Origin of the sequence: Diaphorobacter sp. MNS-0 (assembly GCF_019602835.1) — a bacterium.
In the GTDB taxonomy this organism is placed as follows: domain Bacteria; phylum Pseudomonadota; class Gammaproteobacteria; order Burkholderiales; family Burkholderiaceae_C; genus Diaphorobacter; species Diaphorobacter nitroreducens.
The window spans coordinates 721,160-777,282 of the sequence record NZ_CP080761.1 but is presented as its reverse complement, the minus strand read 5'-3'; the positions used below and the strand labels follow the sequence as shown (position 1 = coordinate 777,282).

Here is a 56,123-nt window from a genome sequence, read left to right as displayed (position 1 = left end):
GCGGCGCTGCGACTCGGGCACCTCCGGGAAGCACAAGGCCAGGTTGCGCAGCGCCACCCTGCGCCGCGGCACGGCCAGCACGAACAGCACCCGGCCGATGAACCGCCCCAGCGCACGCAGCGCCGGCAGCGGCAGGCGACCCAGCAAATTCAGCAGCGCGATGCCCGCGCGCGCCATCATGCGCGGCCCTCCGGCGGTGCATCGGCCCCGGCAGAGGTATGCATCTCCGCGCGGGGCTGCTTGTAGCGGGCGTAGCCCCACAGGTATTGGTCGGGGCTTTGGCGGATGAGGTATTCCATGGCTTGGTTGAGCTGCAGCACGGCCGCGTCGAGTGTAGGCGCCAGCGGCTGGGGCAAATCCTCCAGGTGCAGCACATAGCCGCGTCCGCGTGGCAGGCGCTCACACCGCGCCAGGATCACCGCCGCACCGGTCTGCTGCACCAGGCGCGCAGCCAGCGTCATGGTGTAGGCCGGGCGGCCGAAGAACGGCGACCACACCCCCAGCCCCTGCGGCGGCACCTGGTCAGGCAGCAGGCCCACCGCCTCGCCGCGCCGCAGCGCCTTGATCATCTGGCGCACGCCCTGCAACGTGGTGGGCACGGCCTGGATGCCGGGGCGGTTGCGCGCGGTCTGCATCACCTCGGCCAGCCAGCGCTGGCGCGCGGGCCGGTACAGGATGGTGATGGGGCCGTGCTCCGGCGACCAGCGCCGCGCCGCCGCCTGCACCGACAACTCGAAACAGCCAATGTGCGGCGTGAGGAACACGATGCCGAGGCCTTGGCCCCAGGCCCGTTGCACGCATTCAGCCCCGCGTATCTCGCAGGCCGGCGGCTCGGGCCACAGCCACAGACGCGGCGCCTCGGCCACCATGCGCCCCGCGTGCGCTATGGCCGCACGCACGTCACGCAAGGCATAACCCGCGCGCGCGGCGTTGTCGATGAAGCGGCGGCGGTAGGTGGGCGATGCGCAAAACGCCACCCAGCCAAGCGCCGCGCCAATGACATGCAGCAACCACAAGGGCAGCGCGGAAACGAGCCGAAAGAGGGATGACATTACAATGACGGTCGTCGCCGAGTTAAATGAGCAACTTGCAGGGCGACGTTAAACACAACTGCTAAAGCGTTCGCCGAGGCTCCATGAGGCTCTGGGCAACGCCCAAATGCTGACAACACGGAGTTTATTCAAATGGCGAACGATTTCCTCTTCACGTCCGAATCGGTCTCTGAGGGCCACCCCGACAAGGTGGCGGACCAGATCTCCGACGCCATCCTGGACGCGATCTTCACGCAAGACCCCCGCAGCCGCGTGGCAGCCGAGACGCTGACCAACACCGGCCTGGTGGTGCTGGCCGGCGAGATCACCACCAACGCACACGTGGACTACATCCAGGTGGCGCGCGACACCATCCAGCGCATCGGCTACGACAACACCGAGTACGGCATCGACTACAAGGGCTGCGCAGTGCTCGTGGCCTACGACAAGCAGTCCAACGACATCGCCCAGGGCGTGGACCACGCCAGCGACGACCACCTGAACACCGGCGCCGGTGACCAGGGCTTGATGTTCGGCTACGCCTGCGACGAGACGCCCGAGCTGATGCCCGCGCCCATCTACTACGCGCACCGCCTGGTCGAGCGCCAGGCCCAGTTGCGCAAGGACGGCCGCCTGCCCTTCCTGCGCCCGGACGCCAAGAGCCAAGTCACGATGCGCTACGTGGACGGCAAGCCCCACAGCATCGACACCGTGGTGCTCTCCACCCAGCACAGCCCCGACCAGAGCGAGACGGCGACCAAAATGAAGGCCAGCTTCACCGAGGCCATCATCGAGGAGATCATCAAGCCGGTGCTGCCCAAGGAATGGCTGCAGGACACCAAGTACCTCATCAACCCCACGGGCCGCTTCGTCATCGGCGGGCCGCAGGGCGACTGCGGCCTGACGGGCCGCAAGATCATCGTGGACACCTACGGCGGCGCCTGCCCGCACGGCGGCGGCGCATTCAGCGGCAAGGATCCAACGAAGGTGGACCGCAGCGCCGCCTACGCTGCGCGCTACGTGGCCAAGAACATCGTGGCCGCCGGCCTGGCGCGCCAGTGCCAGATCCAGGTGGCTTATGCCATCGGCGTGGCGCGCCCGATGAACATCACCGTGTACACCGAGGGCACCGGCGTGATCCCCGACGACCAGATCGCCCAGCTGGTGCAGGAGCACTTCGACCTGCGCCCCAAGGGCATCATCCAGATGCTGGACCTGCTGCGCCCCATCTACGCGAAGACCGCCGCCTACGGCCACTTTGGCCGCGAGGAACCCGAGTTCACCTGGGAGAGGACGGACAAGGCTGCCGCGCTGCGTGCAGCGGCCGGGCTGTAAGGCACGGCGACCCCCACCAGCGGGTGCGGCAGCCTTGCGGCACAAAGCCCAGGCGCTGCGCGCAGCGGCGGGGCTTTGAACCCCACGTCTGCGTCCAGGCAATCACTGAGCTTGGGGGCGGAGTTCATATCGCGCCGCGTTGCGAACGCAGACCAGTACGCCGCCGCGCGGCGCCAAGCGGCCGGCTTGTAAGCCTGTGCAGGCGCGGGTATCAACGCCGCGCGCGCTGCTGGCTGCTGGAGGTGCGCCGGCCGCGGTGGCGCAGGAACTGGGCTTTGAGGACCAGCGCCACTTCCATAACGCGTTCCGCGAAGGCGTGGCTACTGCGCCGGGAGATTCTCGGCGCTAAGGGCGGCGGCCTGCTGCAGGGCCGCAGCGATGCCCTGCTGGGCAAGGCCGCGCATGTATGCCCTTGCAGACACCATTTTTTCCAATACACCCCCTGCCCGCGCGTCCAGGCTGCCTAAGAATGCGCTGTTCACGCCAGCCTGTTCCTGCTGCTGGCGGGCACGCCGCGTGTGCTGCAGCGGCTGTACAGCGCCTGGACGGTTGCCATCATGCTGAAAGGGAACTGCTAATGGCCGCTACAGAACGCACGGGCGCCGTGCTGCTGCCGATCGCCGGCGGCGTGGCGCTGCATGCGCTGCGATAACCGGCAGCACTGTCAACACCCTCCTACACGCTGCCGTTTCGGCAGATGACGGAGTGCCTGCGCCAGCGCCCCTACTCTGATGCCCAGCCGCCGCACCCGCCGGCGGCCCATCCCAAGGAGGCCTATCCCATGCTCAAGTACGCGATCATCTTCGCCATCATTTCGCTCATTGCCGGCGCGCTCGGGTTCACCGGCGTGGCCGCTGGCTCGGCCGCCATCGCCAAGGTGCTGTTCGTGGTGTTCCTGGTATTGGCCGTGCTGTTCGTGGTGCTCGCGCTGCTGGGTATCGGGGCCGCGCGCAAAGCCATCAAATAGCGGTGCCGGCCGGATGCGGCCCCGCAGTTGCCTACACTGCAGGCCCTGCACGCTCGCATCCGCGCCATGACCCGCACCGTTCACCTGCTCGCCATCGATCCCCAGAACGACTTCTGCGATCTGCCCGCCGCGTGGCACTCGCGCGATCCCCATAGCGGCGCGGTAACCACCCCGGCGCTGCCCGTTCCCGGCGCGCATGCGGACATGCAGCGCCTGGCAGCGTTCATCCGCGCGCAGGGGGCAGGTATCGACCACATCACTGTCACCCTCGACTCGCACCAGCGGTACGACGTGGCGCACCCTGCCTACTGGCAGCGCAGCGACGGGGGCGCGGTGGCGCCCTTCACCGCCATCACCGCTGCGCAGGTCCGCGCGGGTGCGTTTGCGCCGCGTGACCCTGCGGCGCTGGCGCGCACACTGGACTACCTGGACACGTTGGAAACCCAGGGCCGTTACACCCTCATGGTCTGGCCCGTGCATTGCGAAATCGGCAGCTGGGGCCATGGCGTGCATACCGACGTGCTGGCCGCGTGCAGCGACTGGCAGGCGCATCGCGTGCGCGCCGTGCAGTCCGTCTTCAAGGGCATGAGCCCCTGGACCGAGCACTACAGCGCCGTGCAGGCCGAAGTACCCGACGCGGCCGACCCGCACACCACCCTGAACACCCAGCTGCTGGACCAATTGGCCAGCGCAGACCTGCTGCTCATCGCAGGCGAGGCCAGCAGCCACTGCGTGCGCGCCACTACCGAGCACATCATCCAGCACCTGGCCCGCCTGCACCCCGGGTGGAGCCCGCGGCGTTTGGTGCTGCTCACCGATTGCATGAGCCCCGTGGCCGGCTTCGAGGCGCAGCATGAGGCCTTCCTGGAAGCGATGCACGCCCAGGGTGCACGGCTGGCGACTTCAAGCGAAATTTGCCTCTAGCGCTTATCCATCAAGCGCGAGCAGCTCACTTTTTTGAGAACACACGAATCGCCGCATGTACGACACCGCCATCCTCATCGGCCGCTTCGAGCCCGTCCACACCGGCCATCTCGCCCTGCTGCGCGAAGCGCTGGTGCAGGCGCGGCAGGTCATCGTCATCGTCGGCTCGGCCTTCCAGGCGCGCACACCCAAGAACCCGTTCACCTGGCACGAACGCGAAGCCATGCTGCGCGGTGCTCTGCCCGAGGGCGACCGCACGCGCCTCACCGTGCTGCCGGTGCGCGACTACTACAACGAGGCGGTGTGGGTGGAGGCTGTGCGCAACGCGGTGGCGCGCCACAGCCCGCCGCAGGCGCGCGTAGGACTGGTAGGCCATTTCAAGGACGCCACGAGCAGCTACCTCAGCGCCTTTCCGGGCTGGGAATTGATACGCATGGAGCGCCAGGGCCGCATCGACGCGACCGCCATCCGCGACGCCTACTTCGGCGCCACACCCGCCACCGTGGCCCATGCGCTGCAGCCGCTGGCGCCCATGCTGCCGCCCGCCACGCAAGCGCTGTTGGAGCAATTCGCCCACACGCCGCACTTCGCCACACTGCAGCAGGAATGGCAGATGCTGCGCGGTTACCGCGCCGCCTGGGCAACGGCGCCCTACCCGCCCGTGTTCGTGACCGTGGACGCGGTACTGCGCTGCCAGGACCACGTGCTACTCATCCGCCGCGCCCACGCACCAGGGCGTGGCCTGCTGGCGGTGCCCGGCGGCTTCATCGAACAACGCGAGACGCTGTGGCAGTCCTGCCTGCGTGAACTGGCAGAGGAAACGAATTGCGCCCTGCCCGAGGCCACACTGCGCGCGGCGCTGCGCAGCGTGACGGTGTTCGACCACCCCGACCGCAGCCAACGCGGCCGCACCATCACCCACGCGCACTACTTCGACCTGCAGGACGCTCCGCTGCCCCCGGTGCAGGCGGCTGACGACGCGGCGCATGCCGAGTGGGTGGCCATCGACCGGCTCGCGGGCATGGAAGAAGCGTTCTTTGAAGACCACTTTCACATGCTGGACCACTTCTTGCGCCTCACAGTCCACTGAGGCGGACGGAGAAGTGCGGCTGCCCTCCGCAGTCCAGCACCTTGATCGCAGGCCCTGCCGACACTGCGGCCTTGAAACTGTCACGAATGCCTCTATCATTAGCACTCGAAACAGATGAGTGCTAACAACACCGCTGTGTCAGTTCCCTGCGCCCGCGTTGAGGGCGCGTTGTTTGATGTCGCAATCCTTTTTGTTATCAGGAGAGATGCAATGAATCTTCGCCCCCTGCACGATCGCGTGATCGTCAAACGTATCGAAAGCGAAACCACGACCGCCTCGGGCATCGTGATCCCCGACAACGCTGCGGAAAAGCCCGATCAAGGCGAAGTGCTGGCCGTTGGCCCTGGCAAGAAGAACGACAAGGGCGAGCTGATCGCCCTGAACGTGAAGGTCGGCGACCGCGTGCTGTTCGGCAAATACAGCGGCCAGACCGTGAAGGTCAATGGCGACGAGCTGCTGGTGATGAAGGAAGACGACCTGTTCGCGGTCGTCGAGAAGTAATCCCTTCTGGTCAACTCATTTTTCATAGCTGCCTGCGCTTGATAGACCAGCGTTGGCAGCCCATTTGATTCAAATTTGTAGGAGCCAAAAATGGCAGCAAAAGACGTAGTGTTCGGCGGCGAAGCCCGCGCTCGCATGGTTGAAGGCGTGAACATCCTGGCCAACGCGGTCAAGGTGACCCTGGGCCCCAAGGGCCGCAACGTGGTGCTGGAGCGCTCGTTCGGCGCCCCCACGGTGACCAAGGACGGCGTGTCCGTGGCCAAGGAAATCGAACTGAAAGACAAGCTGCAGAACATGGGCGCGCAGCTCGTGAAGGAAGTGGCTTCCAAGACCAACGACATCGCTGGTGACGGCACCACCACCGCTACCGTGCTGGCCCAAGCCATCGTGCGCGAAGGCTCCAAGTACGTGGCCGCCGGCCTGAACCCCATGGACCTCAAGCGCGGCATCGACAAGGCCGTGGCGGCCCTGGTGGAAGAGCTGAAGAAGGCCTCCAAGGCCACGACCACCTCCAAGGAAATCGCCCAGGTGGGTTCGATCTCCGCCAACTCCGACGAGTCCGTGGGCAAGATCATTGCTGACGCCATGGACAAGGTGGGCAAGGAAGGCGTGATCACCGTGGAAGACGGCAAGTCGCTGGAAAACGAGCTGGACGTCGTGGAAGGCATGCAGTTCGACCGCGGCTACCTGTCGCCCTACTTCATCAACAACCCCGAGAAGCAGTCCGCGATCCTGGACAACCCCTTCGTGCTGCTGTTCGACAAGAAGATCAGCAACATCCGTGACCTGCTGCCTACCCTGGAGCAAGTTGCCAAGGCTGGCCGTCCTCTGCTGATCATTGCTGAAGATGTCGAAGGCGAAGCCCTGGCAACTTTGGTGGTGAACACCATCCGCGGCATCCTGAAGGTCGTGGCCGTGAAGGCGCCTGGCTTCGGCGACCGCCGCAAGGCCATGCTGGAAGACATCGCCATCCTGACGGGCGGCAAGGTGATCGCCGAGGAAGTGGGCCTGACGCTGGAGAAGGTGACGCTGGCCGACCTGGGCCAGGCCAAGCGCATCGAAGTGGGCAAGGAAAACACCACCATCATCGACGGCGCTGGCGCCGCTGCGGACATCGAAGCCCGCGTGAAGCAGATCCGCATCCAGATCGAGGAAGCCACCAGCGACTACGACCGTGAGAAGCTGCAAGAGCGCGTGGCCAAGCTGGCCGGCGGCGTTGCCGTGATCAAGGTGGGTGCCGCCACCGAGGTCGAAATGAAGGAAAAGAAGGCCCGCGTGGAAGACGCCCTGCACGCCACCCGCGCTGCCGTGGAAGAAGGCATTGTGGCCGGTGGCGGCGTGGCCCTGCTGCGCGCCAAGCAAGCCGTGGGCGACAAGGTCAAGGGTGACAACGTCGACCAGGATGCCGGTATCAAGCTGGTGCTCAAGGCTGTGGAAGCTCCGCTGCGCGAAATCGTGGCCAACGCTGGTGGCGAGCCCTCGGTGGTGGTGAACGAAGTGCTCAACGGCAAGGGCAACTACGGCTTCAACGCCGCCAACGACACGTACGGCGACATGCTGGAAATGGGTATCCTGGACCCCACGAAGGTGACCCGCACGGCCCTGCAGAACGCCGCTTCCGTGGCCTCTCTGCTGCTGACGACCGAAGCCATGGTGGCCGAGGCGCCGAAGGACGAGTCCGCAGCCCCCGCCATGCCCGGCGGCATGGGTGACATGGGCATGTAATTGCCTGGGCCCCGCCTGCGCCCTGATGGCGCAGGCAGCACCCAACCCGCAAGCAGTGCTTGCGGGTTTTTTTTCGCCTGCGTGTGTGGCGGGTGACCTTCCGCGGCGCACCGCGCGCGGATCTGGCCTGCCGTCCCCCAATACCCCTACGCAAAAGCAAGCTTTGCGCTCCTCGCATAATTGTATTTATATGTAAATATTAGTAATTCATTGCTAGCGGTTCACTCTGGCCGTACCGCCATCGCACGGCCCTGCGCAGGAGCCTCCGCCATGCACACGACCCCTCGCCGTCTCTTTCCCTGCCTCCTCTCCCGCGACCCCTACCGGCGTGTGCGCGTCGGCATGGCGCTGCTCGCGCTGCTGCTGATGAGCTCCAGCGCCCTGGTGATGCTGTTGCTGCACCACCCCAGCGCAAACCACCACCTGGACGCTGTGCGGTGGTGGGCGGCGCTTTCGGTGGGGGGGCTCGCAGTCATCACGCTGCTGATCCGCACCGGCTGGTCCGAGCGGTTGCGCGATCCGTCTCTGACCCTGGTGCAAATGGCGTGGACCATCACCAGCGGCGCCGTGGCCTACGTGCTGGCAGGAGAAGGCCGAGGCGTGGTGCCCTCCGTGCTGGCCATGATCCTGTTCTTCGGTGCGCTGGGCCTGCCGCCGCGCCAGGTCGTGGGCATCGGGCTCTACGCGATGGCGGCGTTCTCGGTGGCTGTGGTCGTCTCGCCGCGTTTCTACGGAACGACTTTTGACGTCATGGATGGCGCCTACGCAGCCATGATCCTGATCGTGCTGGCCGGGTGCATGGTGGTGAACCTGCGCGTGCAGCAGATGCGCCAGCGCCTGGACCGGCAACGTGAGGCGCTGGCCGAAGCCCTCGCGGAAAACCGGGCGCTGGCCATGCGCGACGAGCTCACGGGCCTGTACAACCGCCGCGCCATGGTCGAGCTGATCCAGCTGGAGTGCCGGCGGCGCCGTCGCGGGCAGGGCACGTTGCTGTTCGCCATGATCGATGTGGACCATTTCAAGCGCGTCAACGACCACCACGGCCACGCCATGGGTGACCATGTGCTGCGGGTGTTCGCCGACGCCCTGCGCGCCAATGTGCGCGAAACCGATGTGCTGGCGCGCTGGGGCGGCGACGAGTTCCTGCTGCTGCTCAGCGACATCGAACCACGCAGCGCCCAGACCCTGCTGGAGCGCACGCGCGAAGCCATCGCTGCCCTGCCCGTGCCCAACGCACCGCCGGGCCTGCGCCTGAGCATGTCCGCCGGCCTGGCGCTGCACCTGCCCCATTCGTCACCCCAGGAAACGCTGGAGCGTGCCGACCAGGCGCTCTACGCCGCCAAGGACCAGGGCCGCAACCGGGTCGCCCTGGCTCCAGAACTCCAGCCGGCGCCTCTAGATGATGCGCCGGCCATGCCCCAGGCAGCGCGCGCCTGAGCCCCGTCAGAGCAGGAAGCGCACCCCGTTTCAGGCCGCCAGACGGCGCAACAGCCCCGCGCTGGACGGGTCCAGCCCCTGCACATCACCCGTGGCCAGACGCGGCTCCAGGTCCTTGGCGATGCCTTTGCCCAGTTCCACACCCCACTGATCGAAGCTGTTGATGCCCCAGAGCGCCCCGCTGGTGAACACCCGGTGCTCGTACAGCGCGATCAGCGCGCCCAGCGACGCCGGGTCCAGACGCTCCAGCAGCAGAAATGTGCTCGGCCGGTTGCCGCTGAAGCGCCGGTGGCCGTCGGCCTCTTCGGGCCGTCCCATCATCAGCGCCCGTGCCTGGGCCAAAGCGTTGGCCACCAGACGCGGGTGCTGGTCCGGCAAATCACGCCCCGGCTCGCGCAGCGCGATGAACTCCACGGGCACGGTGTCGGGCCCCTGGTGGATCATCTGAAAGAACGCATGCTGACCATTGGTGCCCGGCTCGCCCCAAACCACGGGAGAAGTGGCATAGGGCAGCGGCTGGCCGTGCGCATCCACCCCCTTGCCGTTGCTCTCCATCTCCAATTGCTGCAGGTACGCCGGCAGGCGGCGCAGGCCATGGCTATAAGGTGCCATGCTGCGGCTGGAGAAGCCGTGGAAATTGCGGTACCACAGGTCCAGCAGCGCCAGCCGCACGGGCAGGTTGGATTCCAACGGCGCGGTGCGGAAATGCTCGTCCATCGCATGTGCACCCGCCAGCAGTGCGCGAAAGTGCGGCGCGCCCACGGCAATGGCAATCGGCAGCCCGATGGCGGACCACAGCGAATAGCGTCCGCCCACCCAGTCCCAGAAGCCCAGCGTGGTGGTGATGCCGAACTGCGCCGCCGCTTCCAGGTTGGTCGTCAGTGCATAGAAATGGCGCGCCAGCGGCAGCCGCGCCCGCGCGTCCTCGCTGCCGCCCTGGTCCAGGAACCATGCCCGCGCCGCCTGTGCGTTGGACATGGTCTCGGCGGTGGTGAAGGTCTTCGACGCAATGAGGAACAGCGTGCTTTCGGGCCGCAGCTGGCGCAACAGGCTGCCCAGCTCCATGCCGTCGACGTTGGAGATGAAGTGCAGGCGCTTGCCCGGGTGGCGCAGGTCGTCCAGTGCCTTGACCACCATCGCCGGCCCCAGGTCCGAGCCGCCGATGCCGATGTTCACGATGTCGGTGATGCCATCGTCAGCGCGCACGCGCTCGGCGAGGGCCAGCATGTCCTCCAGCGTGGCGTGCACGTCGTGCAAGGCAGAGGCAATTTCAGGCGCTACTGTATCGATAGCTACTCGCGCTTGACCTGCATGCCCTGGAGCCGGTTTTCGCAACAACCAATGCATCACCGCGCGCTGCTCGGTGTTGTTGATCGGTCGGCCCTCGAACATCGCATCGCGGTAGGCCACCACGCCGCATTCACGCGCCAGCTGCAGCAGCAGCGCTTCGGTGGGCGCGTCGATCAGGTTCTTGGACAGGTCCGCAAACACATGCGGAGCGTCCTGGCTGAAGCGCTCGAAACGCTGCGCATCCTGCGCAAATGCGGCGCGCAGGTCGAAGCTGCGGCCGGCGCTTTCGTAATGGGCACGCAGGCGCCGCCACGCGGTCGTGTGGTCGCAGCGGGTGCGGGGATCGTCAAAATTCATGCAGCGGCTTGCATCAGTTGTTCCAGCTTGGCCGCGTCCGCCGCAAATGCGCGGATGCCTTCAGCCAGCTTCTCGGTGGCCATGGCGTCGGCATTGAGCGCATAGCGAAAGCCCGCCTCGTCGTACTGCACGGGTTGCAGCGCAACGCGGCGTGCCGCGTCGGGGTCGAGCACGCGTGCCACCGGAGCATTGCTGGCGGCCAGCTGGGCCAGCAGTTCGGGGGCAATGGTCAGCAGGTCGCAGCCCGCCAGCGCGACGATCTGCCCGGTGTTGCGAAAACTCGCACCCATGACCTCGGTGCCGATGCCGAAGTGTTTGTAATGGTTGTAGATGGCGCGCACGGACTGCACGCCCGGGTCATTGGCGCCGGCCATGGCGGCCTCGTCCCAGTTGGCGCCGGCCTGCTTCTTGTACCAGTCGTAAATGCGCCCGACGAAGGGCGAAATGAGCTGCACCTTCGCCTGACCACAGGCCACCGCCTGTGCAAACGAAAACAGCAGCGTAAGGTTGGTGTGGATGCCGCGCTGCTCCAGTTGGCGCGCGGCCTGGATGCCCTCCCACGTGGCGGCGATCTTGATGAGCACGCGGTCGATGTGCAGCCCTTCGGCCTGGTACAGCTCCACGATGCGCTCCGCACGCGCCACGGTCGCTGCGGTATCGAACGACAGGCGTGCATCCACCTCGGTGGACACGCGCCCAGGGATGATCGACAGGATCTCGCAACCGAAACGCACGATCAGGCGGTCCATCAGCTCGTCGATGGCGCGGCCATGCCAGCGCGTCACGCAGTCCTTGAGCAGCGGCGCGTACTCGGGCTTTTGCACGGCCTTGAGGATCAGCGAAGGGTTGGTGGTGGCGTCCTGCGGCTGGAACTGGGCCAGCTGCTTGAAATCGCCGGTGTCGGCCACCACGGTGGTGTACTGCTTGAGCGCGTCGAGTTGGTTCATGGCGTGTTGTCCAGGGAGAAAGGCGCGGGGAGCCCAGCCCCGGCGCGTAACCGGCAAGTGTATGCGCGGCCACGGCCCGTCCCGTATCGGTCAATGCCGACCATGAAACTCGATAACATCGTGCACTGGATACGGACCACATGCGGGCACCGTTTTCCCATCGATCAACCCTCTACACATCACCGCAGCTGGCTCATGAGCTTTGATCTGGTCCTCTTCGGCGGCACGGGCGACCTCGCCTGGCGCAAGCTGCTGCCTGCCTTGTTCCAGGCTTTTCGCCACGGGTCGCTGCCGCCGCAGGGGCGCATCATCGGCGTGGCGCGCGACGCGCTGAGCGACGATGACTACCGCGCGCTGATTGCCCGGCGCTTTGCCGATGTGGAGGGAGAAAAGCGCCCCAGCGACGAAGAATTCGAACGCTTTGCCGCGGTGTTGCAGTACCAGCGCATGGATCTGTCCCAGCCAGAGGATTACGCCCTGCTGGCGCGGCGCCTGCGCGAGCGCCACGCCGACACGGTGGTGATGTACCTGGCCACCGCGCCCGCGCTGTTCACCACCGTCTGCGAGCAGCTCGGCGCTGCCGGCCTGGCGACGCCCGCCACCCGCGTGGTGCTGGAAAAGCCCCTGGGGCACGATTTGGCTTCCAACCGTGCCATCAACGCCGCGGTGCGCAGCGTGTTCGACGAACGGCAGATCTTCCGCATCGACCACTACCTGGGCAAGCCCTCGGTGCAGAACCTGCTGGCGCTGCGCTTTGGCAACGCGCTGTTCGAACCCCTGTGGCGGCGCGAGACCGTCGCCAGCATCGAGATCACCATGGCCGAGCAGCTGGGCGTGGAGCAGCGTGGCGCCTTCTACGACCAGACCGGCGCGCTGCGCGACATGGTGCAGAACCACGCGCTGCAGCTGCTGTGCGCGATCGCCATGGAGCCGCCCATCAACGCCCATGCCGATGCCATCCGCGATGAGAAGCTCAAGGTGCTGCGTTCGCTGAGTACGTGGACACCCGCCACGCTGCTGCAGGACGTGGTGCGCGGCCAGTATTCCACCGGCACCACGGCCTGCGAGGGCGTGCGCGCCTATGCCGACGAGGACGGCGTGGCGCCCGGCAGCACCACCGAAACCTTCGTCGCCCTGCGCACCGAGATCGCCAATTGGCGCTGGGCGGGCGTGCCGTTCTACATCCGCACCGGCAAGCGCCTGGCCGCGCGCGAGGCACACATCGCCATCAACTTCCGCCCCACGCCCCACGCCATCTACCGCACGCCGCTGGGCGCGGCCAACCGCCTGGTGATCCACCTGCAGCCGCGCGACGGCTTGGCGCTGCACCTGTTTGCCGCGGGGCAGGAAAAGCGCGGCATGCGCATTTCCGAAGCCCAGGCGCTGGCGCCCGTGCAGCTGGACCTGGACTTCGACCAGCGCTTTGGCAGCCAGCGCGTGGGCGCGTACGAGCGGCTGCTGCTGGACGTGATCGCCGGGCGCCTGAATCTGTTCGTGCGCGCCGACGAACAGGAAGCCGCCTGGCATTGGGTGGAACCCATCATGCAGGCCTGGGCCGAGCAGAACGCCCGTGGCGAAGGCCCGCGCCCGTATGCCGCTGGCAGCTGGGGCCCCAGCGCCGCCAGCGCGCTGGTGGCCCGCGAAGGACACACCTGGATGGAAGAATGCTAGACCGCATCACCGCTTCCCTGCCCTCGCTCGCCCCCGCCGAGCAGCGCGTGGCCCAACTCGTGCTGGACGACCCGCGCGCCTTTGCCCACCTGCCGGTGCGCGAGCTGGCCGCGCGCGCGCGCGTCAGCAAGCCGACAGTGGTGCGCTTTTGCCGCAGCATGGGCTATGACGGCCTGGCGGACTTCAAGCTCAAGCTGGCCGGCAGTGTGAGCGAGGGCGTGCCCTTCATCCACCGCAGCGTGGACGCCGACGACAAGACCAACGACGTGCTGGTGAAGGTGGTGGACAACGCCGTGGCCGCCTTCCTGCAGTACCGCAGCGCCGCCAGTACCAATGCGCTGGAGCGTGCGGCCGAGGCCATCGCCAGCACCTGGCAGACGGGGCGGCGCATTGAGTTCTACGGCGCGGGCAACTCCGGCATCGTGGCGCAGGACGCGCAGCACAAGTTCTTTCGCCTAGGCATCACCAGCATCTCCACCAGCGACGGCCACATGCAGGTGATGAGCGCCACGTTGCTGGGCCCGGGCGACTGCGCGGTGATCATCAGCAACTCGGGCCGCACGCGCGACCTGATGGACGCAGCCGACATCGCGCGCAAGAACGGCGCAACCACCATTGCCATCACCGCCAGCGGCTCGCCGCTGGCACACACCTGCCGCATCCACCTGGCGGCCGACCACCCCGAGGGCTACGACCGCTACAGCCCCATGGTCTCGCGCCTGTTGCACCTGCTCATCATCGACGTGGTCGCCACCTGCGTGGCGCTGCGCATCGGCGAGCCGCTGCAGCCGGTGCTGCAGCAGATGAAGAACAACCTGCGGGCCAAGCGGTATACCTGAGGGCACCCCCCTGAGCGGCTGCGCCGCTTCCCCCTCTCTCTACGCGCTGCGCGCTACGGGAGAGGGACACCGCCAGCGCCCGGGCCAAGCCCGCTGCGCGGCGGTTGCTGGGATGGGGCGCGCCAGTTCCATGCCGTGCGCCCTATGGCGAAGCACAAAAACAATAGCTGCTACCGCCTGCCCTGCTTGGACTTCAGAAACAAAAGCATCTGAAATCAAGCATTGGCAAGCGGTAGCAGCTCTCTTTTTCAGAGCGCCGCTTCAGCGCCCGTAGGTGGCGGTGAAGCTCGCCTTGGCCAGGGTGTGGGCGTTGACCATGAAGCCGGCGAGCGCGGCGGGGGCGTCGTCGGGCACATCGATGCGCTCCACCGACAGCGCATGCACCGTGAAGATGTAGCGGTGCGGCTTGTCGCCAGGCGGCGGGCACATGCCGCCCCAGGCGTACTGCCCGTAGTCGTTGCGGATCTGGCGCGCGCCAGCCGGCAGGTGGGCGCCGCCCTTGGCGCCGGCGTTGGCGGGCAGCTCACTCACCGAAGCCGGCAGATCGATCACATACCAGTGCCAGAAGCCCGAGCCCGTGGGCGCGTCGGGGTCGTACACGTTCACGGCAAAGCCCTTCGTGCCCTCGGGCGCGCCGCTCCAGCGCAGCACGGGCGACTGGTTCCGACCGCTGCAGCCAAAGCCGTCGAACTCGAAGCTCTGTGCAATGGTGCTGCCGTCGGCGATGTCGGGACTGGTGAGGGTGAAGGCGGTCATGCGCGGTACTCCTGGGGTTCGTTGACGGGAAAGCGTCAGTATGCCCGCGCATTCCCGCCGTTCACTTCACGGGTCCCGTCACTGCCCCGCGAAGCTCTTGGTGCTGTAGAGCTCGTGCGGCAGCCGGTTCAGCACGGGCAGGCCGGTGGCGGCGTCGCGCGGCTGCTTGTCGATGTAGCTGAAGAAGACATCGGCATCCAGCACGCCGATGTCCAGGCGCCGCGCCGCGGGCACGGCCGCCAGCGTCTTGTAGCCGTCGCCGCCCGTGGCGTTGAAGCTCAACACGAAGAGCCTGTAGGTCTTGGCCGGATCGATCGGCCCCCAGGTGCCGGTGGCGGCGTTGCGCACTTCGAGACCGGAGGCGCGCTGGCCGAAGGCGGCCGAGGCGTTCACGTCGAAGCGCAGGCCGCCGGTATAGGGATAGGGCCCGGTCGATCCGCCCGCCTTGAACACGGCCTCCAGGCCGTCTTCGAGCATGGATTTGACCTCTGCACCGGTCACGTCCAGACGGAACAGCATGTTGCCGAAGGGCAGCACCTGGATCACCTGCGCTGCTGTCACCGTGCCGTCCAGCGCAATGCGCACACCGCCGCCGCTTTGCAGCGAGATGTCGGCGCCGCCGTACTTGGCATTGCCCTCGTCCACGTAGGCCTGCGCCACCAGCTGCTGGATGTCGCCACCGCGCAGATGCACGCTGCCTTCGGCGTTGCATGTGGGGCTGGAGCCGCCCGAGCCGGGATTGCCCGGCACGCGGCGGAAGCACAACTCCTTCGGCACCACCGCCACGTTGGTCTTGTTGAAGACGGCCACGCGGTCCTTGAACGGCTGCAGCGCCGTGGTGGCGGCGGCGGCTGGCTGCGTCACGCGCAGAAAGCCCTTGGCCGCCACGTCGGCATCGATGGCCTTCTTTTCGGCATCGGTCGGGGGCAATTTGTTGATGGTGAAGTCGCTACCGATCAGCACATGCGGCGTGCCGCTGCACTGCGTGACCTCGCCCTTGCCGTCAAAACGCACCTTCAGCTCGCCCACCACCTGCGCGTATTCCCAGGCCTGCACCACGCAGACGTTCTTGCCGTCCTTGTCGGTCACGCGCGTGGGATAGGCGCCACTGGGCGTGCCCACGCCCGTGGTCTTGAGCGCGTCGGGGCCCAGCAGCGTGTGCGAATCGCCGCCCACGATCACGTCCACGCCGCTGAGCTTGGCGGCGATTTCCTTGTCGTAGCCATAGCCCACGTGGCTCATGACGATGATCTTGTTGATGCTCTGGGCACGCAGCTTGTCGATCTCACGCTGCGCCGCCGTGACTTCGTCCTCGAACGTGGTGTCCGCGTCGGGGCTGGACGAGGCCTTGGTCTTGCCCGCAATCGTCAGGCCGACGATGCCGATCTTCTGGCCGCTGCGCTCCACCACGGTGGAAGGCTGCACGTAACCGGGTGCCTTGGTGGCGTTGAGCGCCGAGCCGGCACCGAACTTCACGTTGGCGCTGAGCACCGCCGTCTTGCAGGACCCCTTCTTGAGCAGGTCCAGGAATCCCTTGAGGCCCGCGTCACCCTTGTCGAACTCGTGGTTGCCCAGCGTGAAGGCGTCGAAGCACACGGTGTTCATCAGCGCGGCATCGGCCTCGCCGTCCGCGCCTGCGCGGTTGAAGTACAGCGTGCCGGTGAGCGCGTCGCCCGCATGCAGCTTGAGCACGTTGGCGCCCGCGGCCTTGGCCAGGCTGTCGAAGGCCGCGGTGACGCGCGCAAAGCCACCGGCTTCGACGGCCACGTCCACAGGCGCGGCGCCGCCCGTGGACAGCTTCAGCGTCTTGGACTTGGCGTCCAGCGTGGAGTGGTGGTCGTTGATGTGCAGGACGGTCAGCTCCAGCGGCTGGGCCTCGTCGTCATCGTTGCCACCGCATGCCGCCAGCACGCCACACGCCGCCAGCGCCACCGCGCCCATCCGCACCCGCCGCCCGTAGGGCTTGTTGGCCCATTGCATCCACGAACCCATGTTCTCGCTCCCTGTTGAATCGTTACAGAGTGGAGATGGTGGGAAGCAAGGATGACAGCGCCGTGAAAGCCCCACACGCGCGCCCGTAGAACAGGGCGCGCGCAGCCTCTTTGCTCACATAAAAAGAGCATTTACCGCTTGCTGCACAAGCGTTAGGGCCGTTTTTCTATCGAACCCTCATACCGCCAACTCCACCAACGGGATGCGTTTTTCCTGCACGCCGTGGCAGGCCACGCGCGTGCCGCCGTCATCAATGAGCTGGGGGCGCTCGGTGCGGCAGCGGTCGTTGGCGTAGGGGCAGCGTGGGTTGAACGCGCAGCCCGGCGGCGGGTTGAGCGGGTTGGGCACCTCCCCTTGCACGGGCGTGCGCGCGCGGCCGGTGTCGTGCATCTTGGGGATGGCGTCCAGCAACATGCGCGTGTAAGGGTGGCGCGGGTTCTCGAACAGCACCTTCTTGTCGGCCAGCTCCACCAGCCGGCCCAGGTACATCACGCCCACCTGGTCGCTCACGTGGCGCACCACGGCCAGGTTGTGGCTGATGAACAGGTAGGTGAGCTGCCGCTGGCGCTGCAGGTCCTTCATGATGTTGAGCACCTGCGCCTGCACGGACACGTCCAGCGCGCTGGTGGGTTCGTCGCACACCAGGAACTCGGGCTCGGTGGCCAGGGCACGCGCAATCGAGATGCGCTGGCGCTGCCCGCCCGAGAACTGGTGCGGGTACTTGGCCATGTCCAGCGGCGACAGGCCCACGGACTGCAGCAGTTCGCCCACGCGCTTCTTGAGCTGTGCAGCGTCGGTGATGAGACCATGCTCGCGCAGGGGCTCGCCGATGATGTCCTCCACCAGCCATCGGGGGTTCAGGCTGGCATAGGGGTCCTGGAAGATCATCTGGATGCGCCGGCGCATGGCGCGCGCATCCTTGCCCTTGAAAGCGGCGTGCGCGTCCTGCCCGTCGAAGGTGAGGCCGCCGCGCGTGGGCTCGTACAGCCCCACCAGCAGGCGCGCCACGGTGCTCTTGCCGCAGCCGGACTCGCCCACCAGGGCCAGCGTCTTGCCGCGCTCGATCGTGAATCCCACGCCGTCCACCGCATGCAGCAGCGCGCGCGGCTTGCGCTCGATGACGCGGTTGAGCCAGGGCGCGGAGACGTCGAACGTCTTGGCGAGGTCATGCGCCTGCACCAGCGGTGCGGTGGTGGTCGTCGTGGAGCTCATGCGGCCACCTCGCTCGTCACGTCGTGCAGCCAGCATGCGGCCTGCGTAGCGCCGGCGGGCATGAGGTCGGGGCGCGCCTGGCGGCAGCGGTCGAAGGCGCGCGGGCAGCGCGGGTTGAAGGCGCAGCCCTCGGGAATGGCGTTCAGGCGGGGCATGGCTCCGTCGATCTGGTTGAGGCGCTCGCGGTCCTGCTCCATGTCGGGAATGGACGCCATGAGGCCGGCGGTGTAGGGGTGGGCGGGCTGGTTGATGACCTCGTGCACGGGGCCGATTTCGGCCACGCGGCCGGCGTACATCACGGCCACGCGGTCGCAGGTCTCGGCGATCACGCCCATGTCGTGGGTGATCAGCATCACGGCCGCGCCGCGCGTCTTGCAGATGCTCTTGAGCAACTGGATGATCTGCGCCTGGATGGACACGTCCAGCGCCGTGGTGGGCTCGTCCGCCACGATGAGCTGCGGCTCGGCCGCCAGCGCCAGGGCAATCACCACGCGCTGGCGCATGCCGCCCGAGAACTGGTGCGGGTAGTGGTCGATGCGCTGCTCGGCCGCGGGAATGCCGGTGTCCTTGAGCAGGTCGATGGCCCGCTGGCGCGCCTGCGCGGCGCTCATGGGCAGGTGGGTGAGGATGGTCTCCACCAGTTGCTGGCCCACGGTGTACAGCGGGTTGAGCGAAGTCAGCGGGTCCTGGAAGATCGCGCCGATCTTGCGCCCGCGGATGTGGCGCATCTGCTCGTGCGGCAGGTTGTCGATGCGCTGGCCCTGCAGCACGATCTGGCCCGAGGCCACGCGCCCCGGCGGCTCCAGCAGACCGATGATGGACGCGCCCGTGAGCGACTTGCCCGCGCCGGACTCGCCCACCACACCCAGGATTTCGCCCGGCGCGATGGAGAACGACACGTTGTCCAGCGCGCGCAGCGTGCCGCGGCGGCCAGGGAATTCGACGACGAGGTTGTGGACTTCGAGAAGTGACATATCAGTTATCCAGTGCGGTGCGCGCCGCCCGCATCGCATGAAACGGGCGCCCCCATAACGAGGGCAGCCGAGCAAGGGTCCGGGCCGGCCGCGCCGCAGCGAGGGCTGCGCCCCCCTGCCCGCATGGCGCAGCCATGCGAGAGCGGGGAGAAGGCGCAAAGCGACTCAGGAGGTGTTCCATTTCAGCGCAGGCGCGGGTTGAGTGCATCGCGCAGCCAGTCGCCCAGCAGGTTCACGGACAGCGCGATCAGCACCAGCATCACGCCGGGGAAGACAGTGATCCACCACTCGCCGGAGAACAGGTAGTCGTTGCCGATGCGGATCAGCGTGCCCAGCGAGGGCGAAGTAGGCGGCGCGCCCACTCCCAGGAAGGACAGCGTGGCTTCGGTAATGATGGCCGTGGCCACCTGGATGGTGGCCAGCACCATGACCGGCCCCAGCACATTGGGCAGCACATGCTTGCGCATGATGCGCAGCGGCGACACGCCGGTGACGCGCGCGGCCTGCACGTATTCCTTGTTGCGCTCCACCAGCGTGGAGCCGCGCACGGTGCGCGCGTACTGCACCCAGCCCGTGAGCGAGATCGACAGGATCAGCACGCCGAAGGCCAGCGAATCGGGCGCGTTGGGGAACACCGCACGCCCCACGCCGGCAATCAGCAGCGCGATCAGGATGGCGGGAAACGACAGCATCACGTCGCACAGGCGCATGAGCACGCCATCCACCCATCCGCCGCGAAAGCCCGCCACCAACCCCAGCGCCACGCCCACGACGACCGACAGCGCCACGGAGGCCAGGCCCACCACCAGCGAGATGCGCGCGCCGTAGATCAGCGCCGAAAGGATGTCGCGGCCCTGGTCATCGGTGCCCAGGGCGTACTTCCAGGTGCCTTCGGCCTGCCACACGGGCGGCAAGCGCGCGTCCGACAGCTCCAGCGTGCTCAGGTCGAACGGGTTGTGTGGCGCCACCCAGCCGGCAAAGATGGAGCAGAACACGCACACGGCGGCAATCAGCGCCGCGATGATGGCCACGGGCGAGGTGCGAAAGCTGTGGGCCACGTCGCTGTCGTACCAGCGCAAGAGCGTTTGTTTCATGAGCGAAGGGTCAGGCAAAAAAGGGGAAGGCGGCAAGGTCGTACGGTCAGGGGCCCACGCCCATCCACTTGAAAGGCATGGTGTTGTCGGCCATCTGCACCAGGCGGATCTTCTTGGACACGCCCCAGGCCAGGGCCTGCTGGTGCAGCGGGATGTAGGCAATGTCGGCGGCCTGCAGCAGCAAAGCCTCGCGCAGCAGCACATCGCGCCGGGTCTTGTCGGTCTGCGTCTGGACCTGCAGCAGCAGCGCGTCCAGCCGCGGGTTGCAATAGCCCCCCAGGTTGAAGTGGCCCGCGCCTTCGCCGCGCGGGCAGGCCGCCAGCGCGTTCAGCGCACCGTGTGCGTCGTAGGTGGAGGGCGTCCAGCCCATCAGGTAGAAGCCCGCGTCGCGTCGCAGGATGCGCGGGTAGTACTGCGCCTTGGGCTCCGCGCGCACCGTCACGCGCACCTGCAGGGTCGCCAGCTGTGCAGCGATGGCGGTGCACAGCGCCGCGTCGTTCACATAGCGGTCGCTGGGGCAGTCCAGCGTGAGCGCGAAGCCCTCGCCATAGCCGGCCTGCGCCATGAGCGCGCGCGCGGCCGCCACGTCGTGCGGCAGCCGCTTGACGTCGGACTGAAAGCCATTGACGCCCGGTCCCACGATGAGCGCGGCGGGCGTGGCGGCGCCGCGCATCACGTTCTTGATGAGCGCATCAATGTCGATGGCCTGGTAGAAAGCCTGGCGCACGCGCCGGTCCTTGAAGGGGTTGGCGCCGCGCACGCTGGCGTACGGCAGCTCGTCGCTGTGCTGGTCCATGCCCAGGAACAGCGTGCGCAACTCGGGCCCCGTGACCACGCGCACCAGTCCGGCGGCGCTCACGCGCTCGATGTCCTGCACGGGCACGGGCTCCATCACGTCCACGCGGCCGGCCAGCAGCGCGGCCACGCGCGCCTCGTTGTCCGGAATGGGCAGGAAGACGATCTGGCGTGCGTTGCTCTCGATGGTGCCCCAGTAGCGCGTGTTGCGCTCGAACACGGTGCGCTGCTGCGGGCGACGCTCGGCCAGGCGGAACGGCCCCGTGCCATTGGCGCGCAGCGCGGCGGCCTGCCCCGCGGCCCCGCGCGCGTCGCCTACCTGCGCGAGACCCTGCGCCTCGCTCCAGCGCTGGTTCATCAGGTAGACGTGCGACAGCAGGGCCGGCAGCAGCGGCGTGGGCTCGCGGGTTTCGATCTCGATGGTGTGCGCGTCCAGCTTGCGCACCTCGCGCACGCCGCTCAGGTAACTGCGCATGTCCGAGCCGTCGGACTGCGCGCGCCGCAGCGAAAACACCGCATCGTCGGCCGTGAAAAGCGCACCGTCGTGAAAGGACACGCCGCGGCGCAACTCGAAGCGCCACACGGTGGGGGTGGTCGCACGCCAGGCCAGCGCCAGCGCAGGCACCAGGCTCAGATCCTTGTTGCGTCCCACCAGAGGCTCGTACACATTGCCGGTCAGGCTGAGCTGCAGCGATTCATTGAGCGCATGTGGGTCCATCGACAGCGCATCGCCCTGGTTGGCCACACGGATGGTTTGCGCATTAGCTACCAAAAATATAGCTGCCAGCGCTTGCAGTACAAGCGCCAGCGCCATATTTCGCATCAAGACCGTGCTCCGCATCATGCTGCTGTACCGTGCGGTCTCACTGCGCTTGCCCCAGGGGCATGGCCTGCTCGACCAGGCCGGCATGCAGGGCCGCGCCCAGGGGCAGCACGTCGTCATTGAAGTCGTAGCGGCTGTTGTGCAAGGTGCTGTTGCCAGCGCCCATGCCCTGCCCCAGGCGCAGGTAGGCGCCGGGCCGGGCCTGCAGCATGAAGGAAAAGTCCTCCGCGCCCATGCTCGGCTCCAGGTCGCGGTCCACGTTTTCTTCGCCCACCAGCGACGCAGCCACGTCGCCTGCGAAGCGCGCATCGCTCTCGGTGTTGATGGTGGCAGGGTAGATGCGCTCGTAGCGAACGGTGGCGGTAGCGCCAAAGCCCAGCGCGATGGCGTTGCACAGCTCCTTGATGCGGCGCTCCACCATCTCCTGCACGGCGGGGTCGAACGTGCGCACCGTACCCACCAGCGTGGCCGTGCCCGGCAGCACGCTGAACGCGCCCAGGTCGCCCGCCTGCACCGCGCACAGGCTGATGACTGCACTCTCCAGCGGCCGCACGTTGCGCGAGACGATCCCCTGCACGGCGGTGACGATGTGCGCGGCCACCAGCACCACGTCCACCGTCTGGTACGCATGCGCACCGTGGCCGCCGCGCCCAGTCACTTCGATCGTGACGCGGTCGGCCGCAGCCATCATGGCGCCGCTGTTGATACCCACGGTGCCGGGCCGCATGGCCGGCCAGTTGTGCATGGCGTACACCGACTGCACGGGAAAGCGCTCGAAGAGCCCGTCCTCGATCATCACGCGCGCACCGCCCAGGCCTTCCTCGCCGGGCTGGAAGATCAGCACCGCCGTGCCGTCGAAATGGCGCGTGGCCGCCAGGTAGCGCGCTGCACCCACGAGCATGGCCGTGTGCCCATCATGGCCGCAGCCATGCATCAGGCCGCTCTTGCAGGACTTCCAGGCGAAATCGTTGTGCTCGGCCATGGGCAGCGCGTCCATGTCGGCCCGCAGACCGATCATGCTGCCGCTGCTGCGGCCCTGGCCGTGGATGATGCCCACCACGCCGGTACGGCCGATGCCTTCGTGCACCTCGTCCACGCCAGCGTGCCGCAGCGCCTCGCGCACACGGGCGCTGGTGTAGACCTCTTCAAAGCCCAGCTCGGGGTGGGCATGCAGGTCGCGGCGGAATGCGGTGAGCTCCGGGTGGTACTGCGCGATGTGCGCGAAAGCGCGTCCGCCTGCCTTCAAGCGCTGCTGCACGGCCTGCATGTCAGTGCCCTCCCGCCTTGCCGCCCACGCGCAGGCGCGGGTCCACGGCGAAGTACAGCAGGTCCACCACCAGGTTGATGACCACGAAGATCAGCGCGATCAGGCAGAGGTAAGCGGCCATCACGGGAATGTCGGCAAAGGTCACGGCCTGGATGAACAGCAGGCCCATGCCGGGCCACTGGAACACCGTCTCGGTGATGATGGCAAACGCAATCAGGCCGCCCAGTTGCAGGCCGGTGATGGTCATCACCGGCACCAGCGTGTTCTTGAGCGCATGGCCAAAGTGGATGGCGCGGTCGGTCAGGCCACGCGCACGGGCGAACTTGATGTAGTCGGTGCGCAGCACTTCCAGCATCTCGGCGCGCACCAGGCGCATGATCAGCGTGAGCTGGAAGATGGCGAGCGTGATGGCCGGCAGCGTGATGTGGTGCCAACCCTTGGCCGTGAGCAAACCCGTGCTCCACCAGCCCAGTTGCGTGACATCACCGCGCCCAAAGCTCGGGAACCACCCGAGCGTGACCGAGAACACCAGGATCAGCAGGATGCCGATCAGGAATGTGGGCAGCGACACGCCCAGCAACGACAGCGTCATGAACACCTGGCTGGTGACGGTGCCGCGCTTGAGCGCCGCATACACCCCCATGGGCATGCCCACCGCGAGGGCGATGAAGGCGGCCACCAGCGCCAGCTCCAGCGTGGCCGGGAAGCGCTCGGCGATCAGCCGCGAGACCTTGGCCCCCTGGCGCAGGGAGAGCCCGAATTCGCCCTGCGCCGCATTCACCAGGAAGTGCCAGAACTGCACGATGAATGGCTGGTCCAACCCCAGGGCAGCACGCATCTCGGTGATCTGCTCGGGCGTGGCGTCCTGCCCCAGTAGGAAAACCACGGGGTCGCCCACGAACTGGAACAGCATGAACGAGATGAAGGCCACGGCGACCATGACGATCACGGCCTGGATAAGTCGGCGCAGTATGAAGGCAAGCATTCTCGGGCTATTGCAAGATGTCGGGCCATGCTAGCAGGCATCGGGGCGCAGCCAAGGCTCGTCCCCGCAGCGGCCGGGTGCTTAGCCTGGCCGTGGTTCGCCTGCGCGGGGGCTTTCCGCACGCAGGCGATACTTTATGGCACGGCCGCTCACTGGACCTTGACGGTGCGCATGTCGATGCGGTTGTCGGCGCGATGCACCAGCTCCACATTCTTCTTCATGGCCCAGGGGATGACCTGGTCGTACAGCGGCAGATGCGAGACCGTGTCGTTGGAGAGCTGCAGCGCCTCGGTCAGCATGCGCGCGCGCACCGGAGCGTCCGTCTCGGCCTTAATGCGGTCCACCAGGTAGTCCATGCGCTCATTGCGGTAGCGGCCCACGTTGTAGTTGCCATCGCCACCAGTGCCCACGCTGCGCACCAGCGATTGCAGGCTGTACAGCGCGTCAAAAGTCGGCACGCCCCAACCCAGCATGTAGATGCTGGCTTCGCTGCGCTGGATCATGGGGAAGTAGGTCACCAGCGGCAGCGTACGCAGCTTGGCTTTCACACCGATGCGCGCCCACATGGCGGTGACCGCCTGGCAGATGGCCTCGTCGTTGATGTAGCGGTTGTTGGGGCAGGCGAAGTCCACCTCGAAGCCGTCGGCATAGCCGGCCTCGGCCAGCAGCTTCTTCGCGGCCTCGACGTCGTAGGGCATGCGCTTGCCCACGGCCTCCGACCAGCCTGCGACCTGCGGCGCCACCAGGGTACCGGTCGGCTTGCCCAGGCCGCGCAGGATGTTGCGCGTGAGGGCATTGGCGTCGATGGACTGGTACAGCGCCTTGCGCACGCGCAGGTCCTTCAAGGGGTTCTTGCCTTTGATGTTGGAGCCCACGAGTTCATCCCGGAACTGGTCCATGCCCAGGAAGATGGTACGGTTCTCCAGCCCGTCCACCACCTTGATGGTGCCCGACGAGCGCAGGCGGGGCAGATCCTGCGGCGAGGGGTCCAGCACCAGGTCCACCTCACCCGACAGAAGGGCGGCAATGCGCGTGGCGGCCGACTTGATGGGGGTGTAGACGATCTCGGTCACATTGCCTTCCATCTGGCCCCACCAGTTCGGATTGCGCTTGAAGACCATCTTCACGTCGGGCTGCCATGTCTCCAGCGTGTAGGGGCCCGTGCCCATGGCGTTGCGATGGGCGAAGTTCTCATCGGTGCCCTTGATGTCCTTCGGCTCCACCGATCGGTTCTTCTCGGCCCAGGCCTTGCTCATCATGCGCAACTCGGTCATCTGCCGCAGCAGCACGGGGTTGGGCGACTTGAGGAAGATGTCGATGGTCTGCGCATCCACCTTCACCACCTTGTCGATGCCTTGCACATACGGCGTGTAGTTCGATGTCTTGGACATGGCGCGCTGCAGCGAGTACACGGCGTCATCGGCGGTGAAGGCGGAACCATCGTGGAACTTCACGCCCTGGCGCAGCGTGAAACGCACTTGTGTGGGGCTGACCTCGCGCCACGCCGTCGCCAGCATGGGCTCGACCTCGAAGGTACGGCTGTTGTAGTACACCAGGCTCTCGTACACATACGAATGGATGGCGTTTTGCAGCGCATTGTTTTGGGAGTGGATATCCCAGGTGGCGATTTCGCCCTGGCTGGCCCACTTGAAGGTCTTGGCATGCGCCGCTGGAGCCACGGCTGCCACGCAGGCCGCCGCAAGAGAAAGGATCAAGGCATTGATTCGCATGGGAATCCTCTTTTATAGAAAGGAGCGACTATGGCAGCGTGGCCGTGGCCACTGGCAAAGGGAAATCCCTGAAATGGTGCATCGCAGATGCGCCGCCATTCATCCGCAGTGCTGATGCAAAACCAATGCCCGGACTGCGTATCTACGCTCGGCGGGGCAAGAACCGTACTTCGGGAAAAAAACAACCTCCCGAAGGAGGTTGTTTGAAATCGGGGCGGGCCCACAAGGACCCTTCCCCTCCCCACTCAATGTGCCTTAGAAGCGATGGCGGACACCCACGGTGATGCCGGTACGGCTGCGTGCGCCGCTCGCCGCATCCAGCGCGAGCGCGCTGCCGCCGCTGATGCTGGTGTGGTCCACGCCGAAGTAGGCATCGGTGCGCTTGCTGAAGGCATAGTCCGCCACGGCCACGTAGAAGTTGGCGTTGCCGTTGGAAGCACCCGTGGCCGAGCCCGACTGCTTACCGCGGAAGTAGTGCGCGCCCAGGTTGAGCTGAGGCGTCAACTGATAGCCCACGCCCACCTTGAACAGCTGGCGCTTGTTGGCGTCGCCCGGCAGGAAGCCGCCATTGGTCTGGCCGGCCCAGAATTGCCCCAGGATCGCTCCGTCTACGAGGTTACGGAAACCCTGGATCGGGTTGGTCACCGTAGCGTATTTCGCCTTGTTCAGGCCATAGCCCGTGTTGAAGTACCACGGACCCGTGCGGTACGAACCGCCCAGAGTCCAGGCGTCTACGTCGGTGCCGCCTGGCAGCGTCGTGCGCATGTAGCCGCCGCCGACGGCAAACCCGCTCGCGGAGTAGCGCAGGTAGCCGCCAGCCGTCTTCCAGGCGCCACCACCCAGGGTGCCTGCAACGTAGGCAGGCACTTGCGCCGCCGAGGCAGGCAGGCCAGCTTCCAATGCCTTGGTGTCGTTGTTCTCGTCAAACGAATATTGCAGCGAGCCTACGAAGCTGCGGTCCGGCGTTGCGAAGGTGTACTTCAGCATGTTGCTGGTACGCGCGCCCATGGCCATTCCCAACTCAGGCTTGTAGGCTTCCATGTAGGGGGAGTACGGGAACGAAGCGTAGGTGCTGGTCACCACGTCGAACAGGACGTTCCACTGACGTCCGGCAGTCAGGCGGCCATAAGGGCCTTGCAGACCCAGATAGGACAGTTGGAAGAAGGGGGTGGAAACACTGCCGTCATCGGCATTGAGACGGTTTTCCAGCACCACCAGGGCCTTGGACCCGCCACCCAGGTCCTCCTCCACATTGATACCCCAGCGGCTTTGCGACATGCCGCCACCGATCATCTTCGTCAGGCCATCCTTGCCGGCACCTTCGTTGTTGGTGTGGCGCACGGCGGCATCCACGATACCCCACAGCTCCACCTTGCTGGTACCGGCGGACTGGGCCATTGCCACGCCCGCGCCGCACAGCGCCAGGGCAGCCACAATTTTCTTTTGCATACGACAGACTCCTCTTGGATTGATAACCGGCTCACGATTCGCAGCCACGCCTTGATGAACTCGCTCACTGGACGTGCGCCACTCGCTTCACAACACTCGACTTCTCCTCCACCAGGGGCCCTGCGGCCAAATCGTGTTCTTGGCAGGAAGCGAGGAGGCTTCATTGTTGAAAACCCGCCGGGCAGGGGCAAGAGTCCATCGCTTTACAGCCACAGGGGTTAACCCGAAAAATCGTCGCACAAGAGACACCAAACCGCAGACGAAAAAAAACCGCTGCCCGAAGGCAGCGGTTTTGTCTTCTTTATCCAAGCTGGCCTCACGCCAGCCCGAGATTAGAAGGAGTGGCGAATACCCAGTTGCACGCCAGTCTGGTTCTCGCCAGCGCCGGGGCCGTCAACTGTCAGACCCTTGGTGGGCAGAGCCAGGTTGGAAGCGTCCTTGTTCTTCAGGTAAGCCACGGTGCCGTACAGAGCCGTACGCTTGGACAGGTTGTGGACATAACCCAGGCTGATCTGGTGAGCCTTGGAGTCGATGGCCTTCTGGTCGTACAGAGCGTACTGCAGCTTGACTTCGCCAGCGCCCACGGGAGCGGAAGCACCCAGAGCGTAGGCGTTGACCTTGCGGTCGGAAGCGCCGGGCACGTCATCCTTGGTCTGCTGGATGATGGCGTTCAGCTTCACAACGTTCAGGTTGTAAGAACCAGCCACAGTCAGAGCGTTGCGGTCCACGCCGGCAGCCAGGTTGCGCTGGTCGTACGACACAGCCACGCCCAGGGGGCCGTTTTCGTAGGCAACGTAGCCACCGACGTAGCGGCCGGCCTTGCCAGAGGTTTGCTCGTCAAAGCCATAGCCCAGGCCAGCGGTGAAGCCGCTGAAGTTGGGGGTGTAGTAGCTGATCATGTTGCTCGAACGGATGCCGTTGGCATCGCCGCTCGTGCCGTACCAGTTGCTCCAGCCCATGAATTGGCCGATACCGGCCTGGCCGAACAGGTCGTAGGAGATGAACTTGGAGTAGCCAGGGGTCAGGTCACGGCCCAGGCGCACTTCACCGAAACCACCAGCCAGGCTGACCGTGGAACGGCGCTTGAAGTCGAAACCTTTGCTATTGCCGTCGTCGCCGAAGATTTCGCCTTCCAGCCAGAAGCCAGCCTTCAGACCGCCACCCAGGTCTTCCACGCCGCGGAAGCCCAGACGGCTCGTTGCGTTGCCGCTGGTGCTCAGACCATACACGCTGTCGCCAGCGGCGTTAGCGTTGTCCACGTAGCCGAAAGCGGTGTCAACGATACCGAACAGCGTCACGGAGGATTGGGCCATTGCGGCGCCGGAAGCAGCCAGCACTGCCAGTGCAATCAGGGATTTTTTCATTGCGAGTTACTCCAAGGTTAAACAGAGGGCCCCGGATCGTAGAGGACTTGGATGTGCGGCTCACGCACAGCCCCGCCGGTTCCCCGGGCCAACCTCCTGGTGGGGAAGTTGGCCCTATTGCAACAGAGCCCGCCAGGTTTCGCAAAGGAAATCCCTCAGAATCGGGCCAAAAGCGGGTTTTCGTTGCTGTACCGCAACATGGCCAAAACGGCAGCAAAACCGTCTTATTGTTGCTCCGAGTAAGCACTTACCGTACGGTTTTTTGCGTTACCTGCGCCATTACGTGCGCGTAAACAACGTTTTTGTTACCCATGGACACACTCCTCGTTGCCGCAGATAGTGCCCTGCGAACCTTGTTCGCTCGTCCGAGAGCGGGAGAACCCTCACCGGCACGCTCCCTGCCTGCGGTGGACCTCTCCGTCGAGCAAAGGCGTCTCTCCAGCGCGTTGATGCGCGTCAACCATGTCGGGGAGGTGTGTGCCCAGGGCTTATACATGGCGCAGTCGTGCGTAACCCGCGACCCCCAGCTGCGCAGCGATCTCCTGGCCGCGGCGCGCGAGGAGACCGACCACCTGGCCTGGACCCGCGAGCGGCTCGACGCCCTGGGGAGCCGGCCCAGTCTCCTCAACCCCTTGTGGTTCGCTGGCGCCTTCGCCATCGGCCTGGTGGCGGCCCGGGTCAGCGACCAGGCCAGTCTGGGTTTCGTGGTGGAGACGGAGCGGCAGGTATCCGCCCATCTGCAAGGGCACCTGCGCCGCCTGCCGGAGGCGGACCTGCCCTCGCGCGCCATCGTCGACCGCATGCAGCGGGATGAGGAACGCCACGCGGCCCAGGCGCAGGCGGCGGGCGCACTTCCTCTACCGCCCCCGGCGCGTTGGCTGATGAAAGCCGCCGCCAAGGTCATGACGACGACTGCACATCACATCTAGTACGTCCCGCCGCGCCTCAGGCCTCGACGATCTCAAAGCCCGTCGTGATCAGCGCGGTCTTGCCCAGCATGATGCTGGCCGAGCAGTATTTCTCATGGCTCATGGCGATGGCACGCTCCACGGCCGCCGGCGGAATGCCGCGCCCGGTCACCGTGAACTGCATGTGAATCTTGGTGAACACCTTGGGATCGACCTGCGCCCGCTCGGAGGTGAGCTTCACGCTACAGCCGCGCACATCGTGCCGGCCGCGCTTGAGGATCAGCACCACGTCGTAGGCCGTGCAGCCGCCCGTGCCGGCCAGCACGGTCTCCATGGGACGCGGGGCCAGGTTCTGGCCGCCGTTCTCGGGACGGTCGGCGTCGGGCGCCCCGTCCATGGCCAGCACATGGCCGCTGCCGGTCTCCGCAACAAAGCCCATGCCGGAGCGCGTGCCGGCGTTGCCGGTCCAGCTGACGGTGCATTCCATGTTGTTTTTCTCCAAAAAATCAGGGTGAATCTGTAGCAAATGATGAACGCAGGTGCGATTTTGCTGCAACGCAACAACCGCAGCGCTACAATGCGCCCATGCGTTACCCGCTTCGCACTGTTCGCACAGCGGGGTTCGCACCGATTGTCTCCTCCATCTCCTCAAAGGATGGATTCAGCCCCAGGCTTTACCGCTTGGGGCTTTTTTTTGCCCTGCGTGAGCCGTCCCTAACCCTGCGGGCGCGCCGTCCTATGATGTGCGCCCGGCTGAGCGCGCCCTGGACGCCCCGTCCACACCGCAGCGCCGCCCGCCGGTTTGCACCATGACCCAGCCTCTCACCCCGTTCGATTACCTGACAAAGATCCTCACCGCGCGTGTCTATGACGTGGCGGTGGAGTCCGACCTGCAGCCCGCCCGCGCCCTGTCGCGGCGGCTGCACAACAAGGTGCTGCTCAAGCGCGAGGACCAGCAGCCCGTCTTCAGCTTCAAGCTGCGCGGCGCCTACAACAAGATGGCGCAGCTCTCGCCCGAGCAGCTGGCGCGCGGCGTGATCTGCGCCTCGGCCGGCAACCACGCGCAGGGCGTGGCGATGAGCGCCAGCAAGCTGGGCACGCGCGCCGTGATCGTGATGCCCACCACCACGCCGCAGCTCAAGATCGACGCGGTGAAGACGCTGGGCGGCGAAGTGGTGCTGAGCGGCGAGAGCTATTCCGACGCCTACGAGCACGCCGCGCAGCTGCAAAAGGAAGAAGGCCTGACCTTCGTGCACCCCTTCGACGACCCGGACGTGATCGCCGGCCAGGGCACGATCGCCATGGAGATCCTGCGGCAGGTGCAGCAGCTGGGCGGCAAGCTGGATGCCGTGTTCGTCGCCATCGGCGGGGGGGGGCTGATCGCTGGCGTGTCCAACTACATCAAGGCCGTGTGCCCTGGCATCAAGGTCATCGGCGTGCAGATGAACGACTCGGACGCCATGGCGCAATCGGTCAAGGCGCATCAGCGCGTCACGCTGCCGGACGTGGGCCTGTTCTCCGACGGCACGGCCGTGAAACTGGTGGGCGAGGAAACCTTCCGCGTCGCGCAGAACCTGGTGGACGACTACGTGATCGTCGACACCGATGCCGTCTGCGCCGCGATCAAGGACATCTTCGTGGACACACGCAGCATCGTGGAGCCCGCGGGCGCCCTGGCCGTGGCCGCCATCAAGCAGTACGTGGCCAAGCACAAGACCAAGGGCGAAACCTACGCCGCCATCCTGTGCGGCGCCAACATGAACTTCGACCGGCTGCGCTTCGTGGCCGAGCGCGCCGAGGTGGGCGAGGAACGCGAAGCCCTGTTCGCCGTCACCATCCCCGAGGAGCGCGGCAGCTTCAAGCGCTTTTGCGAGGTGGTGGGGGCCCTGCCCGGCGGACCGCGCAACGTGACCGAGTTCAACTACCGCATCAGCCACGAGCGGCGCGCCCATGTGTTCGTGGGCCTGTCCACCACGGGCCACGGCGAGTCCGAGAAGATCGCGCGCAACTTCCACAAGCATGGATTCGAGGCGCTGGACCTCACGCACGACGAGCTGGCCAAGGAGCACCTGCGCCACCTCGTCGGCGGCCATTCGGCGCTGGCGCGCGACGAGCGGCTGATGCGCTTCACCTTCCCCGAGCGCCCCGGCGCGCTGTTCAAGTTCCTGAGCCTGATGCAGCCCACCTGGAACATCTCGCTGTTCCACTACCGCAACCAGGGCGCGGACTATGGGCGCATCCTCGTGGGCATGCAGGTGCCGGCCGACGACGCAGCGCAGTTCGATGCCTTCCTGCAGACGCTGGGCTACCCCTATGTCGAGGAAACGCAGAACCCGGCCTACCGCCTGTTCCTGCAGGCCAACGGTGCATGATGCAAGCCATTTTGGCCTCTAGCGCCCGCCCATCAAGCGCTAGCAGCTATTGATTTAATAGTGTTCATGCAGGCTCTGCGCCACTATCTGCTGGCCGTGCAGTTCTTCACGCGCATCCCCGTCACGGGCCGGCTGGCCACGTGGGTGGGCTACAGCCCTGCGATGCTGCGCGCCAGCAGCGCACATTTCCCCGGTGTGGGCTGGCTGGTGGCCGCCGTGGCGATGGGCAGCTATGCGGCACTGTGGCTGGGGCTGGGCGGCGCGGGCTTTGCACCGCTGGCGGCGGCGGTGGGCTGCACCATCGCCACGGTGCTGGTGACCGGGGGCTTCCACGAGGACGGCCTGGCCGACGTGGCCGACGGACTGGGCGGCGCCTACCAGCCCGAGCGCGCGCTGGAGATCATGAAGGATTCCCGCATCGGCGCCTTCGGGGCCATGGCGCTGGTGCTGGCGCTGCTGGCCAAGGTGGCCCTGCTGGCGCAGCTCGGCCACCTCGGCTTGTCCAGCGCGCTGGCGGCATTGGCCGGGGCGCATGTGCTGTCGCGCCTGTGGCCGCTCGTCATCGTGCGCGCGCTGCCGCATGTGGGCGACACGGCCACGTCCAAGAGCAAGCCGCTGGCGGACCAGATCTCCGTACGCGCGCTGGCGGCCGCGGCCTTGTGGTGTTTTCCGGCGCTAGCGCTTGTATATCAAGCGCTGGGCGCTTCGGTATTGATAGCAAGCCTGCTGGCCAGCGCCGCCGGTGCGGCCTGGATGCTGTGGCGCTTTGCGCGTCGACTGCAGGGCTTTACCGGCGACTGCCTAGGCGCCACGCAGCAGGTGGGCGAGATCGGCTTCTATCTGGGCGCGGCCATCGCGCTGGCGCAACGGGCGGCATGAGCGCGCCGCGCCTGTGGCTGGTGCGCCATGCGCGCCCCGAGGTGGCGCCCGGCTTGTGCTACGGCCGCCTGGACGTTGCCGCCAACGTGCGCCATAGCCGCGAGAGCGCACGCCTGCTGGCGCAGGCGCTGCCACCCCGTCTGGCCGCCCTGCACCACTCTCCGCTACAAAGATGCGAGCTGCTTGCGCAGGACCTGCTTGCCCTGCGGGCCGATTTGGCTTCAAAGGCTGAGCCCCGCATCACCGAGATGGACTTCGGCCAGTGGGAGGGCCGCGCGTGGAACGACATCGCCCGTGCGGACATCGACGCCTGGACCACGCGCTTCGGCCACCATGCGCCCGGCGGCGGCGAGCCCCTGGCGGCCATGCTCACGCGCGTGTCCGCCGCGCTGGACGAGGCCACGGCCCAGGCGCACGCCGGCGGTGGCGATGTGGTCTGGATCACGCATGCCGGGGTGGCCCGCTGCGTGCACTGGCTGCTGACGCACGGCGCCGCACGCATGCCGCTGTCCCATGAATGGCCGCAATCGGCTCCGGGCTACGGCGCCTGGACCACGGTACTTCTGCCACTGAAGGGCCGACCGCAGGCAGCACCGGCGCGCGGTTAGGTTATGGGCGCTCCCGTCGGATATGCAGGCCCCGCCGGCGCGGGATCCCCGCCGGGTCAGGGCCGCTTGCGCGGCATCTCCAGCGCCAGCGTCGTGGCGCCGTCCATCGACGCCCCCAGCCGCGCGGCGCCCTTGCCCAGGGACTGCAGCACCAGCCCCGGCTCCACATTCGCGCCCACGCGGTAGGGCTTAGCCGGCTTGCCGTCCACCGCGATCAGCGCGGCGCCGCCGCCGCTGGCCGTGCCGGCCAGCACGCCCATGAGCACGAAGCGGCTGGCTGCAGAGGGTGCCGCCTCGTTGGCCGCCAGCACCGGGCTGGCCCCGAGCAGGCGCGCGAGCGCCTGCGTGTCGGTCACCACCGGCTCGGGCGCCGCGGCAGCCGGTGCCGTGCCGGCCGGGCTTGCGGACAGCTTCAACCCCCAATAGACAGCGGTCGCGCCCGCCAGCGCCCAGAGCAGCAGCGTGGCCAGGCGCGGGGCCCAGCGGCCGTATGTGTTTGTCACCATTGCACGATTATGATTGACCGGATATGTCCATTCCGAGTCGCCGCTTCGAGATGCAGCCCAGCCCCTCCTCCCTCGCGCACCGCGCCCGCCGTCGCCTGTCCGCGGGCTTCACCCTGATCGAGCTCATGGTGGTGCTGGTCATCATCGGCGTGCTGGCCGCGCTGATCGTGCCCAACGTGCTGGACCGCGCCGACGACGCCCGCAGCACGGCCGCGCGCACCGACGTCACCAACATCATGCAGGCGCTCAAGCTCTATCGCCTGGACAACCAGCGCTATCCCACAGCCGAACAGGGCCTGCAGGCGCTGATCGCCAAACCGGTCGCCGGCCCGGTGCCGAACAACTGGCGCCCCTACCTGGAGAAGCTGCCCAACGACCCCTGGGGCCGCCCTTACCAGTACCTGAGCCCGGGCATCAAGGGTGAGGTGGACGTGATGTCCTTCGGCGCCGATGGCCAGTCCGGCGGCGAGGGCAAGGATGCCGACATCGGCAGCTGGCAGTAAGCCGCAGGGCCCGGCGCCGGCGCCATCCCACGCATGACACGGGTACACGCCAGCCCAGCGGACGCCGCGCAGGGGCCTCGGCCTGCCGCGCCACTACGCCGCGCCGGCTTCTCCCCCCGTCCCTTGCGCAGCAGGCGAGACAGGCAAAGCTGCGCAGCCGTCGCCCAGCGGGGTTTTACGATCCTTGAATTGCTGGTGGTCATTTCCATCATCGCCCTGGCGACCGCCGGCGTGGGCCTGGCACTGCGCGACAGCGGCGCCACCCAACTGCAGCGCGAAGGCGAGCGGCTGGCAGCGCTGCTGGAGTCGGCGCGCGCGCAATCGCGCGCCTCCGGCGCGGCGGTGCGCTGGCGTGCCGATGCCCAGGGCTTTCGCTTCGAGGGCGTGCCGCCCGACACATTGCCCAACCGCTGGCTGGACAGCGCCACCGGCGTGCAGGGCCCTGCGGAACTGTGGCTGGGGCCGGAACCCCTCATCGGCCCGCAACAAGTGGTGATCGTGAGCGGCGCGCACCCCGACCGCGCGGTGCGCGTGGCCACCGACGGGCTGCGCCCGTTTGCCGTGCAGGCGCTGCCATGAGCCACCGCGCGCGAACGGGCACGGGGGCGCGGCGCCGGCGCGGCGCGGCGCGCGGCTTCACGCTGGTGGAGGTGCTGGTGGCACTGGGCATCGTCGCCATCGCCCTCATGGCAGGGCTGCAGGCCACCTCCGCCCTCACGCGCAACGCCACGCGCCAGACCGACGTGGTGCTGGCCCACCTGTGCGCCGAGAACGAACTGAGCCGGGTGCGCCTGTCGTCGCAGATGCCGTCCATCGGCGACACGCGCGTGGCCTGCGAACAGGCGGGTCGGCGCTACGACGTGGCGGTGACGGTTTCGCCCACGCCCAATCCACAGTTCCGCCGTGTGGACGCGCAGGTCTTCGAGGCCGCGCTGCCCGTGCTGCGGCTGTCCACCATCGTGGGGCGGTATTGAGATGCCCCCCCTGAGTCGCTTCGCGCCTACTCCCCCGGGGGGGACGACGCCCGTGGCCTGGCAAAGCCAGTTCCATGGCGTCCGCCCGCGCGGCCTGCGCCGCGGCCTTCCGGCAGATCAAGCGCGGCACCGGGTTCGCGCAGAGTCCCCCATGCAAGCAGCGCGCGGCTTCACGCTGGTGGAGCTGCTCGTGGCCATCGCGGTAATGGCGCTGCTCGCCATCGCCAGCTGGCGCGGGCTGGATGGCATGGCGCGCTCGCAGCAGCTCACGCGCGAGCGCACCGACGAGCTGCTGGTGCTGCAGACCGTGCTGGCCCAGTGGGCGGCCGACCTGGATGCCCTGCAGGCCATCGACCATACCGAACCCATCGCCTGGGACGGCCAGGTGCTGCGCCTCACGCGGCGCGGCACGCGCCAGCCCGACGAGGGGGCGCTGGTCGTCGCCTGGGCGCGGCGCAGCGTGGACGGCACCACCCGCTGGCTGCGCTGGCAATCTCCCCCGGTGCGCACCCGCGCGGAATGGAATGCCGCCTGGCAGCGCGCAGCCCAGTGGGCGCGCACACCCGGCGAGGCCGAGCGCCGGCAGGAAACCGTGCTGATGCCGCTGGCCAATTGGCAGCTGTACTACTACCGCAGCGGCGCCTGGGCCAATGCGCTGTCCACCGATACCAGCGCCAGCGCACCGCGCACGGTCGGCGGGCTGAGCAGCGCCGCCGCCAGCATCCCCGAGGGGGTGCGCCTGCAGCTCACGCTGCCGCCGGGTGGCGCACTCTCGGGCGTGGTCACGCGGGACTGGGCCAATCCGCTGCTGGGTGGAGGCAAGTCGTGACCGATTCCTGCCCGCTATCCGCCGCCCTGCCCGCCGCCTCCAACACACGCGACTGGCGCGCACCGGGCGAGGGCCGCCGTGTCAGGGTCGTCCCGACGCACTGGTGGCGCCGCCCCGCCCGCGTAACAGGAGCGGCGGGTGGACGCAAAGCCCCTCGGGGTGTTTCTCATCAAGCCGGCGCCGCGCTGCTGGCCGCCATGCTCACCGTGACGCTGGTCGCCACGTTCGCGGCCGCGGCCATGTGGCAGCAGTGGCGCGCCATCGAAGTCGAAACCGCCGAGCGCGCACGTATCCAGTCGGCGTGGATCCTGATCGGTGCGCTGGACTGGTCCCGCCTGATCCTGCGCGAAGACTCCATTGCCCGCAGCGGCGACGGCACCGACAACCTCTCCGAACCCTGGTCGGTGCCGCTGGAAGAAGCGCGCCTGTCCACGTTCCTCGCGGCCGACCGCAACGTGGCCCAGGTGGAAGACGCCAGCACCGACACCACTAACGCCTTCCTGTCGGGCCAGATCACCGACCTGCAGGCCCTGCTGAACCTGCGCAACCTGGCCAACGAGGGGCAGGTGGACGCCACGGCGCTGCGGCAATTCCAGCGGCTCTTCGAATACCTCGGACTGCCGCGCGCACAGCTGGACATGCTGGCGCGGCAGATGCTGCGCGCCGAGGCCAAGGACAGTGACACCGCGAGCGCCGCGCCGCTGCTGCCGCAAAGCGTGGCGCAACTGGGGTGGTGGGGCCTGCCGCAGCGCAGCGTGGATGCGCTCGCGCCCTACGTCACGCTGCTGCCCGTGCGCACCAAGGTCAACCTCAACACCGCCAGCGCCGTGGTACTGTGGGCCAGCGCCGACGGGCTGGACATGGCCGAGGCGCAGCGCCTGGTGCAGGCACGCAACTCCAGCCACTTCCGCAGCGAGGCCGACGCCGCCAAGCTGCTGGGCAACTCCAGCCGCATCTCGGCCACGGTGCATACGGTGTCGTCCAGCTACTTCGAAGTGCGCGGGCGACTGCGCCTGGACATGGCCGTGGTCGAAGAGCGCTCGCTGGTCTACAAACAGCGCGGGGACGTGCGCACGCTGTGGCGCGAACGTGGCGGCCTCGTGCGCACGACGGCTCCCGGCACTGCGGCCACTGGTGCGCGGTGACCGGCCGCCTTGGCACGAAGCGTCACATCACGCCCCTAAAATGGTCTGTTAACCCATTCATGAGCACCCTCGTCCTAACCCTGCCCCTGGGAACGCCGGGGCCCGCCGCCGAATACAGCTACACGCTCACGGCCGACGGCCACACCGCCACCCGCCACGCCAGCACCACCGCCGCCTTGCTGCCCGACCCGGGCCGCGCCGGCGAGATCGTGGCCGTGGTGCCTGCGCGCGCGCTGTCATGGCAGCAGGTAACGCTGCCGCAGGGCGCAACGGCCCAGGCCGGCCGGCTGCGCGCGGTCCTGGAAGGACTGCTCGAAGAACACCTGCTCGACGACCCCGCGCAACTGCACTTCGCGCTGCAACCCGGCGCCCAGCCGGGCAGCCCTGCCTGGGTGGCCGTGTGCGACCGCGCCTGGCTGCGCGGCGCCCTGCAGGCGCTGGAAGCCGCGGGGCGGCCGGTGGACCGCGTGGTGCCCGAGTTCGCTCCCGGCCCCACCGCCAGCGGGCAAGAGGAATGCGACGTGCTCGGCACTCCCGAGGACGCCCAACTGGTACTGACCGGCCACGGGCCGCAACAGGCCGTGGCCGTGCTGCCGCTGGCCGCGGCCGCCGCGCTGGCGGCCCGCCCCGCCGATGATGCGCCGCCCGCCGTGCGCGCCGAACCCGCCGTGGCCGCCCTGGCCGAGCGGCTGCTGAACCGCCCAGTGCAGCTGCACACCGCCAGCCAGCGCGCGCTGGTGGCCGCGCGTGGCGACTGGGACTTGGCGCAGTTCGACCTGGCCAGCACCGGCCACACGCGCGCGCTGCGCAAGCTGGGCAGCGGCGCCAGCGCCTTTGCGCGCGCACCCCAATGGCGGGCCGCGCGCTGGGCACTGGCCGTGGCCGTGGTGGTGCAGGTCGTGGGGCTCAATCTCTGGGCGTGGCAGGACCGCCAGGCGCTGGCGGCCAAACAGGCCGGCGTGCGCAACGCGCTGACCCAGACCTTCCCGCACGTCAAGGTCGTCGTGGATGCACCGGTGCAGATGGAGCGCGAACTGGCGCAGCTGCGCCAGGCCACCGGCAGCGTGTCGCGGCGCGACCTGGAGCCGCTCATGGCCGCCGCAGGTGCCGCGCTGCCCCCGCCGCGCGTGCCCACGCAGATCGAATATGCCAATGGCGAGCTGCGCCTGCGGGGCCTGGAGCTGGCACCCGAGGAACTCACCGCCATGAACCAGCGCCTGGCCGCGGAAAGCCTGAGCGCGCAGCCGCGCGATGGCGCCCTGCTGGTGCGCGCCGAGGACCGCCCATGAACGCCCGCACCGCTTCGAACTCGCCCGCGCCGGTTCCCCCTGCGCTGGCCGCGCTGCGCGCCCACTGGGGCCGCATGGCGCCGCGCGAACAGTCCCTGGTGCTGGCCGCCGCGGCCGTGGTGGGGCTGGCCCTGCTGTGGTGGGTGCTGCTGGCGCCCGCACTGCAGCAGTTGCGCGGTTCGGGCGCGCGCCACGCAGCCGTGGACGCGCAACTGCAGCGCATGCAGGCCTTGCAGGCCGAAGCGCTGCAGCTCAAGGACGCGCCCCGCCCACCCGGCGGCGAGGCCCTGCGCACGCTGCAGACCACGCTGGCGCAGCAATTGGGCGCAGCCGCGCAGATGAACGTCGCGGGCGACCGCGCCACCGTCACCCTCAAGGGCGCCCCCGCCGAGGCCCTTGCCCAGTGGCTGAACCAGGCGCGCAGCACCGCGCGCGCCGTGCCGCTGGAAGCCCGCCTGGTGCAAAGCGCCGCGCCCGCCAACGCCGCCGCGGCCGCCGTCCGCTGGGACGGCACGCTGGTGCTGGCGCTGCCCCCGCAATAGTCCACGCCCCCTGCCCGTGCCACGCTCCCTGCGCCCGACCCCTTCGCTGACACTGCCGCGCGCGCCCTGGCGCTGGGCCGTGGCCGGCGTGTGCCTGGGCGCGCTGCCCGCGCTGGTGCTATGGGCCCCGGCGCGCTGGCTGGCCACAGGCGTGCAGCAGGCCAGCGGCGGGCAACTGCAGCTGCAGCAGGCACGCGGCACCGTCTGGAACGGCTCGGCCCGCCTGGTACTGACCGGTGGCGCCGACAGCCAGGACCAGGCCGCCCTGCCCGGCCGGCTGCAGTGGCAGCTGCGCCCCGCGTGGAACGGGCTCAGCGCCCGCCTGACGGCCGACTGCTGCATTCCCGCCACCGCGCCGCTGCAGGTGCAGGTGGCGCTGGGCCTGGGTGCCGTGCGCGCCCAGGTGGCCGATGGCCAGAGCCAGTGGCCGGCTGCGGCGCTCGCGGGCCTGGGCACCCCCTGGAACACCGTGCAGCCGCAGGGCCGCCTGCAGCTGCGCACCCAGGCGTTCGCGCTGCAATGGGCCGCAGGGCGCCTGCAGATGCAGGGCCAGGTGCAGCTGGATGCGCTGGGCCTGTCCTCGCGCCTGTCCACGCTGCGGCCCATGGGCAGCTACCGGCTGCAGGTGCAGGGCGGCGGCGCGCCCACGCTGCAGCTGTCCACCCTGGAGGGCGCGCTGCTGCTGTCGGGCAACGGCCAGTGGGTGGGCAAACGCCTGCGCTTCACGGGCGAGGCCAGCGCCGCGCCCGGGCGGGAGGCGGCCCTGGCGAATCTTCTGAATATCATCGGGCGGCGCAGTGGCGCGCGCTCCATCATCACCGTGGGTTGACCCTATGACCAACTTGCCCCGCCACCCCCTGCGGTTCACTCTTCATTTGATAGCTGCTAGCGCTTTGCTGACGGGCGTTAGCAGCCAAATTCATGCACAAACCTCCGGGCAGCGCGCCGGCAGTGTGCGGCCCAGCGAGCCGGTGACGCTGAACTTTGCCAACGCCGACATCGAGGCCGTGGCGCGCACCATGGCCACCATCACCGGCAAGAACGTGGTGGTGGACCCGCGCGTGAAGGGCCAGATCACGCTGGTGACCGAGAACGCGGTGCAGCCCAACGCGGCCTTCCAGCAGTTCCTGGCCGCGCTGCGGCTGCAGGGCTTCACGGTGGTGGAGTCGGCGGGCCTGTACAAGGTCGTGCCCGAGGCCGATGCCAAGCTGCAGACCGGCAACGTGAGCGTGTCCCAGGGCGGCGCGGGCGGCACGCCCGCGGGCGGGCAGATCGTCACGCAGATCTTCAAGCTCAACTTCGAGAACGCGGCCAACCTGGTGCCGGTGCTGCGCCCGCTGATCAGCCCCAACAACACCATCAACGTGAACCCCGGCAACAACGCGCTGGTGATCACCGACTACGCCGACAACCTGCAGCGCCTGGCGCGCATCGTGGCGGCCATGGACGTCTCCAACGCCAGCGACGTGGAGGTGATCCCGCTGCAGCACGCCATCGCCACCGACCTGGCGCCGCTGGTGTCGCGCCTGATCGAGGGCGGCAGCGCCACTGCCACAGGCACTGCGCAGGGCGTGGCCCAGGGGCAGACCGACAATTCGTTCAAGACCACGCTGCTGGCCGAGCCGCGCAGCAATGCGCTGATCGTGCGCGCGGCCAACCCGGCGCGCGTGGCGCTGGTGCGCTCACTGGTGGCCAAGCTGGACCAGCCGGCCGCGCCGGGCAGCTCCGCTGCCAGCGGCAACATCCACGTGGTGTACCTGAAGAACGCCGACGCCGTGAAGCTGGCCACCACCCTGCGCGCAGCGCTGGGCAGCGCGGGGGGCAGCGGCACCAGCAGCGGCGGCGGCATGGGAGCCGGCAACCTGTCGGGTGGCCTCACGCGGACCGGCGCATCGGGCCTGGGCCAGACCAGCGGCCTGGGCAACAGCACCAATGCCAGCGGCAATGCCGGGGGCCTGGGCAGTTCGGGCCTGGGAACGGGCCAGGGCAGCAGTGGCAGCAGCGATGCCAACCAGCCGTCCACCGGCGGCATCATCCAGGCCGACCCGACGACCAACTCGCTCATCATCAGCGCGCCGGAGCCGCTGTACCGCCAGATCCGCGCCGTGATCGACAAGCTGGATGGTCGCCGCGCGCAGGTACTCATCGAGAGCCTGATCGTGGAGGTGAGCGCCAACAAGGTGGCCGAGTTCGGCATCCAGTGGCAAGGCGTGCTGGGCAATTACGGCAGCACGCTGGGCGTGCTGGGCAACAACTCCAGCGTGGCCGGACGCAACATCCTGGATCTGGCGCTGGCGGCGGCCACCGGCAACGTGACCTCCATCGCCAATGCCAAGCCGGCCGCCGGCATGAACCTGGCCGTCGCACCGCGCATCAACGGCAAGTACTACCTGGGGGCGCTGGCCAACTTCCTGGAAAACACGGGCGACGCCAACGTGCTGTCCACCCCCAACCTGCTCACGCTGGACAACGAGGAGGCGCAGATCATCATCGGCAACAACGTGCCGTTCGTGACGGGCTCCTACGCCAACACCGGCGGCAGCGGCGGCGCGGTCAACCCGTTCACCACCGTGGAGCGCAAGGACGTGGGCCTGATGCTGCGCGTGCGCCCGCAGATCAACGAGAACGGCACCGTCAAGCTCACGATGTACCAGGAGGTCTCCAAGGTTGCGGAGAGCACGCTGTCCAATGCCAACGGCCCCTCCACGAGCAAGCGCTCCATCGAGTCCACGGTGCTGGTGGACGACGGCAGCGTGATCGTGATCGGCGGCCTGCTGGAAGACAGCTATGCGCTGGGCCAGGACAAGGTGCCCGTGATGGGCGACCTGCCCGTGGTGGGCGGGCTGTTCCGCAACGAAAAGCGCACGCGCCAGAAGACCAACCTGATGGTCTTCCTGCGCCCCATGGTGATCCGCGACAGCGCCACCAGCGACGCACTGATGGTGGACCGCTACGAGGCCATCCGCGCGCTGCAGCAAAGCACGCAGCCCGCGCCCAGCACGATGATGAGCGGTGTGTCCGAGGCGCCGGTGCTGCCGCCCCTGCCCGCCCCCGCCTCGTCCGCCTCTCCCGCCGCGCCCGTGCAGCCCGCGGCCGCACCTGCGCCGCTGGCGCCGCTCGCACCCCAGCCGCCCGCGCGCACCGCCACGCCGCCCAGCATGGGCCAGTCGCCCTACAGCCCGCAGTAAGGGGCCCGCCGCATGCGCCACCCCCTGCCCTACGCATTTGCGCGCAGCAGCCAGCTGCTGCTGGAAGACGACGGCCAGCAGCTCGTGCTGTGGCACGGCCCGCAGCCGGACGCCGGCGCGCTGTCCGAAGTGCTGCGCAAGCATGCCGTGCACCAGTTCATGCCGCTGGACGCACCCACGCTGGCGCAGCGCATCAGCGCGGCGTATTCGCAAAGCGAATCCAGCGCGGCCACGGTGGTGAGCGAGGTGGAGGAAGGCGCCGACCTCTCGCGCATGATGCAGGAGCTGCCCGCGGTGGAAGACCTGCTGGAGTCCGCGGGCGACGCGCCCATCATCCGCATGCTCAACGCCTTGCTCACGCAGGCCGTGCGCGACGGTGCGAGCGACATCCACATCGAGCCCTACGAGCGCCACTCCAGCGTGCGCTTTCGCGTGGACGGCACGCTGCGCGAGGTGGTGCAGCCCAACCGCGCGCTGCACGCCGCGCTGATCAGCCGCCTGAAGATCATGGCGGACCTGGACATCTCCGAAAAGCGCCTGCCGCAGGACGGGCGCATCAGCCTGCGCCTGGGCACCCGCGCCGTCGACGTGCGCGTATCCACGCTGCCCAACGCCCATGGCGAGCGCGCCGTGCTGCGCCTCTTGGACAAGAGCGAGAGCAAGCTGAACCTGGAGGCCGTGGGCATGCAGGGCGAGGTGCTGGCGCGGCTCGCGCACCTGATCCAGCAGCCGCACGGCATCATCCTCGTGACCGGCCCCACGGGCTCGGGCAAGACCACCACGCTGTACGCGGCGCTGGCGCGGCTGGACGCCGCGCGCAGCAACATCATGACGGTGGAAGACCCCATCGAGTACGAGCTGCCCGGTGTGGGCCAGACGCAGGTCAATGCCAAGATCGACCTGACGTTTGCCAAGGCCCTGCGCGCCATCCTGCGCCAGGACCCCGATGTGATCATGATCGGCGAGATCCGCGACTTCGAGACCGCGCAGATCGCCATCCAGGCCTCGCTCACCGGCCACCTGGTGCTCGCCACGCTGCACACCAACGACGCGGCCAGCGCCATCACGCGCCTGACCGACATGGGCGTGGAGCCGTTCCTGCTGTCGTCCTCGCTGCTGGGCGTGCTGGCCCAACGGCTGGTGCGCAAATATTGCGGCGAGTGCCACGGTGCAGGCTGCGAGCACTGCGGCCATACCGGCTACGCGGGGCGCACCGGCGTGTTCGAACTGCTGGTGGTGGACGACGCCATCCGCGCACAGATCCACAACCAGGCCCCGGAGGCCGAGGTGCGCACCCAGGCCCTGGCCGGCGGCATGACGCTGATGCGCGACGATGGCGAGCGGCTGATCCACGCCGGCATCACCAGCCGCGAAGAAGTGCTGCGTGTGACGCGCGACTGAGCGGACAGGCCGCAGCGGCGCCTTTCAAAAACAGGAGCGCGGCGCGCTTGCCAAGACTGGGTTTTCAATACAAATTGCATTGAAAACCATTACAGACAAGCGCTAGTAGCTCCTATATAAATAGCGCATTTCAGCGTTCACCTGCGGCCATCGGCTGGGGGGAACGCTTCCCGTGGTCCAGCCCGCGCTGCAGCTCCTTGAGCAGCAGCACCACCTGGCGCGACGCATGCTGGCAGCTCTTGAACGCCTGCTCGGCCCGCAATTGATCGCCCTGCGCCAGATGCGTCAGCAGCACGGCCGCCTGGTGGTGAAAGTACTGGTGGCGGCGCATCAGCATGTCGAAAGCAGGAAAGTGCCCCAGCGCCACGCGCCCGCTGCCGTGCAGCCAGCGGCCCAGCTCGGAACAGGTGTCGTCCACCACCGTTTCGGGGCGCAGCTGTTCGTCGCGCGCGCCCGCCAGCGCTTGGGCCAGCCAGGGCAACCAGCGCTCGTGCATGACGATGGCAGCCTCGATGTCGAACGCCGCCAGGAGCCGCGAAGCCTCTTCGTCGTACAGCACCAGCGCGCTGGCCTCGCTCGCAGGCAGCGAAGTCCAGTCCTCAGGCGCGGCCAGGCCGTCGGCACGCGGCTGAAACAAACGGCTGAAGAACCCCATAGACACTCCCCGCACGCCCCGTGCATCACTTCCTGGCAGCGTCGCACAGGACGCCAAAAGTGACAATATGTTTCGTGTGTTGATTTAAAACAAATTCAGTATATCAATAGCAAAACGCTATGCACCATGCGGGGACCACTGCAACCCCCATACCCGCGGCGCAGCACGGATTTCACCCGCTGCCCACAATCGGTGCCATGACCACACATTCCCTACCTTTACTTTCCATGCTTGATCTCGTGGCCGTGCGCGAGGGCGGCACCGTGGCCCAGGCACTGCAGGTCGCCGTGCAGACGGCGCAGCATGCGGAGGCGCTGGGCTTCAAGCGCTACTGGCTGGCCGAGCACCACAACATGCCGGGCATCGCCAGCTCCGCCACGGCCGTGCTGGTCGGCCACGTGGCCGGGGCCACGCGGTCCATCCGCGTGGGCTCGGGCGGCATCATGCTGCCCAACCACGCGCCGCTGGTGGTGGCCGAGGCCTTCGGCACGCTGGCCGAGCTCTACCCCGGCCGCATCGACCTGGGGTTGGGCCGCGCACCCGGCACCGACGGCGCCACCATGCGCGCCCTGCGCCGCGACCGCGTGGAGACCGAGGCCGACTTCCCCCGCGACGTGGCCGAGCTGCAGCAGCTCTTGGCGCCCGCGCAGCCGGGCCAGCGCATCACCGCCGTGCCGGGCGCCGGCACGCAGGTGCCCCTCTGGCTGCTGGGCTCCAGCCTGTTCTCGGCGCAGCTGGCGGCGCAGATGGGCCTGCCCTACGCCTTCGCCTCGCACTTTGCGCCGCGCATGCTGCACGCGGCCATCGACATCTACCGCCGGCTGTTCCGCCCCTCGCCGGCCTGCGCCAAGCCCTACGTGGTGATCGGCGTACCCGTCATCGCCGCACCCACCGATGACGAGGCGCAGTACCTCGCCAGCAGCACCTACCAGCGCGTGCTGGGCATCCTCACCGGCCAGCGCGGACTGCTGCAGCCGCCCGTAGAGGGTTATCTGCAGAGCCTCGCGCCGCAGGAGCGCGCCGCCGTGGCCGACTTCCTCGCGGTCGGCGTGGTCGGTGGCCCGCAGACCGTGCGCGAGGGCCTGCAGGCGCTGGTGGCCGCCACGCAGGCCGACGAATTCATGCTGGTGAGCGACGTGTACGACCCGGCGCTGCGCCTGCGCTCGCTGGACATCACCGCCCAGGCGCACGCGGCACTGTCACCCGCAGCGGCTACCATGGCGGGCTGAACGGGTCGACTGCGGCCCGCCCAGTTTGCCCCTGCTCGCCCACCGCCGCTGACTTTCCCGCATGCCCGCCTATTCCTTCGAAGCCCTGGACGCCCAAGGCCATGTGCGCCGCGGCACCCTGGAGGCCGACAGCCCCAAGGCCGCCCGCAGCCTGCTGCGCGCCCAGGCCCTGGTGCCCCTGGATGTGGAGGTGCTGGCCGCTGGCACCGCCCCCGGAACACCCCCCACGCTGGCGCAGCGGCTGTTCACGCGGCCGGTGTTCAACGCCACGGGGCTGGGCGTGTGGACGCGCCAGCTCGCCGGGCTGGTGGGCTCGGGCCTGCCGCTGGAGCGTGCGCTGACCGCGCTCGCCGAAGAGGCGGACGACGAGCGCCAGCGCCACCTGCTGGCCGCGCTGCGCGCCGAGGTCAACGCCGGCTCCACCTTCGCACGCGCGCTGGCGCAGCACCCGCGCGAGTTCTCCGACATCTACTGCGCCGTGATCGGCGCGGGCGAGTCCAGCGGCGGCCTGGCCGAAGTGCTGGACAGCCTGGCGGACGATCTGGAGCAGCGCCAGGCCTTGCGCGCCAAGCTCATCGGCGCCGCGCTGTACCCGGCCATCGTCACCGTGATCGCGATCGTCATCGTGCTGTTCCTGGTGGGCTACGTGGTACCGCAGGTGGCCAGCGTATTCGCGGGCACTAAGCGCGCCCTGCCCTTCCTCACGGTGGCCATGCTGGCCTTGAGCGACGTGGTGCGCAACTACGGCTGGGCGTTGCTGGGCGGGCTGGTCCTGCTGGCGTTCGGCGCCCGCGCCGCGCTGGCCCAGCCGCGGCTGCGCGAGAAATTCGACGCCGCCTGGTTGCGCCTGCCGCTCGTCGGCAAGCTGGCGCGCGGCTACAACGCGGCGCGTTTCGCCGGCACATTGGCCATGCTGGCAGGCGCGGGCGTGCCCATTCTCAAGGCGCTGCAGGCCGCGGCCGAGACGCTGAACAACCGCGCCCTGCGCGCGGACGCACTCGACGCGCTGGTGCTGGTGCGCGAGGGCGCGCCGCTGGCCTCGGCACTGGCGCAGAAAAAGCGGTTCCCCGGCCTGGTGGCCATGTTCGCGCGGCTGGGCGAACAGACGGGCCAGTTGCCCACCATGCTGCAGCGCGCCGCCACGCAATTGGGCACCGAGGTGCAGCGCCGCGCCATGCAACTGGCCACGGTGCTGGAGCCGCTGCTCATCGTGGCCATGGGCGGCATCGTGATGTTGATCGTGCTGGCGGTGCTCATGCCGATCATCCAGCTCAACCAGTTCGTCAAATGAGTGCCACTCTGCAGGACAAGCTCGTCGTCGCGATCTCCTCGCGCGCGCTGTTCGACTTCGAGGAAGAGAACCGCCTGTTCGAGGCCGGCGACGAGCAAGCCTACATGCGCCGCCAGCTGGAGCTGGTGCATGAGCCCGCGCGCCCCGGCATTGCCTTCCCTCTGGTGAGAAAGCTGCTGGCGTTCAACACGCCCGATGCCGCGCGCGTCGAGGTGGTCATGCTGTCGCGCAACGACCCTGCCAGCGGCATGCGCGTGTTCGCCTCGGCCAAGGCGGCGGGCATGCGCATCGAGCGCGGCGTGTTCACGCGCGGGCGCAACCCGTTTTCCTATCTGCGGCCGTTGGGCGCGCACCTCTTCCTTTCAGCCAACGAGACGGATGTGCGCGAGGCGCTGTCCATCGGCTTTCCCGCCGCGCGGGTGATGATCGACTCCACGCCCGCCGGGGACCGCTATCCGCGCGAAGTGCGCATCGCCTTCGACGGCGACGCGGTGCTGTTCTCCGACGAGGCCGAGCGCGTGTACCAGCAGGGCGGCCTGCCGGCCTTCCTGCAGCACGAGGTGTCCCATGCCGCCACGCCGCTGGCCGAAGGGCCGTTCAAGCCGCTGCTGGCCGCGCTGCACCGGCTGCAGCAGCAGGCGGACGCCTCGCAGATGCGCATCCGCACCGCGCTGGTCACCGCGCGCAGCGCGCCGGCGCACGAGCGCGCGATCCGCACGCTGCTCGACTGGGGCATCACCGTGGACGAGGCCATGTTCCTCGGCGGGCTGGAAAAAGGCCCCTTCCTGCGCGAGTTCGAGCCCGACTTCTTCTTCGATGACCAGACAGGCCACGTGGCGTCCGCCGCACGCCATGTTCCGGCGGGGCATGTCAGCAGCGGCATCGCCAACACGGCGGCCGCGCTACAGAGTGATACAGCCCGCCCCCCGCGGCGTTGAACCTGTCGCGGCGCGCCGGCTCTACATCTTGAATGTTGCCTTCACGCTCCTTCCGCCCCTTTACACGCCTGCTGACGGCCCCGGCAGCCTGCGCGTGGCTCATGGCCTGCGCGCTGGCGGCTCCGCTGGCCGCTCAGGCGCAGGGCGTGGCCCATGCCAACGCGCCCCGGCACAGCGCCAGTGCGCCCCTGACCAAGGGCGAGATCAAGGCGATCCGCCAGTTCGAGATGCTGGATTTCAACGGCGACGGCAAGCTCAGCCGTGCTGAAGTGGCCATCGTGCCCAAGGTGGCTGCGGCGTTCGATGATGCGGACACCAACCGCGACAACTACGTGACGCTGGACGAGGTGCGCGCCTTCGCCATCAAGTACCGCGCCGAGCGGGACGGCGCCCGCGCGGCGGCGCGCTGAGAACGCCGGCGGACCCAAAAATACCAGTCCAATTGGCCTCCAGCGCTTTACCAATAAGCGCTAACAGCTACGTATCTGATAGCAACCGCCGGAGCAAAACTCACAAACCGCCCGTGCGCTTGACCTTGGGATCGGAGTACGTGAGCGACTGACGGTCCTGCACCTGTTGGGCCAGTCGCTCCTGGAGGGTGTTCTTGTTGATGTCTTGCGCCAGCTCCACCGCACTGCCGCTGGCACGCCACATCGACTGGATGAATTCCAGCAGTTGCTTGTAGATGGGCTCCTTGGGCGGCTCCTCGGGCTCCTTCGGGGCTTCCTTCTTGGCCTCGGCCAGGGTCCAGTCGCGGTTGTTTTCGTCGGGCGCCGAGGGCTTGGTGGGCTCGCGCAGGCTGGCCCCCTCGCCCAGGCGGTCCGTGGACTCGACAGGATTGGCAGCGTTCACGGGCCGCACCGCCACGGCCCCCGAGGCGCCCGTGGAATACAAGTCCGCGCCCGTGGTACGCCACTGGGCGGGCGATCGATCTACAGGTGGCAGTTGCATGGTATGGGTCCCCTCGTGAATGCGGCTGGCGGCAGTCGCAACTACCACCTCGTCGTACATTCATTACGGCAAACAAAAGGGGAAATTGAGGTTTTATTAGCCTTTTGTCACAAATTCATGCGACCACCATGTCTGATTGACGTGGGCTATGACAGGGAAAAACGGGCACAGGCCGCGCCAGGCAAGCGCTAGACGCTATAAAAAACGCTCCAACAACTTGCGCGATGCACGGTCGAGCGCCGTGACATCCGGCACATGGAACTGCAGCCCGTCGCTGGCCGCGATGAGCAGCTTGGTGCGCCCCTCCAGCCGGCGGATGTCTTCCTCGCCCTTGAGCACCAACTGCGTGGCTCCGCGGTCGGTGTCCACCTCCCAGGTACTGGGGGTGGAAAAGCTCGACACGGAGCGGATGCGCGTGATGGTGGGCACAAACTCACGTGCGGCCAATTCCTCCTCGACCAGCGCACGCATGGCAGGAGCCAGTTGTTCCAGGCGGGACACCCAGGCCAGTTCATGGCCGTCCGGACCGACCAGCGACAGGCCTTCGCCGGGAGCGGCAATGGGAAAGGCGCGCACGGGCGTCACGCCCACATGCGCGGTGCCGTCGGCCGCGCGCAGCACCAGCCGGCCATGGGGATTACGGTGCAGGTCCCAGCCTGTCGCGAGTGCCGAAGCGGTGGAGAGGGATGTGTGAAGGGTCATCGCGTGTCTTTCTCGCTCAGGTGTTGCCCGCGGGGTGAGCGGAGTGCTCGCGCACTTCGATGCGCACGCCCGCAGCCTGGGCGTCTTCCTCGGCACGGCGCGCCTGCGCCTCGTACAGGCGCCAGTAGGCACCCTGCTTTTCCATCAGTTCGTCGTGCGGCCCCACTTCGACGACCTCGCCCCGGTCCATGACCACCAGACGGTCGGCCTTGCGCAGGGTGGACAGCCGGTGGGCGATGGCGATGGTCGTGCGGCCCTGCACCAGGTTGTCCAGCGCCTTCTGGATTTCCTTTTCGGTTTCGGTGTCCACGGCGGAGGTCGCCTCGTCCAGGATCAGGATGCGCGGGTCGATGAGCAGCGCGCGCGCAATGGAGATGCGCTGGCGCTCGCCGCCCGACAGGCCCTGGCCGCGCTCGCCCACCAGGCTGTCGTAGCCATGCGGCAGGCGCAGGATGAACTCGTGCGCATGCGCGGCGCGCGCGGCGGCGACGATCTCCTCGCGCGTGGCGTCGGGCTTGCCGTAAGCAATGTTCTCGGCAATGGTGCCGAAGAACAGGAAAGGCTCCTGCAGCACCAGGCCGATGTGGCGGCGAAAATCCGCCACCGCCATGCGGCGTATGTCCACATCGTCCACCAGGATGGCGCCGTCGCTCACGTCGTAGAAGCGGCTGATGAGGTTGACCAAGGTGCTCTTGCCGGAGCCGCTGTGGCCCACCAGGCCGATCATCTCGCCGGGGCGGATGGTGAGCGACAGGTTCTTGATGACCGTGCGGCTGCCGTAGCGAAAGCCCACGTCGCGCATCTCGATGGCGCCCTGCACGCGGTCCACCTTCACCGGGTTGACGGGGTCGGGCACGTTGCTCACATGGTCCAGGATGTCGAAGATGCGCTTGGCGCCGGCTGCCGCCTTTTGCGTGACGGAAACGATGCGGCTCATCGAATCCAGCCGTATGTAGAAGCGCCCGATGTAGGCGATGAAGGCCGCCAGCACGCCCACGGTGATCTGGTTGCGCGCCACCAGCCAGATGCCGAAGCCCCAGACCACCAGCAGCCCCACCTCCGTCATCAGCGAGACGGTGGGCGAGAACAGGCTCCAGGTCTTGTTGAGCTTGTCGTTCACCTCCAGGTTGTGCTGGTTGGCGGCACGGAAGCGGTCCGCCTCGCGCTTTTCCTGGGCGAAGGCCTTCACCACGCGGATGCCGGGGATGGTGTCGGCCAGCACGTTGGTCACCTCAGACCACACGCGGTCGATCTTCTCGAAGCCGGTGCGCAGCTTGTCGCGCACGGTGTGGATCAGCCAGGCGATGAAGGGCAGCGGCACCAGCGTGACCAGCGCCAGCCACGGGTTGATGGAGAACAGGATCGCCGCCGTCATCACGATCATCAGCACGTCGGTGGCGAAATCCAGCGCGTTGAGCGACAGAAAGACGTTGATGCGGTCCGTTTCGGAGCCGATGCGCGCCATGAGGTCGCCGGTCCGCTTGCTGCCGAAGTAGTCGAGCGACAGGCGCATCAGGTGTTCGTAGGTGGTGGTGCGCAGGTCGGCGCCGATACGCTCGGACACCAGGGCCAGGATGTAAGTGCGCGCCCACCCCAGTGCCCAGGCCAGCAGCGCCGCCAACAGCAACCCCCCCAGGTAGAGCAGCACCATGCCGGTGGGGATCTGCTGGCCGCTCTGGTAGGGAATGAGGATGTCGTCCATGAGCGGGATGGTCATGTACGGCGGCACCAGCGAGGCGGCGGTGGAGGCCAGCGTGAGCGCGAAGCCCGCGGCCAGCTGCTTTTTGTAAGGCCGGGCGAAACGCCACAGGCGCAACAGCACCCAGGTGGAGGTCTGCGGCGCCTGCTGGCGCGCACAGGCCGTGCACTCGTCGCTGTCGGGCGGCAGCGGCGTGCCGCACACGGCGCAGCGCGGCACGTCTTGCGCTTCGGGCGCGATGGCGCCTTGCAAGCTGTCCAGGCGCCGCACCTGGGCGTCCAGCCGCTGCTGCAGGTGCAGCGCCTGGGGATGGCGCCCCAGCGTGAAGCGCCACAGCGCCAGGCGCCGGTCGGTATCGTGCAGCTCCACCGTGCCCACGCCGCCATGGTCCAGCAGCCGCAGCGCCATGCCGGGCGCCAGCGGCCATTCCTGCGCCGGCGCGTCACCGGCGCGCGCCAACAGGCGCCGCTCGGTCAGCACCAGCAGGCCGGGGGCAAAGCGCAGGTCGGGCGTCAGGTCAACCTCGAAGGCGGCCTGCACGTTTTCGTCAGGAGCGAGCAGTGCCCGCATCTCGGCCCCCCAGGGGCCAGACAAGACACCCGAGGCGTCCACAGAATGGTGATGTTGCATTTGGTTTTGTATGTCCACCCCCGCACGGACGGGGCGTTGGCGGGCCAGTCCGCGCCCATGGGGGGCATTGTCGGCCACCGGGCCCCAGGCCCTTGCGCCGCCGCGGTATCCCCTCGTAACGCACATCATCAGCCCGCGGCTGACACCCGCCAGTGCTGAGCTGCGCCAGTATCGGCGCACAATCTCAGCCCATGGGCATCGCCACACTCGCCTGAACCGGGCGGGTATCCGAATCTTCCACGCTGCACTTCATGGCCAAATTCAACGATATCCAACTCCTGCGCACCACCTATCTGCGCGGCCCCAGTGTCTGGACCTACCGCCCGGTCCTCGAAGTCTGGCTGGACCTGGGGGAGCTGGAAGACTACCCCTCTAACAAGATTCCCGGCCTCAACGAGCGCCTGACCACCTGGCTGCCGGATCTGGTGGAGCACCACTGCGGCGTGGGTGAGCGCGGCGGCTTCCTGCTGCGCCTGAAGGAAGGCACCTGGATGGGGCACGTGCTGGAGCACGTGGTCATCGAGCTGCTCAACCTCTCGGGCATGCCGGCCGAGTTCGGCCAGACGCGCGAGATCTCCCGGCGCGGCGTGTACCGCATGGTGTTCCGCTGCCCCGAAGAGGCCGTGGCCCGCGTGGCGCTGGAGCATGGCCACCGTCTGCTGATGGCGGCCATCAATGACGAGGCATTCGACCTCAAGGCCGCCATCCACGCCATCAAGACCGCCATCAACGACCGCTACCTGGGCCCCAGCACCGGCTGCATCGTGGACGCCGCCAGCGCCCGGCGCATTCCGCACATCCGCCTGAACGACGGCAACCTGGTGCAACTGGGCTACGGCGCCGCGCAGCGCCGCATCTGGACCGCCGAGAGCGACCAGACCAGCGCCATCGCCGAGGGCATCGCCCAGGACAAGGATTTCACCAAGCGGCTGCTCGCCTCCTGCGGCGTGCCCGTGCCGGAGGGCCAGATCGTCCGTAACGCCGATGAGGCCTGGGAAGTGGCGCAGGAGATCGGCCTCCCCGTTACGGTGAAGCCCTCGGACGGCAACCACGCGCGCGGCGTGACGCTGGAGCTCTCGCGCGAGGCCGATATCAAGGCCGCCTTCGCGCTGGCCGAGCCCGAGGGCTCGGATGTCATCGTCGAGAAGTTCATCGACGGCGTGGAGCACCGCCTGCTGGTGGTCGGCGGCAAGGTGGTCGCCGCCACCAAGGGCGAGCCGGTGAGCGTGCACGGCAACGGCCACGCCACGCTGCGCGAGCTGGTGGCCGTGCTCAACCAGGACCCGCGCCGCGGCCCCGAGCAGGAATACCCGCTGGACTGGATCGACCTGGACAAAGGTGCCGTGCAGCTGGAGCTCCGGCGCCAGGGCGTCACGCCCGACGCCGTAGTCCCCAAGGGCCAGAGCGTGCTGCTGCAGCGCAACGGCAACATGGCCATCGACTGCACCGACGACGTGCACCCCGACGTGGCCTACTATGCCCAGCTGGCCGCAAAAATCGTCGGCCTGGACATTGCGGGCATGGACATGATCCTGAAAGACGTGTCCAAGCCCATGAAGGAACAAGGCGGCGCCATCCTCGAGGTGAATGCCGGCCCCGGCCTGCTGATGCACCTCAAGCCCACCAGCGGCGCGCCGCGCCCCGTCGGCCAGGCCATCGTCGAGCACCTGTTCCCCGCCACTGCCGACGAGGGCACGGGCGCCGGGCGCATCCCCATCGTGGGCATTGCCGGCACGCGCCACAACGCCTTCACCGCGCGCTTTGTGGGCTGGCTGCTGCAGCTGTCGGGCAAGCTGACGGGCGTGGCCAGCAGCGAGGGCATGTTCCTGAACAACCGCCGAACGCAAAAGACCAACACCGCCGACTGGGCCGGCGCGCACCGCCTGCTGACCAACCCGCTGGCGCAGGCCGCGGTCATCCAGACCACGGCCCGCTCCATTCTGGAAGAAGGCCTGGCCTACGACCGCTGCCTGGTCGGCGTGGTGACCGACATGGACGGCTTTGAAACCCTGGCCGACCACGACGTGCTGGAGCAGGCCCAGATGACGCGCGTGCTGCGCACCCAGATCGACGTGGTGCTGGACGAAGGCGCGGGCGTGCTCAACGCCGACATCGAGCAGGTGGCCGACCTTGCGCGCCTGTGCGACGGCGAGGTGCTGCTGTATTCGCTGAGCGCCGACAACCCGGTGATTGCCGAGCACCGCGCCCAGAACAACAACGGTCGCGACGGCCGCGCGGTGTTCGTGCGCGGCGAGCAGGTGGTGCTGGCCACGGGCGCCAGCGAGCGCGTGCTGGGCACGCTGGCCGCACTGAGCCTGCCCGGCGGCCACCGCCCCGACACGGCGGCGCTGCTGGCCGCAGTGGCTGCGGCGTGGTCCATGGACATCGGGCCGGACCTGATTGCCGCGGGCATCAAGACCTTCGACTACGCCGGATAAGCGCCGCATTTGCTATTGAATGCATAGCTACTAGCGCTTATCCCATAAAGGCTGAACGCCAATTTGAATCAAACCCGGGCTGAAAGAACACACCATGCAGATCACCCGCATCCGCGCCCTGCGCGGCCCCAACCTCTGGAGCCGCAACACCGCCATTGAGGCCGTAGTGCACTGCGAGCCGCACGAGTGCGACCACGCCAACCTCTCCGGTTTTGAAGACCGCCTGCGCGCGCGCTTCCCCCAGATCGGCGCACTGCAGCCCCAGGGCGCCGGGCAGCGCCTGTCGCTGGCCCATGTGCTGGAGGCCGCAGCCCTGTCGCTGCAGGCCCAGGCTGGCTGCCCCGTCACCTTCAGCCGCACCCAGGCCACGCTGGAGCCCGGCACCAGCCAGGTGGTCGTCGAATACACCGAAGAAGCCGTGGGCCGGCTGGCCGTGGAGCGCGCCGGCGCGCTGATCGAAGCGGCGCTGGCCGACACGCCGTTTGACGCCGACGCCACCATCGCCGAGCTGCGCGAGCTGGACGAGGACGAGCGCATCGGCCCGTCCACCGGCGCCATCGTCGATGCGGCCGTGGCGCGGGGCATACCGTTTCGGCGCCTGACCAGCGGCTCGCTGGTGCAGCTGGGCTGGGGCTCCAAGGCGCGCCGCATCCAGGCCGCCGAGCTGGACACCACCAGCGCCGTGGCCGAATCTATCGCCCAGGACAAAGACCTGACCAAGCGCCTGCTGCACGCCGCCGGCGTGCCCGTGCCGCTGGGGCGCCCGGTGGCCGACGTGGAGGACGCCTGGGTGGTGGCCCAGGAAGTGGGCCTGCCCGTGGTCGTGAAGCCCCAGGACGGCAACCAGGGCAAGGGCGTGGTGGTCAACATCACCACCCGCGAGGGGCTGGAGGCCGCCTACAAGACCGCCCGCGAATTCGGCGACGAGATCATGGTCGAACGCTTCCTGCCCGGCCACGACTTCCGCCTGCTGGTGGTGGGCCACCAGCTCGTGGCCGCCGCGCGCCGCGAGCCGCCCCAGGTGCTGGGCGACGGCCAGCACACCATTCGCGAGCTGGTGGACATCGTCAACCAGGACCCGCGCCGCGGCTCGGGCCACGGCACGGCGCTGACCAAGATCCGCCTGGACGACATCGCCATCGCGCGCATCGCCTCCGAAGGCCTCACGCCCGAATCCGTGCCCGTGCAGGGCCAGCGCGTGGTGCTGCGCAACAACGCCAACCTGTCCACCGGCGGCAGCGCCACCGACGTGACCGACGACGTGCACCCCGACATCGCCGCGCGCGCCGTGGAGGCCGCGCAGACCATCGGCCTGCACATCTGCGGCGTGGACGTGGTCTGCGAGACCATGCTCAAGCCCCTGGAGGAGCAAAACGGCGGCATCGTCGAAGTCAACGCCGCGCCCGGCCTGCGCATGCACCTGGCGCCGTCGTTCGGCAAGCCGCGCAACGTGGGCGTGCCCATGGTCGATGAGCTGTTCGCCCCCGGCCAGGACGGGCGCATTCCGCTGGTGGCCGTGACTGGCACCAACGGCAAGACCACCACCACGCGCCTGATTGGCCAGCTGTTTGCCGCACACGGCCTGCGCGTGGGCATGACCAACACCGACGGCGTGTACGTCAACGGCCGCCAGATCGACAGCGGCGACTGCTCGGGCCCCAAGAGCGCGCGCAACGTGCTGTTTCACCCCGAGGTGGACGCGGCTGTGCTGGAATGCGCGCGCGGCGGCATCCTGCGTGAAGGCCTGGGCTTTGACCGCGCCCAGGTGGCCGTGGTGACCAACGTGGGCGCGGGCGACCACCTGGGGCTGAACTTCATCAGCACCGTGGAAGACGTGGCGGTGCTCAAGCGCGTGATCGTGCAAAACGTCGCCTCCGACGGCTGGGGCGTG

Annotated in this window: 50 protein-coding genes (2 of these 50 running past the window's edge); 29 read left to right on the top strand and 21 right to left on the bottom strand. The window is 68.0% G+C overall.

The genetic code is table 11. The features are described from left to right. A protein-coding gene (locus K2L43_RS03745) for a lysophospholipid acyltransferase family protein (RefSeq protein WP_011804158.1) crosses the window boundary here: on the bottom strand, positions 1-180 show its 5' end (the start). 693 nt of this gene lie to the left of the window's left edge; 180 of the gene's 873 nt are visible here — the first part of the coding sequence; its start codon is at positions 178-180; its stop codon lies beyond the left edge, outside the window. After that, complete coding sequence (locus K2L43_RS03740) at positions 177-1,052, bottom strand: lysophospholipid acyltransferase family protein (protein ID WP_220638536.1); 876 nt, start codon at positions 1,050-1,052, stop codon at positions 177-179. The genes K2L43_RS03745 and K2L43_RS03740 overlap by 4 nt, the downstream gene beginning before the upstream one ends. A 132-nt stretch (positions 1,053-1,184) precedes the next feature. Between K2L43_RS03740 and metK the strand changes: the two genes are divergently transcribed. From metK to K2L43_RS03705, 7 genes are all read left to right on the top strand, one after another. Further along, positions 1,185-2,366, top strand: a complete 1,182-nt coding sequence (gene metK, locus K2L43_RS03735) for a methionine adenosyltransferase (RefSeq protein ID WP_011804156.1) — start codon at positions 1,185-1,187, stop codon at positions 2,364-2,366. A gap of 781 nt (positions 2,367-3,147) precedes the next feature. Beyond that, the gene (locus K2L43_RS03730) at positions 3,148-3,333 is read left to right on the top strand and encodes a DUF1328 domain-containing protein (protein ID WP_011804154.1); all 186 of its coding nucleotides are present in this window, start codon (positions 3,148-3,150) and stop codon (positions 3,331-3,333) included. Positions 3,334-3,399: 66 nt separating this feature from the next. Then, the gene (locus K2L43_RS03725) at positions 3,400-4,257 is read left to right on the top strand and encodes a cysteine hydrolase (protein ID WP_220638535.1); all 858 of its coding nucleotides are present in this window, start codon (positions 3,400-3,402) and stop codon (positions 4,255-4,257) included. Positions 4,258-4,312: 55 nt separating this feature from the next. Next, positions 4,313-5,347, top strand: a complete 1,035-nt coding sequence (locus K2L43_RS03720; protein ID WP_012655679.1) for a bifunctional nicotinamide-nucleotide adenylyltransferase/Nudix hydroxylase — start codon at positions 4,313-4,315, stop codon at positions 5,345-5,347. A gap of 210 nt (positions 5,348-5,557) precedes the next feature. Further along, positions 5,558-5,848: a co-chaperone GroES gene (locus K2L43_RS03715; RefSeq protein WP_011804151.1), complete on the top strand. Its 291-nt coding sequence runs from the start codon at positions 5,558-5,560 to the stop codon at positions 5,846-5,848. 90 nt (positions 5,849-5,938) lie between these two features. After that, positions 5,939-7,573, top strand: a complete 1,635-nt coding sequence (gene groL / locus K2L43_RS03710) for a chaperonin GroEL (RefSeq protein WP_220638534.1) — start codon at positions 5,939-5,941, stop codon at positions 7,571-7,573. A 270-nt stretch (positions 7,574-7,843) separates the two neighbouring features. Next, a complete protein-coding gene (locus tag K2L43_RS03705; protein WP_220638533.1) occupies positions 7,844-9,010 on the top strand; it encodes a GGDEF domain-containing protein in 1,167 nt (388 codons plus the stop codon). Positions 9,011-9,040: 30 nt separating this feature from the next. Here the strand turns inward: K2L43_RS03705 and pgi are convergent, their stop codons facing one another. Together pgi and tal are read right to left on the bottom strand one after the other, a co-directional pair. Continuing rightward, complete coding sequence (gene pgi / locus K2L43_RS03700; protein ID WP_220638532.1) at positions 9,041-10,657, bottom strand: glucose-6-phosphate isomerase; 1,617 nt, start codon at positions 10,655-10,657, stop codon at positions 9,041-9,043. Beyond that, positions 10,654-11,604, bottom strand: a complete 951-nt coding sequence (tal, locus tag K2L43_RS03695) for a transaldolase (protein ID WP_220638531.1) — start codon at positions 11,602-11,604, stop codon at positions 10,654-10,656. Before tal ends, pgi begins: the two co-directional genes overlap by 4 nt. Before the next feature lie 195 nt (positions 11,605-11,799). Between tal and zwf the strand changes: the two genes are divergently transcribed. Together zwf and K2L43_RS03685 are read left to right on the top strand one after the other, a co-directional pair. Then, positions 11,800-13,275, top strand: coding sequence for a glucose-6-phosphate dehydrogenase (gene zwf, locus K2L43_RS03690; protein ID WP_220638967.1), 1,476 nt, complete (start codon positions 11,800-11,802; stop codon positions 13,273-13,275). After that, positions 13,269-14,114: a MurR/RpiR family transcriptional regulator gene (locus K2L43_RS03685; RefSeq protein WP_012655673.1), complete on the top strand. Its 846-nt coding sequence runs from the start codon at positions 13,269-13,271 to the stop codon at positions 14,112-14,114. Before zwf ends, K2L43_RS03685 begins: the two co-directional genes overlap by 7 nt. A gap of 261 nt (positions 14,115-14,375) precedes the next feature. Here the strand turns inward: K2L43_RS03685 and K2L43_RS03680 are convergent, their stop codons facing one another. The 11 genes from K2L43_RS03680 to K2L43_RS03630 form a co-directional block, all read right to left on the bottom strand. Next, positions 14,376-14,870: a YbhB/YbcL family Raf kinase inhibitor-like protein gene (locus tag K2L43_RS03680; RefSeq protein WP_011804144.1), complete on the bottom strand. Its 495-nt coding sequence runs from the start codon at positions 14,868-14,870 to the stop codon at positions 14,376-14,378. A gap of 78 nt (positions 14,871-14,948) precedes the next feature. Further along, a complete protein-coding gene (locus K2L43_RS03675) occupies positions 14,949-16,862 on the bottom strand; it encodes a bifunctional UDP-sugar hydrolase/5'-nucleotidase (RefSeq protein WP_011804143.1) in 1,914 nt (637 codons plus the stop codon). A 177-nt stretch (positions 16,863-17,039) separates the two neighbouring features. After that, entirely contained in the window at positions 17,040-18,074 is a 1,035-nt protein-coding gene (locus tag K2L43_RS03670) for an ABC transporter ATP-binding protein (protein WP_011804142.1), read from the bottom strand. Further along, a complete protein-coding gene (locus tag K2L43_RS03665; RefSeq protein ID WP_012655671.1) occupies positions 18,071-19,048 on the bottom strand; it encodes an ABC transporter ATP-binding protein in 978 nt (325 codons plus the stop codon). Before K2L43_RS03665 ends, K2L43_RS03670 begins: the two co-directional genes overlap by 4 nt. A 182-nt stretch (positions 19,049-19,230) precedes the next feature. After that, positions 19,231-20,142 carry an ABC transporter permease gene (locus tag K2L43_RS03660; RefSeq protein ID WP_011804140.1) on the bottom strand — a complete coding sequence of 304 codons (912 nt, stop codon included), beginning with the start codon at positions 20,140-20,142 and terminating at the stop codon, positions 19,231-19,233. A gap of 46 nt (positions 20,143-20,188) precedes the next feature. Further along, on the bottom strand, positions 20,189-21,760 hold the full coding sequence (locus tag K2L43_RS03655; protein WP_220638966.1) for an ABC transporter substrate-binding protein: 1,572 nt from the start codon (positions 21,758-21,760) through the stop codon (positions 20,189-20,191). A gap of 40 nt (positions 21,761-21,800) precedes the next feature. Continuing rightward, entirely contained in the window at positions 21,801-23,027 is a 1,227-nt protein-coding gene (locus K2L43_RS03650) for a M20 aminoacylase family protein (RefSeq protein WP_088887584.1), read from the bottom strand. Between the two features lies 1 nt (position 23,028). After that, positions 23,029-24,012 carry an ABC transporter permease gene (locus tag K2L43_RS03645; protein ID WP_011804137.1) on the bottom strand — a complete coding sequence of 328 codons (984 nt, stop codon included), beginning with the start codon at positions 24,010-24,012 and terminating at the stop codon, positions 23,029-23,031. Between the two features lie 149 nt (positions 24,013-24,161). Then, positions 24,162-25,742, bottom strand: coding sequence for an ABC transporter substrate-binding protein (locus tag K2L43_RS03640; RefSeq protein ID WP_123675000.1), 1,581 nt, complete (start codon positions 25,740-25,742; stop codon positions 24,162-24,164). A gap of 255 nt (positions 25,743-25,997) precedes the next feature. Continuing rightward, positions 25,998-27,191, bottom strand: coding sequence for a porin (locus K2L43_RS03635; RefSeq protein WP_220638530.1), 1,194 nt, complete (start codon positions 27,189-27,191; stop codon positions 25,998-26,000). Between the two features lie 332 nt (positions 27,192-27,523). Next, positions 27,524-28,555 carry a porin gene (locus tag K2L43_RS03630; RefSeq protein ID WP_220638529.1) on the bottom strand — a complete coding sequence of 344 codons (1,032 nt, stop codon included), beginning with the start codon at positions 28,553-28,555 and terminating at the stop codon, positions 27,524-27,526. Between the two features lie 311 nt (positions 28,556-28,866). On the opposite strand from K2L43_RS03630, the gene coq7 reads away from it, so the two are divergent. Further along, a complete protein-coding gene (coq7, locus tag K2L43_RS03625) occupies positions 28,867-29,484 on the top strand; it encodes a 2-polyprenyl-3-methyl-6-methoxy-1,4-benzoquinone monooxygenase (protein WP_011804133.1) in 618 nt (205 codons plus the stop codon). 16 nt (positions 29,485-29,500) lie between these two features. Here the strand turns inward: coq7 and K2L43_RS03620 are convergent, their stop codons facing one another. Then, on the bottom strand, positions 29,501-29,950 hold the full coding sequence (locus K2L43_RS03620) for an OsmC family protein (RefSeq protein WP_220638528.1): 450 nt from the start codon (positions 29,948-29,950) through the stop codon (positions 29,501-29,503). A 322-nt stretch (positions 29,951-30,272) separates the two neighbouring features. On the opposite strand from K2L43_RS03620, the gene ilvA reads away from it, so the two are divergent. The 3 genes from ilvA (at position 30,273) to K2L43_RS03605 (ending at position 33,322) form a co-directional block, all read left to right on the top strand. Continuing rightward, positions 30,273-31,835, top strand: coding sequence for a threonine ammonia-lyase, biosynthetic (gene ilvA, locus K2L43_RS03615; protein ID WP_220638527.1), 1,563 nt, complete (start codon positions 30,273-30,275; stop codon positions 31,833-31,835). 66 nt (positions 31,836-31,901) lie between these two features. Then, positions 31,902-32,714 (top strand): adenosylcobinamide-GDP ribazoletransferase, encoded by an 813-nt coding sequence (locus K2L43_RS03610; RefSeq protein WP_220638526.1) that lies wholly within the window; start codon positions 31,902-31,904, stop codon positions 32,712-32,714. Further along, positions 32,711-33,322 carry a histidine phosphatase family protein gene (locus tag K2L43_RS03605; protein WP_220638525.1) on the top strand — a complete coding sequence of 204 codons (612 nt, stop codon included), beginning with the start codon at positions 32,711-32,713 and terminating at the stop codon, positions 33,320-33,322. The genes K2L43_RS03610 and K2L43_RS03605 overlap by 4 nt, the downstream gene beginning before the upstream one ends. Before the next feature lie 56 nt (positions 33,323-33,378). On the opposite strand, the gene K2L43_RS03600 is transcribed toward K2L43_RS03605, so the two are convergent. Further along, positions 33,379-33,828: a type II secretion system protein N gene (locus tag K2L43_RS03600; protein ID WP_103738126.1), complete on the bottom strand. Its 450-nt coding sequence runs from the start codon at positions 33,826-33,828 to the stop codon at positions 33,379-33,381. 50 nt (positions 33,829-33,878) lie between these two features. Here K2L43_RS03600 and gspG point away from each other — a divergent pair, with 50 nt between their 5' ends. The 10 genes from gspG (at position 33,879) to K2L43_RS03550 (ending at position 43,699) form a co-directional block, all read left to right on the top strand. Continuing rightward, positions 33,879-34,331 carry a type II secretion system major pseudopilin GspG gene (gspG, locus tag K2L43_RS03595; RefSeq protein ID WP_220638965.1) on the top strand — a complete coding sequence of 151 codons (453 nt, stop codon included), beginning with the start codon at positions 33,879-33,881 and terminating at the stop codon, positions 34,329-34,331. 33 nt (positions 34,332-34,364) lie between these two features. Further along, positions 34,365-34,910 carry a prepilin-type N-terminal cleavage/methylation domain-containing protein gene (locus tag K2L43_RS03590; protein ID WP_047349129.1) on the top strand — a complete coding sequence of 182 codons (546 nt, stop codon included), beginning with the start codon at positions 34,365-34,367 and terminating at the stop codon, positions 34,908-34,910. Further along, positions 34,907-35,305, top strand: a complete 399-nt coding sequence (gspI, locus tag K2L43_RS03585) for a type II secretion system minor pseudopilin GspI (protein WP_220638524.1) — start codon at positions 34,907-34,909, stop codon at positions 35,303-35,305. The genes K2L43_RS03590 and gspI overlap by 4 nt, the downstream gene beginning before the upstream one ends. Positions 35,306-35,456: 151 nt before the next feature. Then, entirely contained in the window at positions 35,457-36,134 is a 678-nt protein-coding gene (locus K2L43_RS03580; RefSeq protein ID WP_220638523.1) for a type II secretion system protein J, read from the top strand. Further along, positions 36,131-37,279: a type II secretion system minor pseudopilin GspK gene (gene gspK / locus K2L43_RS03575; RefSeq protein WP_220638522.1), complete on the top strand. Its 1,149-nt coding sequence runs from the start codon at positions 36,131-36,133 to the stop codon at positions 37,277-37,279. The genes K2L43_RS03580 and gspK overlap by 4 nt, the downstream gene beginning before the upstream one ends. Before the next feature lie 59 nt (positions 37,280-37,338). Further along, positions 37,339-38,568, top strand: a complete 1,230-nt coding sequence (gspL, locus tag K2L43_RS03570) for a type II secretion system protein GspL (RefSeq protein ID WP_220638521.1) — start codon at positions 37,339-37,341, stop codon at positions 38,566-38,568. Then, a complete protein-coding gene (gspM, locus tag K2L43_RS03565) occupies positions 38,565-39,110 on the top strand; it encodes a type II secretion system protein GspM (RefSeq protein WP_220638520.1) in 546 nt (181 codons plus the stop codon). The genes gspL and gspM overlap by 4 nt, the downstream gene beginning before the upstream one ends. A 16-nt stretch (positions 39,111-39,126) precedes the next feature. After that, on the top strand, positions 39,127-39,939 hold the full coding sequence (gspN, locus tag K2L43_RS03560; RefSeq protein ID WP_220638519.1) for a type II secretion system protein N: 813 nt from the start codon (positions 39,127-39,129) through the stop codon (positions 39,937-39,939). A 4-nt stretch (positions 39,940-39,943) separates the two neighbouring features. After that, positions 39,944-42,298 (top strand): type II secretion system secretin GspD, encoded by a 2,355-nt coding sequence (gspD, locus tag K2L43_RS03555; RefSeq protein WP_220638518.1) that lies wholly within the window; start codon positions 39,944-39,946, stop codon positions 42,296-42,298. A gap of 12 nt (positions 42,299-42,310) precedes the next feature. Beyond that, complete coding sequence (locus K2L43_RS03550) at positions 42,311-43,699, top strand: GspE/PulE family protein (protein ID WP_011804118.1); 1,389 nt, start codon at positions 42,311-42,313, stop codon at positions 43,697-43,699. Positions 43,700-43,829: 130 nt separating this feature from the next. On the opposite strand, the gene K2L43_RS03545 is transcribed toward K2L43_RS03550, so the two are convergent. Next, positions 43,830-44,354 (bottom strand): CZB domain-containing protein, encoded by a 525-nt coding sequence (locus K2L43_RS03545; protein WP_220638517.1) that lies wholly within the window; start codon positions 44,352-44,354, stop codon positions 43,830-43,832. A 197-nt stretch (positions 44,355-44,551) separates the two neighbouring features. On the opposite strand from K2L43_RS03545, the gene K2L43_RS03540 reads away from it, so the two are divergent. From K2L43_RS03540 to K2L43_RS03525, 4 genes are all read left to right on the top strand, one after another. Then, entirely contained in the window at positions 44,552-45,583 is a 1,032-nt protein-coding gene (locus tag K2L43_RS03540; protein WP_220638516.1) for an LLM class flavin-dependent oxidoreductase, read from the top strand. A gap of 61 nt (positions 45,584-45,644) precedes the next feature. Then, positions 45,645-46,874 (top strand): type II secretion system inner membrane protein GspF, encoded by a 1,230-nt coding sequence (gspF, locus tag K2L43_RS03535; protein WP_172206185.1) that lies wholly within the window; start codon positions 45,645-45,647, stop codon positions 46,872-46,874. Continuing rightward, a complete protein-coding gene (locus K2L43_RS03530; RefSeq protein ID WP_220638515.1) occupies positions 46,871-47,812 on the top strand; it encodes a 5'-nucleotidase in 942 nt (313 codons plus the stop codon). Before gspF ends, K2L43_RS03530 begins: the two co-directional genes overlap by 4 nt. A gap of 32 nt (positions 47,813-47,844) precedes the next feature. Continuing rightward, positions 47,845-48,222: an EF-hand domain-containing protein gene (locus K2L43_RS03525; RefSeq protein WP_012655650.1), complete on the top strand. Its 378-nt coding sequence runs from the start codon at positions 47,845-47,847 to the stop codon at positions 48,220-48,222. A gap of 100 nt (positions 48,223-48,322) precedes the next feature. Here K2L43_RS03525 and K2L43_RS03520 read toward each other — a convergent pair whose 3' ends face one another. The 3 genes from K2L43_RS03520 to K2L43_RS03510 all read right to left on the bottom strand — a co-directional run bounded on the left by K2L43_RS03520 (position 48,323) and on the right by K2L43_RS03510 (position 51,794). Then, on the bottom strand, positions 48,323-48,763 hold the full coding sequence (locus K2L43_RS03520; RefSeq protein WP_012655649.1) for a hypothetical protein: 441 nt from the start codon (positions 48,761-48,763) through the stop codon (positions 48,323-48,325). A gap of 195 nt (positions 48,764-48,958) precedes the next feature. Further along, positions 48,959-49,465: a DUF1854 domain-containing protein gene (locus K2L43_RS03515; protein ID WP_220638514.1), complete on the bottom strand. Its 507-nt coding sequence runs from the start codon at positions 49,463-49,465 to the stop codon at positions 48,959-48,961. A 16-nt stretch (positions 49,466-49,481) separates the two neighbouring features. Beyond that, positions 49,482-51,794 (bottom strand): ABC transporter ATP-binding protein, encoded by a 2,313-nt coding sequence (locus tag K2L43_RS03510; RefSeq protein WP_172206177.1) that lies wholly within the window; start codon positions 51,792-51,794, stop codon positions 49,482-49,484. Positions 51,795-52,045: 251 nt separating this feature from the next. Between K2L43_RS03510 and cphA (K2L43_RS03505) the strand changes: the two genes are divergently transcribed. Both cphA (K2L43_RS03505) and cphA (K2L43_RS03500) read left to right on the top strand, forming a co-directional pair. Further along, the gene (cphA, locus tag K2L43_RS03505) at positions 52,046-54,232 is read left to right on the top strand and encodes a cyanophycin synthetase (protein ID WP_220638513.1); all 2,187 of its coding nucleotides are present in this window, start codon (positions 52,046-52,048) and stop codon (positions 54,230-54,232) included. A 94-nt stretch (positions 54,233-54,326) separates the two neighbouring features. Continuing rightward, positions 54,327-56,123, top strand: partial view of a cyanophycin synthetase gene (cphA, locus tag K2L43_RS03500; RefSeq protein ID WP_220638512.1) — the 5' portion only. Its footprint extends 789 nt past the window's final position; the window shows 1,797 of its 2,586 coding nt (coding positions 1-1,797); its start codon is at positions 54,327-54,329; its stop codon lies beyond the right edge, outside the window.

What these genes read in the sequence shown, in the direction of transcription:
- K2L43_RS03525 (WP_012655650.1), top strand. Translation starts at nt 47,845, where the DNA reads ATGTTGCCTTCACGCTCCTTCCGCCCCTTTACACGCCTGCTGACGGCC.
- K2L43_RS03680 (WP_011804144.1), bottom strand. Translation starts at nt 14,870, where the DNA reads ATGACCGCCTTCACCCTCACCAGTCCCGACATCGCCGACGGCAGCACC.
- K2L43_RS03725 (WP_220638535.1), top strand. Translation starts at nt 3,400, where the DNA reads ATGACCCGCACCGTTCACCTGCTCGCCATCGATCCCCAGAACGACTTC.
- gspD (WP_220638518.1), top strand. Translation starts at nt 39,944, where the DNA reads ATGACCAACTTGCCCCGCCACCCCCTGCGGTTCACTCTTCATTTGATA.
- K2L43_RS03650 (WP_088887584.1), bottom strand. Translation starts at nt 23,027, where the DNA reads ATGCAGGCCGTGCAGCAGCGCTTGAAGGCAGGCGGACGCGCTTTCGCG.
- K2L43_RS03660 (WP_011804140.1), bottom strand. Translation starts at nt 20,142, where the DNA reads ATGAAACAAACGCTCTTGCGCTGGTACGACAGCGACGTGGCCCACAGC.
- K2L43_RS03530 (WP_220638515.1), top strand. Translation starts at nt 46,871, where the DNA reads ATGAGTGCCACTCTGCAGGACAAGCTCGTCGTCGCGATCTCCTCGCGC.
- tal (WP_220638531.1), bottom strand. Translation starts at nt 11,604, where the DNA reads ATGAACCAACTCGACGCGCTCAAGCAGTACACCACCGTGGTGGCCGAC.
- coq7 (WP_011804133.1), top strand. Translation starts at nt 28,867, where the DNA reads ATGGACACACTCCTCGTTGCCGCAGATAGTGCCCTGCGAACCTTGTTC.
- gspL (WP_220638521.1), top strand. Translation starts at nt 37,339, where the DNA reads ATGAGCACCCTCGTCCTAACCCTGCCCCTGGGAACGCCGGGGCCCGCC.
- K2L43_RS03685 (WP_012655673.1), top strand. Translation starts at nt 13,269, where the DNA reads ATGCTAGACCGCATCACCGCTTCCCTGCCCTCGCTCGCCCCCGCCGAG.
- K2L43_RS03705 (WP_220638533.1), top strand. Translation starts at nt 7,844, where the DNA reads ATGCACACGACCCCTCGCCGTCTCTTTCCCTGCCTCCTCTCCCGCGAC.
- K2L43_RS03520 (WP_012655649.1), bottom strand. Translation starts at nt 48,763, where the DNA reads ATGCAACTGCCACCTGTAGATCGATCGCCCGCCCAGTGGCGTACCACG.
- K2L43_RS03645 (WP_011804137.1), bottom strand. Translation starts at nt 24,012, where the DNA reads ATGCTTGCCTTCATACTGCGCCGACTTATCCAGGCCGTGATCGTCATG.
- gspM (WP_220638520.1), top strand. Translation starts at nt 38,565, where the DNA reads ATGAACGCCCGCACCGCTTCGAACTCGCCCGCGCCGGTTCCCCCTGCG.
- K2L43_RS03610 (WP_220638526.1), top strand. Translation starts at nt 31,902, where the DNA reads ATGCAGGCTCTGCGCCACTATCTGCTGGCCGTGCAGTTCTTCACGCGC.
- K2L43_RS03670 (WP_011804142.1), bottom strand. Translation starts at nt 18,074, where the DNA reads ATGAGCTCCACGACGACCACCACCGCACCGCTGGTGCAGGCGCATGAC.
- K2L43_RS03540 (WP_220638516.1), top strand. Translation starts at nt 44,552, where the DNA reads ATGACCACACATTCCCTACCTTTACTTTCCATGCTTGATCTCGTGGCC.
- K2L43_RS03550 (WP_011804118.1), top strand. Translation starts at nt 42,311, where the DNA reads ATGCGCCACCCCCTGCCCTACGCATTTGCGCGCAGCAGCCAGCTGCTG.
- K2L43_RS03620 (WP_220638528.1), bottom strand. Translation starts at nt 29,950, where the DNA reads ATGGAATGCACCGTCAGCTGGACCGGCAACGCCGGCACGCGCTCCGGC.
- K2L43_RS03635 (WP_220638530.1), bottom strand. Translation starts at nt 27,191, where the DNA reads ATGCAAAAGAAAATTGTGGCTGCCCTGGCGCTGTGCGGCGCGGGCGTG.
- pgi (WP_220638532.1), bottom strand. Translation starts at nt 10,657, where the DNA reads ATGAATTTTGACGATCCCCGCACCCGCTGCGACCACACGACCGCGTGG.
- K2L43_RS03715 (WP_011804151.1), top strand. Translation starts at nt 5,558, where the DNA reads ATGAATCTTCGCCCCCTGCACGATCGCGTGATCGTCAAACGTATCGAA.
- K2L43_RS03545 (WP_220638517.1), bottom strand. Translation starts at nt 44,354, where the DNA reads ATGGGGTTCTTCAGCCGTTTGTTTCAGCCGCGTGCCGACGGCCTGGCC.
- K2L43_RS03630 (WP_220638529.1), bottom strand. Translation starts at nt 28,555, where the DNA reads ATGAAAAAATCCCTGATTGCACTGGCAGTGCTGGCTGCTTCCGGCGCC.
- zwf (WP_220638967.1), top strand. Translation starts at nt 11,800, where the DNA reads ATGAGCTTTGATCTGGTCCTCTTCGGCGGCACGGGCGACCTCGCCTGG.
- metK (WP_011804156.1), top strand. Translation starts at nt 1,185, where the DNA reads ATGGCGAACGATTTCCTCTTCACGTCCGAATCGGTCTCTGAGGGCCAC.
- gspF (WP_172206185.1), top strand. Translation starts at nt 45,645, where the DNA reads ATGCCCGCCTATTCCTTCGAAGCCCTGGACGCCCAAGGCCATGTGCGC.
- K2L43_RS03510 (WP_172206177.1), bottom strand. Translation starts at nt 51,794, where the DNA reads ATGCAACATCACCATTCTGTGGACGCCTCGGGTGTCTTGTCTGGCCCC.
- K2L43_RS03580 (WP_220638523.1), top strand. Translation starts at nt 35,457, where the DNA reads ATGCAAGCAGCGCGCGGCTTCACGCTGGTGGAGCTGCTCGTGGCCATC.
- cphA (WP_220638513.1), top strand. Translation starts at nt 52,046, where the DNA reads ATGGCCAAATTCAACGATATCCAACTCCTGCGCACCACCTATCTGCGC.
- K2L43_RS03640 (WP_123675000.1), bottom strand. Translation starts at nt 25,742, where the DNA reads ATGCGAATCAATGCCTTGATCCTTTCTCTTGCGGCGGCCTGCGTGGCA.
- groL (WP_220638534.1), top strand. Translation starts at nt 5,939, where the DNA reads ATGGCAGCAAAAGACGTAGTGTTCGGCGGCGAAGCCCGCGCTCGCATG.
- ilvA (WP_220638527.1), top strand. Translation starts at nt 30,273, where the DNA reads ATGACCCAGCCTCTCACCCCGTTCGATTACCTGACAAAGATCCTCACC.
- gspG (WP_220638965.1), top strand. Translation starts at nt 33,879, where the DNA reads ATGCAGCCCAGCCCCTCCTCCCTCGCGCACCGCGCCCGCCGTCGCCTG.
- K2L43_RS03665 (WP_012655671.1), bottom strand. Translation starts at nt 19,048, where the DNA reads ATGTCACTTCTCGAAGTCCACAACCTCGTCGTCGAATTCCCTGGCCGC.
- K2L43_RS03675 (WP_011804143.1), bottom strand. Translation starts at nt 16,862, where the DNA reads ATGGGTTCGTGGATGCAATGGGCCAACAAGCCCTACGGGCGGCGGGTG.
- K2L43_RS03590 (WP_047349129.1), top strand. Translation starts at nt 34,365, where the DNA reads ATGACACGGGTACACGCCAGCCCAGCGGACGCCGCGCAGGGGCCTCGG.
- K2L43_RS03600 (WP_103738126.1), bottom strand. Translation starts at nt 33,828, where the DNA reads ATGGTGACAAACACATACGGCCGCTGGGCCCCGCGCCTGGCCACGCTG.
- K2L43_RS03515 (WP_220638514.1), bottom strand. Translation starts at nt 49,465, where the DNA reads ATGACCCTTCACACATCCCTCTCCACCGCTTCGGCACTCGCGACAGGC.
- K2L43_RS03720 (WP_012655679.1), top strand. Translation starts at nt 4,313, where the DNA reads ATGTACGACACCGCCATCCTCATCGGCCGCTTCGAGCCCGTCCACACC.
- K2L43_RS03655 (WP_220638966.1), bottom strand. Translation starts at nt 21,760, where the DNA reads ATGCGAAATATGGCGCTGGCGCTTGTACTGCAAGCGCTGGCAGCTATA.
- gspI (WP_220638524.1), top strand. Translation starts at nt 34,907, where the DNA reads ATGAGCCACCGCGCGCGAACGGGCACGGGGGCGCGGCGCCGGCGCGGC.
- K2L43_RS03605 (WP_220638525.1), top strand. Translation starts at nt 32,711, where the DNA reads ATGAGCGCGCCGCGCCTGTGGCTGGTGCGCCATGCGCGCCCCGAGGTG.
- K2L43_RS03730 (WP_011804154.1), top strand. Translation starts at nt 3,148, where the DNA reads ATGCTCAAGTACGCGATCATCTTCGCCATCATTTCGCTCATTGCCGGC.
- K2L43_RS03740 (WP_220638536.1), bottom strand. Translation starts at nt 1,052, where the DNA reads ATGTCATCCCTCTTTCGGCTCGTTTCCGCGCTGCCCTTGTGGTTGCTG.